General features: G+C 71.0%; 56 protein-coding genes (1 of these 56 only partly in view). 11 read left to right on the top strand and 45 right to left on the bottom strand.

Annotation, left to right across the window (positions count from 1 at the left end):
- Positions 1-51 precede the first annotated feature (51 nt).
- Positions 52-588: a GNAT family N-acetyltransferase gene (locus tag GNZ18_RS00520; protein WP_173390587.1), complete on the bottom strand. Its 537-nt coding sequence runs from the start codon at positions 586-588 to the stop codon at positions 52-54.
- A 587-nt stretch (positions 589-1175) separates the two neighbouring features.
- Here GNZ18_RS00520 and GNZ18_RS00525 point away from each other — a divergent pair.
- Positions 1176-2114, top strand: coding sequence for a hypothetical protein (locus GNZ18_RS00525; protein ID WP_214616397.1), 939 nt, complete (start codon positions 1176-1178; stop codon positions 2112-2114).
- Positions 2115-2227: 113 nt separating this feature from the next.
- On the opposite strand, the gene GNZ18_RS00530 is transcribed toward GNZ18_RS00525, so the two are convergent.
- The 6 genes from GNZ18_RS00530 to GNZ18_RS00555 all read right to left on the bottom strand — a co-directional run bounded on the left by GNZ18_RS00530 (position 2228) and on the right by GNZ18_RS00555 (position 12021).
- The gene (locus GNZ18_RS00530) at positions 2228-5596 is read right to left on the bottom strand and encodes an ATP-binding protein (RefSeq protein WP_156214089.1); all 3369 of its coding nucleotides are present in this window, start codon (positions 5594-5596) and stop codon (positions 2228-2230) included.
- Positions 5593-6264, bottom strand: a complete 672-nt coding sequence (locus GNZ18_RS00535) for a DUF4194 domain-containing protein (protein WP_156214090.1) — start codon at positions 6262-6264, stop codon at positions 5593-5595. Before GNZ18_RS00535 ends, GNZ18_RS00530 begins: the two co-directional genes overlap by 4 nt.
- Complete coding sequence (locus GNZ18_RS00540; protein WP_156214091.1) at positions 6257-7780, bottom strand: DUF3375 domain-containing protein; 1524 nt, start codon at positions 7778-7780, stop codon at positions 6257-6259. The genes GNZ18_RS00535 and GNZ18_RS00540 overlap by 8 nt, the downstream gene beginning before the upstream one ends.
- A gap of 76 nt (positions 7781-7856) precedes the next feature.
- On the bottom strand, positions 7857-9149 hold the full coding sequence (locus GNZ18_RS00545; RefSeq protein WP_156214092.1) for a cytochrome P450: 1293 nt from the start codon (positions 9147-9149) through the stop codon (positions 7857-7859).
- Between the two features lie 367 nt (positions 9150-9516).
- The gene (locus GNZ18_RS00550; protein WP_156214093.1) at positions 9517-10920 is read right to left on the bottom strand and encodes a serine/threonine-protein kinase; all 1404 of its coding nucleotides are present in this window, start codon (positions 10918-10920) and stop codon (positions 9517-9519) included.
- Between the two features lie 291 nt (positions 10921-11211).
- Positions 11212-12021, bottom strand: coding sequence for an NAD(P)H-binding protein (locus GNZ18_RS00555; protein WP_156214094.1), 810 nt, complete (start codon positions 12019-12021; stop codon positions 11212-11214).
- A 76-nt stretch (positions 12022-12097) separates the two neighbouring features.
- Between GNZ18_RS00555 and GNZ18_RS00560 the strand changes: the two genes are divergently transcribed.
- Positions 12098-12607 carry a TetR/AcrR family transcriptional regulator gene (locus tag GNZ18_RS00560; protein ID WP_156214095.1) on the top strand — a complete coding sequence of 170 codons (510 nt, stop codon included), beginning with the start codon at positions 12098-12100 and terminating at the stop codon, positions 12605-12607.
- A gap of 69 nt (positions 12608-12676) precedes the next feature.
- Here the strand turns inward: GNZ18_RS00560 and GNZ18_RS00565 are convergent, their stop codons facing one another.
- The 5 genes from GNZ18_RS00565 to GNZ18_RS00585 all read right to left on the bottom strand — a co-directional run bounded on the left by GNZ18_RS00565 (position 12677) and on the right by GNZ18_RS00585 (position 17136).
- A complete protein-coding gene (locus GNZ18_RS00565) occupies positions 12677-13087 on the bottom strand; it encodes a serine/threonine protein kinase (protein ID WP_156214096.1) in 411 nt (136 codons plus the stop codon).
- A 307-nt stretch (positions 13088-13394) separates the two neighbouring features.
- Positions 13395-14075: an alkylmercury lyase family protein gene (locus tag GNZ18_RS00570; RefSeq protein WP_312874223.1), complete on the bottom strand. Its 681-nt coding sequence runs from the start codon at positions 14073-14075 to the stop codon at positions 13395-13397.
- Between the two features lie 66 nt (positions 14076-14141).
- Complete coding sequence (locus GNZ18_RS00575) at positions 14142-14942, bottom strand: SAM-dependent methyltransferase (protein WP_156214097.1); 801 nt, start codon at positions 14940-14942, stop codon at positions 14142-14144.
- A 90-nt stretch (positions 14943-15032) separates the two neighbouring features.
- The gene (locus GNZ18_RS00580) at positions 15033-15935 is read right to left on the bottom strand and encodes a carbohydrate kinase family protein (RefSeq protein WP_156214098.1); all 903 of its coding nucleotides are present in this window, start codon (positions 15933-15935) and stop codon (positions 15033-15035) included.
- Positions 15936-15945: 10 nt separating this feature from the next.
- On the bottom strand, positions 15946-17136 hold the full coding sequence (locus GNZ18_RS00585; RefSeq protein WP_312874224.1) for an MFS transporter: 1191 nt from the start codon (positions 17134-17136) through the stop codon (positions 15946-15948).
- A gap of 86 nt (positions 17137-17222) precedes the next feature.
- Between GNZ18_RS00585 and GNZ18_RS00590 the strand changes: the two genes are divergently transcribed.
- Positions 17223-17657, top strand: coding sequence for a winged helix-turn-helix transcriptional regulator (locus tag GNZ18_RS00590; RefSeq protein WP_156214100.1), 435 nt, complete (start codon positions 17223-17225; stop codon positions 17655-17657).
- Positions 17658-17671: 14 nt separating this feature from the next.
- On the opposite strand, the gene GNZ18_RS00595 is transcribed toward GNZ18_RS00590, so the two are convergent.
- Positions 17672-18121 carry a MarR family winged helix-turn-helix transcriptional regulator gene (locus GNZ18_RS00595; protein WP_156214101.1) on the bottom strand — a complete coding sequence of 150 codons (450 nt, stop codon included), beginning with the start codon at positions 18119-18121 and terminating at the stop codon, positions 17672-17674.
- A gap of 136 nt (positions 18122-18257) precedes the next feature.
- On the opposite strand from GNZ18_RS00595, the gene GNZ18_RS00600 reads away from it, so the two are divergent.
- Positions 18258-18905 (top strand): nitroreductase family protein, encoded by a 648-nt coding sequence (locus GNZ18_RS00600; RefSeq protein ID WP_156214102.1) that lies wholly within the window; start codon positions 18258-18260, stop codon positions 18903-18905.
- Between the two features lie 24 nt (positions 18906-18929).
- Here the strand turns inward: GNZ18_RS00600 and GNZ18_RS00605 are convergent, their stop codons facing one another.
- From GNZ18_RS00605 to GNZ18_RS00635, 8 genes are all read right to left on the bottom strand, one after another.
- Positions 18930-19877 (bottom strand): LLM class flavin-dependent oxidoreductase, encoded by a 948-nt coding sequence (locus GNZ18_RS00605; protein WP_156214103.1) that lies wholly within the window; start codon positions 19875-19877, stop codon positions 18930-18932.
- Positions 19878-19997: 120 nt separating this feature from the next.
- Entirely contained in the window at positions 19998-20789 is a 792-nt protein-coding gene (locus GNZ18_RS00610; protein WP_312874225.1) for an SAM-dependent methyltransferase, read from the bottom strand.
- A 65-nt stretch (positions 20790-20854) separates the two neighbouring features.
- Positions 20855-21625 carry an aspartate/glutamate racemase family protein gene (locus GNZ18_RS00615; RefSeq protein ID WP_216651108.1) on the bottom strand — a complete coding sequence of 257 codons (771 nt, stop codon included), beginning with the start codon at positions 21623-21625 and terminating at the stop codon, positions 20855-20857.
- The gene (locus tag GNZ18_RS00620; RefSeq protein ID WP_156214104.1) at positions 21622-22686 is read right to left on the bottom strand and encodes an AraC family transcriptional regulator; all 1065 of its coding nucleotides are present in this window, start codon (positions 22684-22686) and stop codon (positions 21622-21624) included. Before GNZ18_RS00620 ends, GNZ18_RS00615 begins: the two co-directional genes overlap by 4 nt.
- A gap of 23 nt (positions 22687-22709) precedes the next feature.
- Entirely contained in the window at positions 22710-23807 is a 1098-nt protein-coding gene (locus tag GNZ18_RS00625; protein ID WP_156214105.1) for an LLM class flavin-dependent oxidoreductase, read from the bottom strand.
- Positions 23808-23969: 162 nt separating this feature from the next.
- The gene (locus GNZ18_RS00630; protein ID WP_156214106.1) at positions 23970-24152 is read right to left on the bottom strand and encodes a hypothetical protein; all 183 of its coding nucleotides are present in this window, start codon (positions 24150-24152) and stop codon (positions 23970-23972) included.
- A gap of 398 nt (positions 24153-24550) precedes the next feature.
- Entirely contained in the window at positions 24551-24685 is a 135-nt protein-coding gene (locus tag GNZ18_RS42955) for a hypothetical protein (RefSeq protein ID WP_272498981.1), read from the bottom strand.
- A 1118-nt stretch (positions 24686-25803) separates the two neighbouring features.
- Entirely contained in the window at positions 25804-27459 is a 1656-nt protein-coding gene (locus tag GNZ18_RS00635; protein ID WP_156214107.1) for an alkaline phosphatase D family protein, read from the bottom strand.
- A gap of 269 nt (positions 27460-27728) precedes the next feature.
- Between GNZ18_RS00635 and GNZ18_RS00640 the strand changes: the two genes are divergently transcribed.
- Positions 27729-28160, top strand: coding sequence for a hypothetical protein (locus GNZ18_RS00640; protein ID WP_156214108.1), 432 nt, complete (start codon positions 27729-27731; stop codon positions 28158-28160).
- A gap of 12 nt (positions 28161-28172) precedes the next feature.
- On the opposite strand, the gene GNZ18_RS00645 is transcribed toward GNZ18_RS00640, so the two are convergent.
- From GNZ18_RS00645 to GNZ18_RS00655, 3 genes are all read right to left on the bottom strand, one after another.
- Positions 28173-28898, bottom strand: coding sequence for an alpha/beta fold hydrolase (locus GNZ18_RS00645; protein ID WP_216651109.1), 726 nt, complete (start codon positions 28896-28898; stop codon positions 28173-28175).
- Between the two features lie 176 nt (positions 28899-29074).
- Complete coding sequence (locus GNZ18_RS00650; protein ID WP_156214109.1) at positions 29075-29293, bottom strand: BldC family transcriptional regulator; 219 nt, start codon at positions 29291-29293, stop codon at positions 29075-29077.
- Positions 29294-29395: 102 nt separating this feature from the next.
- The gene (locus GNZ18_RS00655; protein ID WP_156214110.1) at positions 29396-29866 is read right to left on the bottom strand and encodes an ATP-binding protein; all 471 of its coding nucleotides are present in this window, start codon (positions 29864-29866) and stop codon (positions 29396-29398) included.
- A 495-nt stretch (positions 29867-30361) separates the two neighbouring features.
- Between GNZ18_RS00655 and GNZ18_RS00660 the strand changes: the two genes are divergently transcribed.
- From GNZ18_RS00660 to GNZ18_RS00675, 4 genes are read left to right on the top strand one after another with little or no spacing between them, the layout of a single operon-like run.
- Entirely contained in the window at positions 30362-31171 is an 810-nt protein-coding gene (locus GNZ18_RS00660; RefSeq protein ID WP_156214111.1) for a helix-turn-helix domain-containing protein, read from the top strand.
- Positions 31168-31368, top strand: a complete 201-nt coding sequence (locus GNZ18_RS00665) for a DUF397 domain-containing protein (RefSeq protein WP_214616377.1) — start codon at positions 31168-31170, stop codon at positions 31366-31368. Before GNZ18_RS00660 ends, GNZ18_RS00665 begins: the two co-directional genes overlap by 4 nt.
- A gap of 32 nt (positions 31369-31400) precedes the next feature.
- Positions 31401-31595, top strand: a complete 195-nt coding sequence (locus tag GNZ18_RS00670) for a DUF397 domain-containing protein (RefSeq protein WP_312874226.1) — start codon at positions 31401-31403, stop codon at positions 31593-31595.
- A 32-nt stretch (positions 31596-31627) separates the two neighbouring features.
- Complete coding sequence (locus GNZ18_RS00675; protein ID WP_312874227.1) at positions 31628-31825, top strand: DUF397 domain-containing protein; 198 nt, start codon at positions 31628-31630, stop codon at positions 31823-31825.
- 45 nt (positions 31826-31870) lie between these two features.
- Here GNZ18_RS00675 and GNZ18_RS00680 read toward each other — a convergent pair whose 3' ends face one another.
- Positions 31871-32338 carry an NUDIX domain-containing protein gene (locus GNZ18_RS00680; protein WP_312874228.1) on the bottom strand — a complete coding sequence of 156 codons (468 nt, stop codon included), beginning with the start codon at positions 32336-32338 and terminating at the stop codon, positions 31871-31873.
- An 87-nt stretch (positions 32339-32425) separates the two neighbouring features.
- On the opposite strand from GNZ18_RS00680, the gene GNZ18_RS00685 reads away from it, so the two are divergent.
- Positions 32426-32800, top strand: coding sequence for a VOC family protein (locus tag GNZ18_RS00685; RefSeq protein ID WP_216651110.1), 375 nt, complete (start codon positions 32426-32428; stop codon positions 32798-32800).
- A gap of 9 nt (positions 32801-32809) precedes the next feature.
- Here the strand turns inward: GNZ18_RS00685 and GNZ18_RS00690 are convergent, their stop codons facing one another.
- Positions 32810-33163, bottom strand: coding sequence for a MerR family transcriptional regulator (locus GNZ18_RS00690; RefSeq protein WP_214616659.1), 354 nt, complete (start codon positions 33161-33163; stop codon positions 32810-32812).
- A 98-nt stretch (positions 33164-33261) separates the two neighbouring features.
- Between GNZ18_RS00690 and GNZ18_RS00695 the strand changes: the two genes are divergently transcribed.
- Positions 33262-34113: an NAD(P)-dependent oxidoreductase gene (locus tag GNZ18_RS00695; RefSeq protein ID WP_312874229.1), complete on the top strand. Its 852-nt coding sequence runs from the start codon at positions 33262-33264 to the stop codon at positions 34111-34113.
- Between the two features lie 13 nt (positions 34114-34126).
- Here the strand turns inward: GNZ18_RS00695 and GNZ18_RS00700 are convergent, their stop codons facing one another.
- The 19 genes from GNZ18_RS00700 to GNZ18_RS00790 form a co-directional block, all read right to left on the bottom strand.
- Positions 34127-34459 carry a hypothetical protein gene (locus GNZ18_RS00700; protein ID WP_156214117.1) on the bottom strand — a complete coding sequence of 111 codons (333 nt, stop codon included), beginning with the start codon at positions 34457-34459 and terminating at the stop codon, positions 34127-34129.
- Between the two features lie 159 nt (positions 34460-34618).
- Complete coding sequence (locus GNZ18_RS00705) at positions 34619-35368, bottom strand: N-acyl homoserine lactonase family protein (protein WP_156214118.1); 750 nt, start codon at positions 35366-35368, stop codon at positions 34619-34621.
- Positions 35365-36411 carry an Ldh family oxidoreductase gene (locus GNZ18_RS00710; protein WP_156214119.1) on the bottom strand — a complete coding sequence of 349 codons (1047 nt, stop codon included), beginning with the start codon at positions 36409-36411 and terminating at the stop codon, positions 35365-35367. The genes GNZ18_RS00705 and GNZ18_RS00710 overlap by 4 nt, the downstream gene beginning before the upstream one ends.
- Before the next feature lies 1 nt (position 36412).
- Positions 36413-37846, bottom strand: coding sequence for an aldehyde dehydrogenase family protein (locus GNZ18_RS00715; RefSeq protein ID WP_156214120.1), 1434 nt, complete (start codon positions 37844-37846; stop codon positions 36413-36415).
- On the bottom strand, positions 37843-39273 hold the full coding sequence (locus GNZ18_RS00720) for an amidase (RefSeq protein ID WP_156214121.1): 1431 nt from the start codon (positions 39271-39273) through the stop codon (positions 37843-37845). Before GNZ18_RS00720 ends, GNZ18_RS00715 begins: the two co-directional genes overlap by 4 nt.
- Positions 39274-39309: 36 nt before the next feature.
- A complete protein-coding gene (locus GNZ18_RS00725; protein WP_156214122.1) occupies positions 39310-40722 on the bottom strand; it encodes a 3-oxoacid CoA-transferase in 1413 nt (470 codons plus the stop codon).
- A complete protein-coding gene (locus tag GNZ18_RS00730) occupies positions 40719-41162 on the bottom strand; it encodes a Zn-ribbon domain-containing OB-fold protein (protein ID WP_156214123.1) in 444 nt (147 codons plus the stop codon). Before GNZ18_RS00730 ends, GNZ18_RS00725 begins: the two co-directional genes overlap by 4 nt.
- A complete protein-coding gene (locus tag GNZ18_RS00735) occupies positions 41159-42334 on the bottom strand; it encodes a thiolase domain-containing protein (protein WP_156214124.1) in 1176 nt (391 codons plus the stop codon). Before GNZ18_RS00735 ends, GNZ18_RS00730 begins: the two co-directional genes overlap by 4 nt.
- On the bottom strand, positions 42331-44658 hold the full coding sequence (locus GNZ18_RS00740) for a CoA transferase (RefSeq protein WP_156214125.1): 2328 nt from the start codon (positions 44656-44658) through the stop codon (positions 42331-42333). Before GNZ18_RS00740 ends, GNZ18_RS00735 begins: the two co-directional genes overlap by 4 nt.
- A gap of 177 nt (positions 44659-44835) precedes the next feature.
- Positions 44836-45255 carry a Zn-ribbon domain-containing OB-fold protein gene (locus GNZ18_RS00745; protein WP_156214126.1) on the bottom strand — a complete coding sequence of 140 codons (420 nt, stop codon included), beginning with the start codon at positions 45253-45255 and terminating at the stop codon, positions 44836-44838.
- Between the two features lie 12 nt (positions 45256-45267).
- Positions 45268-46443 carry a thiolase family protein gene (locus GNZ18_RS00750; protein WP_156214127.1) on the bottom strand — a complete coding sequence of 392 codons (1176 nt, stop codon included), beginning with the start codon at positions 46441-46443 and terminating at the stop codon, positions 45268-45270.
- A gap of 9 nt (positions 46444-46452) precedes the next feature.
- The gene (locus GNZ18_RS00755; RefSeq protein ID WP_156214128.1) at positions 46453-47133 is read right to left on the bottom strand and encodes a GntR family transcriptional regulator; all 681 of its coding nucleotides are present in this window, start codon (positions 47131-47133) and stop codon (positions 46453-46455) included.
- 100 nt (positions 47134-47233) lie between these two features.
- A complete protein-coding gene (locus tag GNZ18_RS00760; protein ID WP_216651111.1) occupies positions 47234-48313 on the bottom strand; it encodes an ABC transporter ATP-binding protein in 1080 nt (359 codons plus the stop codon).
- Positions 48310-49317, bottom strand: a complete 1008-nt coding sequence (locus GNZ18_RS00765; protein ID WP_156214129.1) for an ABC transporter ATP-binding protein — start codon at positions 49315-49317, stop codon at positions 48310-48312. Before GNZ18_RS00765 ends, GNZ18_RS00760 begins: the two co-directional genes overlap by 4 nt.
- The gene (locus GNZ18_RS00770) at positions 49314-50237 is read right to left on the bottom strand and encodes an ABC transporter permease (protein ID WP_156214130.1); all 924 of its coding nucleotides are present in this window, start codon (positions 50235-50237) and stop codon (positions 49314-49316) included. Before GNZ18_RS00770 ends, GNZ18_RS00765 begins: the two co-directional genes overlap by 4 nt.
- On the bottom strand, positions 50234-51178 hold the full coding sequence (locus GNZ18_RS00775) for an ABC transporter permease (RefSeq protein WP_216651112.1): 945 nt from the start codon (positions 51176-51178) through the stop codon (positions 50234-50236). The genes GNZ18_RS00770 and GNZ18_RS00775 overlap by 4 nt, the downstream gene beginning before the upstream one ends.
- A gap of 80 nt (positions 51179-51258) precedes the next feature.
- Positions 51259-52845, bottom strand: coding sequence for an ABC transporter substrate-binding protein (locus tag GNZ18_RS00780; protein WP_156214131.1), 1587 nt, complete (start codon positions 52843-52845; stop codon positions 51259-51261).
- 370 nt (positions 52846-53215) lie between these two features.
- A complete protein-coding gene (locus tag GNZ18_RS00785) occupies positions 53216-54736 on the bottom strand; it encodes an MDR family MFS transporter (protein ID WP_156214132.1) in 1521 nt (506 codons plus the stop codon).
- A 51-nt stretch (positions 54737-54787) separates the two neighbouring features.
- Positions 54788-56389 carry the final stretch of a Pls/PosA family non-ribosomal peptide synthetase gene (locus tag GNZ18_RS00790; protein ID WP_216651113.1) on the bottom strand. Its footprint extends 2526 nt past the window's final position, so 1602 of the gene's 4128 nt are visible here — the last part of the coding sequence; the start codon falls outside the window, past its right edge; it ends in the stop codon at positions 54788-54790.

A 56389-nucleotide genomic window follows, 5' to 3' on the forward strand; every position in this document is an offset into this window, starting at 1 on the left:
AGAGCTGTGCGATCTCCGATCGCACAGCTCTCGTCTTTTAGTGGGGCAGGTCTATTGAGAGGCCACGGGAAGGGCGCTCCGGGCCTCCGGGTCGGACACGGCAGGATGCTGGAAAAGGGCCCCGGACCGACGGTGCTCAAGCTCGACCGTCCGCAGATGGGACCAACCGGCTTTGCGGTAGAAGTCATGAAGCTGATAGTTGGTGCGCCAGGCGTCGAGCCTGACCCACTGAGCGCCCTGGCGGGAGCCCAGGTCGACCGCCCAGCGAAGCAGCAGCGCCCCGAGGCCCTGCCCGGAGTACTCGCGGGCGGTGGCCAGCTTGGCCACATAGCGCGCGGGCTCCGCACGTTCCTCGGTGGTCCAGAAGTCGGCGTCCCCATCGGTGGAGACGGTGACGGTGGCGATCGCGGCCCCGTTCTCGCGGACCACGTACAGCTCACCGCGCTCGATGATCGGCGCCATCTTCTCGGCGGTGAACCCGATGGCCCACTGCCTGATGCCCCGGGACATCAACCACGACGCGACACCGTTCAGCAGCGCCAGCACCTCGTCCAGATCATCGGGCCCGGCGGTCTCGATGCTCCTCACGCGACCGCCACCACGAGTTTGGATCGCTCCACGAGCCCCGCAGCTGACTCCATGACGAATGCCATCTCCCCCCACTTTGTATGACGTAATATAGTCATACATCGACAAGGGAACAATACTCCCGAGCCCACCGGTGCCCCTGAGCCCCAAGCGACCTCACCCAGAGCACGGCCCTGCTCGGCGTAGCAGGCGCGCGAAGAACTTCAACGCCGATCGGCCTTCGGCCTCCGGTCGGGGACGGACCAGGAAGATCGCCTCTCCCCCATCCAACAGCCCCGCCACGGTCTCGACGGCCTTCCACAGCCCGGGGATTGCGTGTCGGCTTCGGGGCCGGGTGGAATTCGGTGGCTTTTCAAGGGCGGGGGCAGGCGAAATGTGATGATGATCTTGGGGGGAACTACTTTTCCAGAGTTCCGCGGCGGGGCCGTAAGAGGTTGAGCTGCGGTTTTGGAGATCCTTCGGTCGGTAATCACAGGCGCCGCGGGCGGCGGTGCGGGTCGAAGGGAATTAGCATGCCCTGATCAGAGACACAGGTCGCGTCGCAACGGCCCAGGTCGCGACCACCGCTCCGCCGAAGCGAGGTCCCCGTGAAACGTACCGGCCGCCTGACCCTGCTGACCGCCGCCGTCGCCCTGTCGCTGGTGCCCGGCCCCGCAGCCGTGGCCTCGGCCGCGCCGGGCGGCGCGGCCGAACCCTACTGCTACGGAGAACCCTCGACACCGACGGCCGACATCAGCGACGTCAAGGCGCGCTTCGGCTCCGGGAACTGGATGGCGAGCCTCCAGGAGATGTACAAGCGGCGCTGGCCGAGCGGGCAGAAGCTGGCCGTCGCGCAGGCGGGCGACAAGTACTGGAGCCAGTTCGTGAACACCCGGAGCTTCGAGGGCTTCGCCGAGTCGATGATGGTGGCGATCCACGAGGAGACGCACATGTGGGACCTGGATCCGTCGCGGACCCGGTGGGACGTGCACATCGCGGCCTGGATCAACGCCTCGCAGCAGGCGACCACCGTGCCGCTGCACGGCGGCTTCCCCCGCCGCGAGATCCTGCCCCTGATCACCGACAAGTACAGCGACAGCATGGACGGCATCTACCTGCGCGACTCCCAGCAGGGCAGCTACAAGCTGCAGGGCGTGCTCGCGGAGCTGAACGCCGGGCTCATGGGACTGCCCGCGGTGACCGTCGTGCAGGAGTACATCAAGGGGGTCGGGGCCAGCAACGCCCGGGACATCGCTGCCACCAACCTGCGCTACCTGCTGCTCTATTTGCGGGTGGCCAAGGACAAGCACCCCGACTACTGGGCGCAGATCAAGGGCGAGCCGAAGCTGCGCGAACTCGTCCTGACCGAGTTCCTGCGCACGGCCTACTGGCTGGAGAAGTCCGCGCCCTACACGGGCAAGCTCGGCAGCCCCGACGCCGACCGGATCACCGCGACGAACTACGCCCCGGCGAACATCGCCATCCTTGAGGAGTTCACCGGCGCCACCGTCCGCCGCGACACCGACAAACACTGCACCAGCGCCTAACGGGGCCTACCACTGGGAACCGGGGGCGGGCGGCGTGGTTCCCGACGACGTGGACGAGAGCTCGGTGCGGACGTCGCCTCCGGCGAGCCATCGGGAGTTGGCGTACGGTCCGCTCACTCGGATCGGGCGGACGAGGGCCGTGCGTCCGGAAGCGCGACTATTGGTTTTGCCCATGAGCGGCCTTCGGGGTTTTTGAGGATCAGGTATTCCGCGTCCACGTGGGGTTCGATCGCGCTGTGCTTGTCGTTGGGGGCTCCGATGATGAGTTGGAAGCCCAGGCCGCGCCAGGCGCCGATGGCGCGGCCGGTGAAGTGCGCGTCGGCCTTGATGAGCGCCTCGTCCAGGAAGACGGGGGCGTAGCGGGGGCGTTCGGCGCCCGCGTCGCCCAGCTGGTAGCGCAGCGCGGCGCCGACGATGAACGCCACCAGTTCCTGGGACTCGCCGCCCGACTTCTCCCCGATGTGGTCGTAGACCGCGACATGACGGCCGGTGAGGTCGCATTTCTCCGCGCTGATCCGGACGTGGTTGCGCACGTCGACCAGGTCGGCGAAGTCGGGGGCGGTGCGGCGGATGCGGTCGATCACCTTGGCCATGCGGTGGTAGGCGCGTTCGCGGTCGGCGTCCGTGGTCGATGTGTCGATGGCGGCGCGGACGTCGCGCAGTTCCTTGCGGAAGCGGGCGCGTACCGCGGAGTGGCTTTCCTGCGGGTCGATGCGCAGCCGGTGGCCGTCGTCGTTGAAGGGCAGTTCGGCGAGGATGCGGTTGACCGGGTCGATCCGGTCGCGGATCTCGCGGACGGCGGCGGCGAGTTCGCTGTCCAGGCTGGTGAGGTCGTTGCCGGAGAGCTTGAGCAGGCTGTCGCGCCACTCGGTCTCCAGCTCGTGCAGGCCGCTGGTCTCCAGGTCGGTGAGCAGGCGGTCGAAGTCGCGGTAGGACGCGTCCGGTTCGGTGCCGAGGTTCGGGTTCGGCCAGCGCTCGACGAAGGTCGAGAAGATGTCGCGGAGTGCCTGGCGTGAGCGGTCGATCGACTCCTCGGCCGATTTCCGGTCGTCGCGCATCCGTTCGACGCCGCGGCGGTGCGCGGTGTCGAAGTCCTTCAGCGCCGTCGCCGGGTCGGTGCCGTCGGGGGCGTCGTCGAACAGGGCCGCCAGGTACTCGCGGTGCCGCGGGCTCACCTCGGTGCCGCTCGCGGCGGCGGTGTCGAGCGCCTGCTGGGCGCCGTCCACCTCGTCCACGATCGCTTCCCAGGACTCGTCGAGGCGTTTGGCCTCGCTCTTCTGCTCGCCTATGCGTTCGGTCAGCGCGCTGACCCGGGTCTTGAGCTCCTCCGCCTGTCTCTGCAGCCGGTCGATCTCCGGGTTGTCGTCGCGGACCTCGGTGATGAGCCGGTTCCAGCGGTCGTGTTCGGCGGTGACGGACGCGACGTCCACCTGGTCCCAGGAGAGGTCGGTCACGGTCTGGTAGGCGGCGCGCCTCTCCTCGAAGGAGTTGAGGTTCCGCTCCGCTTTCCTCGCCTGCGCGAGGGCGTCCTCGTGGCGTTCCCTGGCGTGCTCGATCCGGGTGTCGAGATCGGCGAGCAGCCTGGTGTTGGAGAATCCCAGCAGGTTGGCGCGGCCGTGGCCGCCGTGCGCGCCCCGTCCGCGCTGCGAGGTCTGGCCGGTGATGGTGAGCGCCCTGGGATGCTGCACCAGCAGTTTGGGCGACTCGACGCAGACGAAGTCGAACCCGCGCGCGAGTTCGCCCTTGAGCCAGGCCGTGAACGGCGACGGCCGGTAGTCGAGGCGGCCGGGGAGCGTCCTGTCGTTCAGCCCGACCTCGTCGCGCATGCCGGTGCGGACGCCCTCGAAATGCAGCCGCCGGGCGACCGGCACCGCGTTGATCGCCTCGCGGAACGCGTTCAGCCGGCCGATGTCGATCAGCATCCGGGTGGCGAACCCGCCGAGCGCCAGGTTGAACGCCTCCCGCCACGGCTCGAACTCCGTGCGCACCTCGATCAGCTCACCGACGAAGGGCAGGTCGTCGGGGGTGAGCCCGGCGGCCTCGGCCAGCAGGTCGCGGGCGGTGTGCAGGTCGGTGGGGATGTTGCCGCGGCGGGCCTTGACCCTGGTGTGCTCGGCGCGCAGCGCGGCCAGGTCGCGTTCGGCGGCGCCGCTCTCCGACGCCGCCTTGGCGAACTCGTTCTGCGCGGTCTTCCTGGCGTCGGAGTCGGCCAGCGTCCGGTGCGCGGTGTCGACCAGGGCGGCGAACTCCTCACCGGACGCCGCGCTGGCGCCGAGGGTCGCGAGGACGTGGTCCAGCCGCTTGCGCGCGCGCTCGACCTCGGCCAGCCGCAGTTCCACGCCGCGGATCTCCCGGCGGGCGGTCTCCAGCCGGTCGCCGCCGGAGGCGCGCAGGGTGTCGAGGACCGCGTCGCGCTGGGCCTCCGCCGCCGTGATCAGCGTGGAGGTCTCCTGGACGTCCCCGGCGGCCCGGTGGCGCCGCCTGGTCAGGTCCTGCTCGGCCGCGCGCAGCAGGTCGAGCCGCCGCTCGTGGCGCCACAGCGCGGCGGGGGACGCCGGGTCGGCGAACGATCCGACCTCGTCGATCACCTGCAAGCGGGTCACCGCGTCGTCGATGGCGGCCCGGTGGTCGCGGATCGGGGCCAGCGCCCGCACCTGCCGGCGGGCGGTGATCATCCGGTCGCGGGTGCCGGACAGCTCGTCGAACTGCTGCACGACCTCGTCGGCCGTCGCGAGGGTGGACGGCTCCTCCAGCACCATCGTCTTGTACAGCGCGTCGACCGTGGTGATCTGCTGGCCGGCCTGGATCCGGCCGAGCAGCCCGACCGCCTTGTGCCCGTCCCCGGCGGCGCCGATGCCGAGCGCGGTGTGCAGCCGGGCGGTGAAGTCGCGGTCGGTGCCGAAGCAGGTCAGGCCCGTCGCGGTGACGGCGTCGCGGGCGAACCTGCTGCCCGCGGGGCCGTCCAGTTCGCGCAGGTCGTAGGCGTCGTCGCGGGTGGCGCGGACGACGGCGACGTCGTCCAGGACGCGCGCGGCCGAGGGCACGTACCAGGCCCGGAGCGCGGTGAACACCGCGCCGCCCGGGTCGGCCCAGGTCATCGCGATCGCCGACCAGGTGTCGCGGCCGTCCCCGCGCAGCACCCGCGACCTCGTCTCGCCGCCGGTGCGCGACTCGTCGAGCTTCCCGCGCGCGTAGGAGAGGATGTTGCGCTGGTCCTTGCCGCGGGGGCGGCCGACCACCCCGCCGTTGGAGGCGCCGTTGAACGGGGTGGTGTGCGGCATCAGCAACGCGATGTAGGAGTCCATCAGCGTCGACTTGCCCGATCCGGAGCCGCCGCTGAACAGGGTCGCGCCGGGGGCGAACCGGATGCGGTGGTAGCCGTCGTAGCCGCCCCAGTTGACGAGCTGGAGGTCTCGCGCGACCCACTGCTGCCCCCGCGAGGCCGCCGGGATCAGCCCGAACAGCGTGTCGATCATGCTCATGACGCGGCCTCGTTCCGCTCCCGCAGCCACCGGCTCAGCTCGGTGAGCCGCTCGGTGCTGAGCACGACCTCGACCAGCGAGGTGATCCGGTACCGGCCCGCCGACTCCTCCGCGAGCAGGCCCTCGGTGACCAGCCGCTGCACCGCGTTGCGGATCTCGCGCTGGCCCCGGGCGAGGTTGTGGTCGTCGGGGTCGAAGTAGGTCAGCACGGTCTGTTCCAGCTCTTCGATGTCGACCCGCGCGGACGTCTCGCCGGTGCCGCGCTCCCGTTGGAAGACCGACCGGAGGTGGACCAGCACCAGGGTCTCGGCCCGGTTGTAGGGGTCGTCCTTCAGCAGGATCGGGACGTCCAGCTCCGCCGTGCGGACCTGCTGCTTGTAGGCGATGCCCCGGTCGTGGTCGACGACGAGCCGGACGAACAGGTCGTGCAGCCGCGACTCGATGATCTGCTGGTTCTCCAGCAGCGTGCGCCACTGCGCCGGGTGCTTCTCGGCCAGCAGGAACCTGCGCTGGAGCAGCCGGACCAGCACCCGCCGCACGTCGACGTCCAGCGTGCCGGTGTCGCCGGCGAACAGCTCGGCCGGGTCGTCCTCCATCGGGACCGGCTCGATGAAGCCCGCCGCCGCGCCGGACGAACGGTCGTCGCCCGCGCCGTCCCCTTCACTCATCGTCGCTTCCCTGGCTCTCGTCCGCGGCGCCGCTCGTCGCGGGGTGCGCCGGGTTCGCCGCCAGCACGCCCCCGAACGCGAACCGCCGCCCGGTCAGGTCGGGCCTGACCGCGTCGACCGTCACCATCTCAGCCGTGTCGGACATTCCGAGGTCGTGCGCGATCTCCAGCAGTCCGAGCAGGTCCACCGGGCGCCGGATCCGCGCGGCCGCCGCGCGGAACGCCGCCGCGACGTCGACGCCGTCCGCGTCCCCCGCGAACTCCTCCAGGTGGGCGCGCAGTTCGGCGTACTGGGGGCCGCCCCACGCACGGGTGTCCGCGGACGGCACGTCCTCGACGTCGTCCCATTCCCGCAGGGGCGTGGGCGGCTGGGGAGGCCGCAGGTCGTTCATGGTCTGGCGCAGTTGCCCGACGTCGGCCACCGGGAGGCGGCGCAGCGGGTCGACGACCGTGCCGCGGCGCGCGCCGGGCACCCAGGTGTGGAACCCGGCCATCACGTCCCGGAGCAGCTCGTCCACCTGGCGGTCGCGCATCGGGTCGTGGTTGCGCACCTGGGTGGTGATGACGTGCGACGCCTGCCGCTGCGCGGTCAGCACCTCCTTCACGCCCTGCTCGATCCGGCGCGCGATCTCGGCGAGCTCCCGCCGCTGCGGCTCGGCCATCTGGTGGGTGAACCCGTGCCTGAGGACGGTGCGCAGCAGGTTCGACAGGTCGTCGATCCGCGCCGGGTCGCCGATCAGGCGCAGCGCCCCGGCGAACGCGCGGCCCTCCGGCGTCGCGTCCATGATCTGCCGGCCGCGCTCCAGGTACTCGCGCAGCACCTCGCCGGTCGGCCGGACGTCCTGCCGCAGGTCGGCGACGACGTCCCGCTGCATGGCCTTGATCGACTCGGCGACGCGGGCGAAGTCGGCGGGCAGCTCCCGCGCCAGGTGCAGGACGTTCTCGGCCGCTTCGAGCAACTGGTCGTCGTCGACGGTCTCGACCGCGCCGCCCCGTTCGAGCCGGTCGAGTTCGCGGCGGCGCTGGTCGATCTCCGTCTGGAGGCGCGCCATCCGGGCCATCACGTCCGGGTCCGCGTCCTGCGCGAGCCGCTCGACCGCCTCCAGCAGCGTCCGGACGCGGGACTCCGACACCCGGGTCCGGGCTCCGCCGACCCGTCCCGCGACCTCCAGCGCGCCGACGCCGTGCGCGGACAGCCGGTACACCTCGACGTCGTCGGCGACCTGCCGGACGAGCCAGCCCGCGTGCACCCACTGCCTGCACAGGTCGCGCGCGTTCCCGGCGGGCAGGGGCTGGTCGCCCTCGTCGCCGTGGCCCGCCGCCCGCAACCGGTCCAGGGCGTCGGCGATCTCCGCGTGGGCGTCCGCCACCGCCACCGCCGGACGCTCCGGCGTGAACATCATCGCCAGCACCGTCACCACGAACGGCGCGTAGGTCCGGTGGAGCAGATCGAGCATCGGGTTCTGAAACGCCCGGAGCGCGCCCTGGTACGCGCCCTCCACACCTCGTGTTCCCATCGCGGACCAGGGTACGACCTGCCGCTCGGCCCGGACGCATCGGCGAACCGGCGCGGGCGCGGGGCCCGGTCTCCGCTCAGCCGGCGGCGGTCGTGCGGCGGGTCAGCCGGCATTTCATGCCGGTGGGCAGCAGGACCGGCCCGTACTCGGCGCCGATCTGGTGGAGGTCGGGAACGTCCAGGTCGTAGCCGGCGGCCAGTCGCGCCGCGGCGAGCAGGAGAATGCTCAGCCCCAGTTGCGCGGCGAGGCATCCGCGCGGGCCGCTGCTGAAGGGAAGGTAGGCGTGGGGCGCGTGGGGACGCTCGCCGGTGCTCCAGCGCTCGGGTTCGAAACGGTCGGGGTCCGTCCAATAGCGCGGGTCGTGGTGCAGCAGATAGGGGCTGAACATCACGGCGGTGCCGGCGGGGATCCGCATCTCGCCCAACGTGATGTCGGCGATGGTGTCGCGACCCAGCAGCCATGCGGGCGGATGTACTCGCAGCACCTCGTGGAGGAAGGAATAGGTATAGGGCAGGGCCTGCTCGGGAGCGGCGCGGATGGATTCCCATCCGGAGGCCGAGACCTCGCCGCGGATGCGGTCGAAGGACTGGGGGGCGGCGGCCAGGTGGTAGAGCAGCCAGCACCAGGCCCCGCCCATCGTGCCGATGGCGCCCAGCGCGCTCATCCCCGCGGCGCCGTGCGCGATGTCGTGCGGCACCGGTTCGGGCGCGGTCCGCAGGATCTCCAGCAGAGTCGGTGGGTCCTCGGCCGGCGCGTCGTCCTCCAGCATCAGCGAGATGCGGTCCCTGATGCGCTGATCGGCGGCCTCGATCCGGCGCCGGGCCCGGCTGGGCCACCAGTTGGGCACGCGGCCGAGCGACGCGGAGGAGGTCTCCGTGAAGGACTCCATCAGCGCGTCTTCCAGTTGCGGCGACGGGTGCGGCGCATAAACCGACAGCAGCGCCCTGACGCAGAATCGCCACCCCTGCTCGGCGGGGTCGAACCACTCCCCCTCAAGCGCCCGCAGGTCGGCCTCCACCACCTGGTTCACCATCGGCAGGTGCGCCGGAAGCGCCGTCGGCCTCAGGACGGCCAGGGCCTCCTGGCGGGCCCGCATCCATCGCTCGGTCTCCTCGGCGGCGGGGAAGCGCCCTCCCCGCAACGGGTTCGCATTGGGGACGGAGTCGCGGTTGGTGCGCGCGAGCACCTGCTGGATGAGCGCGGGATCGTTGACCACGACCACGCCGGTGTCGAAGCGGAAGACGTCGCCGTACTCCCGGTTGCACCAGGCCAGGTACTCGGCCGGTGCGGCCTCGTACGCCTTGAGGTGCCGTGCGAACACCCCGCCGTCCGGCCCCGGAATCTCCGCGTTCGACGCCCGCCGCAGCATGTCTCCCTTTCGACGTCCTACTCCCACACACAGCCCGACGCGGTGCCGGAAAGCACGTCGCCGTTCCGGCACCGCCGGCGGGATGGGTTACCGGACGCGGTAAATCCTGTAGCGGCCAGGCATCTGACCGCGGTGGACGCCCAGCGTGCGCTTCACGAGCCTCATCATGATCTCTACTTCCTCCTCCCCGTCGCCCAAGGAGCGTGCGCATGCACGCCCCTCGAATCAATTACCCCTTGGGCGCCTGTCCAATGTCTCCAAGCAGATAGATTGTTGGGAGATTAATTGACTACACGCTGTTGCGGGATTTGGATACGGCCGTCAGAGGATTTGGGTGCGAGCAAAAATGCCCGCCGAACCCGGCGGATCAGGCTCCCGAGACACAGTTCCGGCCTTCGGCGCGCACATTCGGCCGGCCGGAATACTTCCAGCGGCATACGGCGGTGGGGCCGGCTATCGTTCCGTTCTCGCCTTCACGGTCTTTCGAGCAGACCGCCTGATCGGCCCAGACGGCGGAATAGGGATAGCCGTGCGCCCTGCAGTAATCGGAGTAATCCTGCGCGCTCAGGGAGCCGAGGTTCCGCGACTTCGGCCGGGGCGTCCTTAGGGACGGTCGGCGTGTCGGCGCCGGATCACTCTTCGTCGCCGCCGGGCTCGGATGAGACCCCGGACCTTCCGGCGGCGTGCTCACGCCCTCGGTCGTGCCCGTGGTCGGACTCGGGCTTTGACCGGGCTCTTTCGACGGGCCCGGGGCGGGCGTTGCGGACGGCGGCGCGCCGGGGGGCGTCGGCGAAGGGTGCGCCGTCGCGCCCTCCCCCTCCCCTGGGAGCCGGATGTAGAGGGCACCGACCATGGCCGGCACCGCCAGCACCACGGCCGCGAACCCCAGGCGTCGGCGTTTTGCGCCGGGGGGCTCGGGCGGTCGGCGGGGTTCGGTGTCGTCGGGGGCGGGCCGCGGTGTGCGGGAGTCGAGGAGGCGGTCGCTCACCTCGGCCGCGGTGGGGCGTTCGGCGGGGTCCTTGCGCAGGCAGTCGCGGACGACTTCCGCCAGGTCGCCTTCCATTCCGTCCAGGTCCGGTTCCTTGTGGAGGACGGCGAGGGCGACGGCCGAGACGGTGGTGCCGGGAAAGGCTCTGCGGCCGGTGGCCGCGAACACCATCGTGGCCGCCCAGGCGAACATGTCCGCCTCCGGGCCGGCCTTCGCACCGTCGATGTGCTCGGGGGCCATGTAGCCGGGCGTCCCGACGACCTGGCTGCTGGTGAGCGACTGGCTGAGGTCCAGGGCGCGCGAGATGCCGAAGTCGATGACCACGGGGCCGTCGGGGGCGAGCAGGACGTTGCCGGGCTTGAAGTCGCGATGGACCACCCCGCCCTTGTGGATGGCCGCCAGCGCGGTGATGGTGTTGACCGCCAGCCGTTCGAGTGCGGAGTCGCCGCGCGGCCCCGCGTCCTTCACGGAGGCCAGCAGGGAGGGGCCGTCGACGAATTCGCTGGCGATGTAGGGCTGACCGTTGATCGTTCCGCTGTCGAGGACCTGTGCCGTGCAGAAGGGGGCGACCCGTTTGGCGATCTCGACCTCGGCCAGAAAGCGGGTGCGCGCCGTTTCCTGGGTGATCAGGTGGGGGTGCAGGAGTTTGATCGCGGCGCGCCGCCCCCGCTCGTCCAGCCCCAGGTAAACGGTGCCCTGGCCGCCGACGCCGAGGCGCCCCCGCAGCTCGTACCCGCCGATGGCCTCGGGGTCGGTGGGCAAGAGCGGCGTCACCTCGGGCACGCGTCCTCCAAATGCACGGATCCCATGATCTTAGGAATCGCCGATAGATCATGGAGTGATTCGGGGCGATCAAGTCCCTTGGTGCGTCCCGCCCCCGACCTGCGCGGCTTGTCGTGGCCGCGCGCAATCGGCGGCCGCCAAGCCCCGACATGTCTATCGGACCCGATCACCGATCGGCAAGGGACCCCTACCGCGCCGCCACCACTCCGCGCATTCGGACTGTTGACACAGGCCCTATTGCTCGGAATCGCCGAATGGTGCGGGCCGGCGCCCGCCCGCCGCCGGACACGGTCACCCGAGGAATTCCCGCAGCGAACGCGGTTTGCGGCCCAGGATGTCGGCCACGGTCGTGGTCGTGCCCGCCCACCGGCCGTCCCCGATCTGCGCCATCAGCTCGGCCAGGTCACGGGCCGCCGGGGCGGGCATGCCGCGCTGCTCCAGGTGCACGGCGGCCTCCTGCACCGTCAGGTCCACGTACCGGACGGCCCGGCCGAGCGCCCGGGTGAGCTCGGCGGCGATCTCGTCGTGCGTGGGCGCGGCTGGTCCGGTGAGATCGTAGGTGGCACCGGGCCCGACGGGTCGCGTGAGCAGCGCGGCCGCGACCGCCGCGATGTCGCGCGCGTCGATGTAGCCGACGCCGCCCCGGCCGTACGCGCCGACGATCCGCCCCTCCTCGTCGACGTCGCCCGCGAGGTTCTGCATGAAACCGACGGGTGCCAGGATCGCCCACGGCACCCCCGACGCCCTGAGGTGCTCGTCGACCTGGCCGTGCATGCCGAACCCGAGCAGGCTGCCCGACGTCACGCCGAGCACGGACACGGTCACGACCTGGGCCACGTCCGCGGCCGCCGCGCGGTCGATGACGGCCTTGTGCGCCCGCGCGAAACCCGGCCACTGCGAGCTGTTGAGGAAGAGCCGGTCGCCCGGTTCGAGCGGGATGCTCTCCGGCCGCTCCAGGTCGCCGACCACGTAGTCGCATCCGAGCTTGTCGGCCAGTTCCTCGCCCTGCTCCGCGCGCCGCACCACGGCTCGCGCCGCGCCGCCGAGCTCCGCGACCAGCGCGCGTCCGATCGTGCCCGTCGCACCCGTCACCACGATCATCGCGTTCCCCTCAAGTGGAATGTTGGCTTCCGATTATATAATAAGCGGAAGGTCATCGTCCAGTTGAAGGAGAGCCATGCGCGCCGACGCCCGTCGCAATCGGGACAGGATTCTGGAGGCGGCGCGCGGGGCGGTCGCCGAGCGCGGCCCGGACGCCCCGATGGAGCTGATCGCCCAACGGGCCGGGGTCGGCGTCGGCACGCTCTACCGCCGCTTCCCCGACCGCGCCGCGCTGCTCGCCGCGCTGGCGGAGCAGTACGTCCACGAGCTGATCGACGCCGTCGACCGCGCCGTGGCGGCCGAGCCCGGCGCGTGGGCGGCGGTCCGCGCGTTCATCGTGTACGGGGTGGAGAAGGGGCGCGGCGCCGTCGCCACCGCGCTGGCCGGGACCTCCGCGCCGCAGGCCAGGCGGGCACTGGTGCGGCGGCTGGACGAACTCGTGCGGCAGGCGCAGGCGGACGGCGCGATGCGCGCGGACGTCGGCACCGGCGACCTCATGGAGCTGCTCGGCGCGTTCGCCTGCCACCCCGGCGTCATCCCCGAGCGCTTCCTGCCCGTCCTGCTGGACGGTCTCGAACGGCGGTAGCCCCGCCGCCCCGGCGAGAAGGGCCGGTCGGGCGCGCCGCGCGCTCGCGCTCGACCGGCCGGGATCAGGTCAGCGGCAGGGCTGGTTGCTGTTGTTGTACTCGCCGTAGCCGCCGCCCCAGTTGACGCAGGTGCCCGTCACCTTCACCGGGCCGGCGTACTCCCTGTAGCGGCCGACGTCGCTGTCCGCCCCGCCGGGGCGGGCGTCGATCCAGACGCCGATCTTGACGTTGTTGCCGACGGCCTTGCCCAGCTTGAAGGTCGCGGCGCAGGCGTGCGAGCCGTCGGAGCGGTAGAACCGGATCTGGGCCTCGCTCGACTCGCCGACGGGGAGCGTGCCGCGGAGCGTGTAGCCGCTGCCGCACGGGTTGGCGGCGGCCACCGACGCGGTGCTCGCGTTCGCGGTCCCGGACGTGGCCAGCGGCACCGCGACGGTCGCGGCGACGCCCACCAGGGCCGCCGCGCGCTTGATCTTCCGCATGTCTCCTCGCTTCCTCCGCGGCCCTCGCCGCGGAGCACCCACACAAGATCAACAACGTGGCGGGCAACGCCCCGGTGAACAACCTGAAGATGATCTTGAAATGAACAGATGATCTTGAAAGGGCCGGGAGGAGGCGCATCGTCGCAGGTCAGCGCGCAAGTGCTGGGACGGGCGAAACACCTCGCGCCGAGCCGACGGCCCGCCGCGACCGCGCGGGCGGCCCCGCCGGCGCGGTGCGCGGCCGCCGCCGTAACCGTCGAGGCGGATCCCGTTCACCTTCCTGGGATACCGCCCAGGCGGGATCGGGCTACGGGAGCCGCCAGAACGGGCCGGTGAGGCCGCACTCGTCGAGGAGCCGCTGGTTGTGCTCCCGGCTGTGCGGCTGGAACCCGGGATCGAGGCGGTCGCCGTACCACGGGCCCGCCAGGCGCCACACGGTCGCCGCCTCGGCGATGTAGCCGCCGCCCGGCGCGTTGTCCGCCGTCCACCGCTCGGCGTGGCCGCGGTCGCAGAACGTCCGGATCATCGTGCAGGTGGCGACCACGTCGTCCCACCATTCCCCGGCGGGCCGGGGGAAGCGGACGGCCAGTTCCGCCGGAGGCGGGAGTCGCGGGCCCGCCTGGTACGCGATCGGGGTTCCGCACTGCGGGCACGCCGTGTCGATGCGGACGTCCAGGTCGAGGGCGGCGCTGATGCCGAAGGAGTCCCAGGCGCAGCCGCCCCACCAGCGCCGGTCGTCATGCCCGTCCAGCGGTGTCACGACGAACGCCATCGGCGCCGCCGTGAACGGGTGGGCCATCCGCACCGCGTCCCCGTCGGCCGTCAGGACCAGGGCGTGGGCCTCCGCCAGCTCATGCAGGATCTTCTGTGTCGCTTCGGTGGTGCTCCGCGTCCTGCGCGCCAGTTCCGCCACCGACGGCGCCCGCCCCTCCGACGCGAGCGTCTCGTAGACGAGGTCGCGCACTCTCCGCGAATCCGGTGTGTTCACAGATGTCCCCCTTGTGTCCGAACTCTCACCCTATTCGGGCACGGCCGGAGAGGAGGGAGGAGGACTTCAGGGCTTGCGGGCCACGCCGCCCCACATGCCCGTCTTGATGGGTGCCGGAGGCGATTCCGGACGCCATTCCTGGACGGCGACCACACCGGGTTCGAGCAGGTCAAGGCCGGTGAAGAAGCGGCCGACGCCCTCGCGGGTCCGGAAGGTGACCCGGTAGCCCATCGCGTCGGTGAGGGCCTTCTCGGCGGCCGCCATCTGGTCGGGCAACTGGTCGATCCCCGGATGGGTGACCGCGAGGAAGCTGCCCGGCGCCAGGGCGCCCATCAGCGTCCGGACGAGCGCGCCCGGCTCCTCCTCGTCCGGCACGCAATGCAGGATCGCTATCAGCAGCAGGCCGATCGGACGCGTGAAGTCGAGCAGTTCGGCCGCGCCTTCCAGAATCCGCCCGGTGTCGCGCAGGTCCGCGTCGATGAAAGAGGTGGGCGCGGTCACGCCGGACAGCAGCGCCCGCGCATGGGTCAGCACAATGGGGTCGTTGTCGACGTAGACGACCCGGCTTTCCGGGCTGGCCGCCTGCGCGATCAGATGCGTGTTGTCGGCGGTGGGAATTCCGGTGCCGATATCGAGGAACTGGGTGACGCCCTCCCCCACCATGAACCGGACCGCGCGACTGAGGAAGGCCCGGTTCGCGGTCACCCCCGGTTTGACCGTCGGTGTCGCCGCGATCACCTGCTCGGCGGCGGCGCGGTCGACCGCGAAGTTGTCCTTGCCGCCGAGCCAGTAATCGTAGATCCGCGCGATGTGCGGGGTGTGGACATCGATTCCCCGGGGCGCGATGGTCTCGTCGTCGGCGGCCATCGGGCCAGGCTAGCCCGAACCATCGAGGGCGATCACCTTTCACGCTATTGACGCCATCCAAAACCCATCGGCCTGTCCCCCCGAAAAACGTCATCGCAGGGCGGCTCTGAGTTCCTCTTCCGTCGGCGGATCGGCCCCGGGACGCGCACAGGTAATGGCGGCGGACGCCAGCGCGGCGGCGAGCGGGCCCGACAGCGGCGACTCGCCGCCGTTGTCGAGGTCGGCGCGCCGCGCGGGGTCGAGCAGCCCGCCGTCCAGCAGCGCCGACACCAGGCCCGACATGAACGCGTCCCCCGCGCCCACGGTGTCGACGACCTCGACCGGCGGGGCGGGGCGCTCGACCCGGCCGGACGCGGTGACGGCGACGCAGCCGCGCGGCCCCCGGGTGACGACCACGAGCGCGGGCCCGAGAGCGCGCCACCGGTGCGCGACCTCCACGGGATCGGCGCCGGGGTAGAGCCAGCCGAGGTCCTCGTCGCTGGCCTTGACCACGTCGCTGAGGGCGACCTGCCGCTCGACCCGCCGCCGCTCGGACGCGGGGTCGCCGAGCAGCGCCGGTCTGATGTTCGGGTCGTAGCAGACCGCGGGCGCCCCGGCCATCGCCGCCTCGACGGGCCCCTCCGCGAGCGCCGCCGCCAGCGATCCGGTGCACAGGACGGCCGCGTCCGGCGGGATCTCGGGCGTTCCGGGCGTCCAGGAAAGCGCGAAGTCATAGGACGGGACCCCCGCGCCGTCGACCGACACGACCGCGAGCGAGGTGAACGGGGCGCGACGCACATCCGGTGTCACGCCGGAGGCGGCCAGGTGCGCGGTGACGAGGCGGCCGAACGCGTCGTCGCCGAGGCCGGTCACCAGCGTGACGGCCTTGCCGAGCCGTCCGAGCCCGACGGCGACGTTGGCGGGGCTGCCGCCGGGGTCGGCCCGGTACCGGCGTCCGCCGGGCTCCCCGACCAGGTCGACCAGCGCCTCGCCGAACACCAGGATCCGGGCCATCGCGTCCCCCTCAGGTGAGCACCTTGCGCGCCTCGACATTCTCCCGGGTGACCTCCGCCGCGCGCCCGCCGAACGCCCAGGTGACGAGCGCGCCCAGGGCGAGCGCGGCGCCGAGCACGGTCGGCCCCGTCCAGCCGAAGGCGCCGAACAGGCCCGTGGTCGCCGCCGCTCCCGCCGCGGACCCGAGAGAGTAGAACACCATGTAGCCGCCGACGGTCGAACTCGTGCGGTCGGCGTAGGCGGTGGTCAGCGTGTGCTGGTTGCTCACATGCACCGCCTGGACGGCGAAGTCGAGCACGATCACGCCGACGACCAGCAGCGGCAGCGACCAGGAGAGCTGCCCGATCGCGACCCACGAGACGATCAGCAGCACGAGCGCGGCGCCGGTGACCCGGCGCGCGTACCCGGCGTCGCCCCACCGTCCGGACCGGGCGGCCCCGAGCGCGCCGGCGAGCCCGGCGACCCCGAACAGGCCGATCTGCGCCTCGCTGAGGTGCCACGGGGCCCCGGCCAGCGGCAGCGCCATGCCGCTCCACAGCGTGCCGAACGAGGCGAACAGGAAGAACGCGATCAGCCCCCGGCTGAGGAACACCGGCTGGGCGAACAGCCCGCCGAAGGAGCGGAGGACCTGCCCGTACCGCGCCGCGTCCGGCCGGACGTCCGCGGGCAGAAGGGCGAGTGTCAGCAGCGCGAGCAGACCGGCCAGCACCGCCAGCACCACGTAGATGCTGCGCCATCCCCACACGTCCGCGAGCACTCCCGCGACGACCCGCGCGCCGAGGATGCCGATCACCACGCCCGAGGTCACGATGCCGAGGTTGCGCCCGCGCTCGGCGGACGGCGAGACCGACGCCGTGTAGGCGACGGCGGTCTGCACGACCACGGCGAACACGCCCGCGACGGCCAGCCCCGCGAACGCCGCCCAGGCGCCCGGCGCCGCGGCGGTGATCGCCATCCCCACGGCCACCAGCGCGAGATGCCCGGCGATCAGCCGCCTGCGGTCGAGCATGTCGCCGAGCGGCACCAGCAGCGCCAGCCCGGCCAGGTAGCCGAGCTGCCCGGCGGCCACGAACCAGCCGACCGAGCCGACGGAGACGCCCAGGTCACGCCCCATCGGCGCCAGCACCGGCTGCCCCGCGTACACGCTCGCCACCGCGACACCGCACACGACCGCCAGCAGCAGCCTCGTCCTCCAGAGCACCGACCCCACCTCCCAATCAGTTTCATTTTGCAACCAAGCCGACCCTAGGTCAGAATGGTTTCAATACGCAACTCTTGGGAGGCGCGATGGAACGCGACTGGACGGACCCGACCTGCCCGGTCGCCCGCACGCTCGACCTGGTCGGCGACCGGTGGAGCCTGCTCATCGTCCGCGACGCGATGGACGGCGCCCGCTCCTTCACCGACTTCCAGCAGCGCACCGGGATCGCCCGCAACATCCTCACCGACCGGCTCCGCAAGCTCACCGCGCACGGCCTGCTCGCGCAGGTGGAGGCCGCCACGGGCAGGCGCAGGCTCTACACGCTCACCGACGCGGGCAAGGCCCTCTTCCCCGTGATCGTCACGCTGCGCCAGTGGGGCGAGCACCACGCCTTCGAGCCGGACGAGACCCACTCGATCCTGGTCGACACGGGCGGCGCGCCCGTCCCCGCGCTCCTCCCCGCGACACCGGACGGAGCCCCCCTGACCAGCGACACCACCTCGGTTCGACGCCCCGCCTGACGTCCGGCCGGAGCTCAGAACTCCAGGAGCTTGCCGACGAGGGTTGCGAGCCGGGCGCGTTCGTCGGGGGTGAGGGGGGCGAGGACCTCGTCCAGATAGGACGGGACGGTGCGCTCGGCCTCCGCGAGGCGCTCACGGCCCTCGCCGGTGATCGTGACGGCGTAGGAGCGGCGGTCGTCGGGGTTGCGTTCGCGGCGGACGAAGCCGGACCCCTCCAGGTCGTCGCAGACGTTCACCATCACGCTGCGGTCGATCCGCAGCTCCTCGGCCAGCACCTGCTGGGAGCAGGGGCCGACGGCGTCGAGCATCTTCAGCACCAGGTGCTGGCCGACGCCGAGGCCGTGCAGGCCGGCGTGGGCGTCGGCGGCGCGGGCCAGGTAGGCCGAGGCGCGGCACAGCGCGATGTCGGGGCGCTCGGCCGCCAGCGTCGGGAAGTACGCCGGACGGGCGGTCTTGGACGGCATGGCTCTCCTGCTTCTGTCGGCCCGCCTGAGGCTACCAGAAACCGTCTGCCATCTGATTGTTTGACAGCAGATCATTGGCGGTCATACGTTTCATTCGTCTGCCCACAGATGATTTGCTCACAGATGGAGCGCCGCGATGACCCTCGACCTGACCCCCGACGAACTGCTGTCCACCACCCGGGCCGTCCGCAAGCGGCTCGACCTCGACCGGCCCGTCCCCCGGAGGCTCATCGAGGAGTGCGTCGACCTGGCCACCCAGGCGCCCACCGGGCGCAACCGGCAGCGCTGGCACTTCATCGTGGTCACCGAGCGCGCGCGGCGGCGCGAGGTGGGCGACCTCTTCCGCCGCGCGCTGGCCGCCGCCGAGGGCCATCCGCTCACCGGGGACGACGTCCGCCGCATGAACCACGCCCCGCGCTCCACCCAGGGCGTGTTCGACGGGCTGCGCCATCTGACCGAGAACATCCACCGCGTCCCGGCGTTCGTCATCCCCGCCATCGAAGGGCGCACCGACCGCGCCTCGGCGGCCCTCCAGTCCGGGACCTGGGGCTCGATCCTGCCCGCGGCCTGGAGCTTCATGCTCGCCGCGCGGGCCCGCGGCCTCGGCACCACCTGGACCACCGCCCAAGGTCCGCTGGAACCCGAACTCGCCGCGATCCTCGGCGTCCCCTACCGCGAGGTGATGCTCGCCGCGTTCATCCCGCTCGCCTACTCCATCGGCACCGACTTCAAGCCCGCGCCCCGCATCCCCCGCGACCAGGTCCTCCACTGGGACCACTGGTGAGGGTCCGGGCGAGACCGCCGGAACTCAGGTGAGGAGCGACCTGGCCTCGGCGGCCAGGTCGAGCTGCCGCGCGAAGTCGTCGCCGTCCAGGGCGAGGCCGATCTCGTCGACCCCCGCCTCGGCGTACGCGGCGAGCCGCTCGGCGGCGCGGGCCGGCGCTCCCGAGAGGGAGATCTCGGCCACCTGCTCCGGCGCCATCTGGAAGGCGGCGCCTAGTTGCGCGACCATCGCCCCGCGCGCGGTCTCGTCGGCGGCACCGTCCCCCAGCACGGCGTGCACGCCGAGGTAGACGCGGGGCACCGGGCGTCCGCGCTCGGCCGCGAGTTCGCGCAGCCGCGCCGCGGCCTTCGCCACCTCCGCGGGCGTCAGCGCGGACGGCAGCCACAGGTCGCCGTACTGGGCCGTGCGGCGCAGCGCGGGCTCGGCCGCGCTCCCGCCGATGAGGACCGGCGGCATCGGGGCGCCCGGCGCCAGCGTGACGACCGGGCCGCCCGGGACGTCCGGCAGCGCGGTCGGCTCCCCGGCGATCAGGCCGGGCAGGACCTCCAAGGCGGCGTCGAGGACATGCCCGCGCCCCCGCGCCGGAGCCCCGACCGCCTGCCAGAACGGCGAGCCGGGGAACCCGCCGATGCCGACTCCGAGCCTGACCCGGCCGCCCGACAGGTGCTGCAACGTCTGGACCTGCGCGGCGAGCATGGCGACCGGGCGGGTCGGCACCGACAGCACGCCGAAGTCGAGCGTCACCCGCTCCGTGACCGCCGCCGCCGCGGCGAGCACGGCCACGCTCTCCAGCGCGGGCGTGCCGTTGCCGATCAGCACGTCCGCCGCGCCCACCGAGTCGAAGCCCGCGGCCTCGGCCCGCCGCGCGACGTCGGTGACCCCGCCGAGACCCGCCGCGGGCGCCCCTCCCAACGTGGGCAGGCCGATGCCGAGCTTGAGGGGTGTCACCTGGGGCTTCGTTTTCTCGAACATCCCTTCATGATGGAACCTGAAGCCTTGTTGAGGTCAACCGCGCCCGGTGGTCAGGTGGAGTACGCGCCGTCCCAGGGGTCGCGGAACCCGAGGCCGTCGGGGTAGGGCTCGGCCCAGTCGTCAGGGTTTGCGGGCCACGCCGCCCGCGCAGGAGACCTCGGGGACGTCCTCCTGGCCTGGGGCCGGGCGCCACCGTGTCACGGGGACGACGCCGGGTTCCAGCAGTTCCAGGCCGTCGAAGAAGCGGGTGATCAGTTCCGGGCTCCGGGGGGTGTAGGGGATGGCGCCGCTGCCGGCGTTGTAGGCGCGGATCGCCTCGGTGTAGTCCGGGTCCTGGTCGGTTCCGTCGTAGACGGCGAGGTGGCTGCCGGACGGCAGCGCGTCCATGAGCGTCGCGACGATCGACCTGGCCTGGTCGAAGTCGGGGACGAGCCCCAGGATGCCCATCAGCATGAGCGCGACCGGGCGGTCGTAGTCGAGGGTCCGGGCGGCCTCGGCGAGGACGGCGCCGGGGTCGCGCACGTCCGCCTCGATGTAGTCGGTGGCGCCCTCGGGCGTGCTGGTGAGCAGGGCCCTGGCGTGGTCGAGCACCATCGGGTCGTTGTCGACGTAGACGATCCGCGCGGTGGGCAGGGCCCGCTGCGCGACCTCGTGCGTGTTGTCCATCGTCGGCAGGCCGGTGCCGATGTCGAGGAACTGCGCGACGCCCGCCTCGCCCGCCAGGTACCGCACCACCCGGCGCAGCATCTGCCGGGACTGCTGGGCCATCGCGACCATCCCCGGGAACGTCGCGAAGACCCGCTCGCCCGCCTGCCGGTCGACCGGGTAGTTGTCGGTGCCGCCCAGGAGGAAGTTCCAGACCCGCGCCGAATGCGGCACGGAGGTGTCGATCCTGTCCGCCGGGTCCGTCACTGGCCGTCCTCGCTGGTCGGGTTCCGAAGTCCTCACCTGAGGGTTACCCCGAGATCGGCCGCTGACTACCGGCCCTGGTGGAGGTGGGCGAGGAATTCGTCATTGGGACGGGCCGGGGACGGGTGGCCGCGGCGGGAGTGGGTGAGGCCCGCGCGCAGGAGCTGCTGGACGAGCTGGTGCGCCGCCGCCCCCGGGTTGATGACGGGGATCGGGAGGTGCTCGGCCAGGTAGCGGTGCGACTGGTGCATGGTGGTGCTGCCCAGGATCAGCACGTGGACGTCGTCCTCGTCGATCGCCGCGCGGGCCGTGTCGAGCAGGACCGGGAAGATCTCGTCCTCGCGTCCGGTGAGCAGCGCCGCGGAGTCCGGGCGGACGCCGATGTCGCGCACGCTGACCAGGCGGTCGGCGAGCCCGGCGGCGGACGCGGCGGACGGGTAGAGCGCGTGCCAGGGCGGCCACATCGTGATCACGCCGATCCGGTGGCCGAGGACGCCCGCCAGCGCCATCGACGCCTGGCACGCGCCGACGACGGGGATGTCCAGCCGGGAGCGCAGCGCGCCGAGCCCGCTGTCGGACATGGAGTTGACCACGACGGCGGCGTAGCCGTCCGCCTGCGCGCCGGTGGCGGCGGCGAGCACCGCGACGTCGCTGAGCGTCCGCTCGTAGGCGCTGTCGATCATGTTGAGCGGGCCGTCCGCGGGGGCGGTGAACTCGACGGCCACGTCGTCGTCGACGATCTCCGCGGGGAGCTGCTCGGCGAACGCCGCCCGCGCGGGCGGGGGAACCGCCACGGGAAGGACGTGCAGGACGCGCCTGGTGGCCATGGTCTCCGTCATTTCCCGCAGGCGGCGACCGTGAGCCGGGAGACGGGCCGCGAATGGTTGAGGGTCTGGGTGGGCGTCTCCCCGAACCGGCGCCGGTAGTGGACGCCGAAACGGGTCAGGTCCATGTATCCGGCGGCCTCGGCTATTTTCGTGATGACGCCGGGAGCGGAATGCGCGGCGAGAATGGCGGAGCGGGCGTTGTCGAGCCTCACCCCGCGCAGGAGTTGGGTGGGCGTGACGCCCCACTGGTCGCGGCAGATGACCTGGAGCTGGCGGATGCCGATGCCCGCCGCAGCCGCGATGTCGCGGACGCCGATCGGCTCGTCGTAATGCGCGTGGACCCAGTCGCGGATCAGCGTGGCGAGGTAGTGCGGGACCCGGCGCGGCGGCTCCGCGAGCGACGCGGTCGCGGTGTGCGGGAGCCCGAGCAGAATGGCGGTCAGCAGCGCCTCCTCCATGTTCCGCGCCGCCAGCGGATGCAGGTGGGAACCGTTGTCGAGAATGCCGCAGACGTGCCGCCAGGTCTGCTCGACGATCGAGGCGGGGGCCAGTGCCGGGGCGCCGGATTCGGAATCGTGGAAGCGCAGCGGAAGGCCGGGCTGGTCGCCCAGGTAGTCGGCGAGGTAGTCGGTGAGCCGCCCCGTGCTGGTGGCGATGACCAGGCACCCCAGCCGGGCGTCCGGCTTCATCCGCATCGGCCGGTCGTGGGAGAGGACGAGGCTTCCGCCCGCCGTGCCGTGGTCCTTGGAGTTGCGGTATTCGAAGTCCATCGGCGCGATCGGCGCGCACATGGCGAACTCGCCGTCGGTCGGCGGGGTGTCGACGATGACGCCGCCGCCGCCGTAGCGCACCCACACCAGGTTGACCGCGCCGACGCCGAGCGCGTTCACGCTGCCGTTCAAAGGAATGGCGCGGTCGAGTGCCTGGAGGTCGTGGCCGACGGCGAACGGCTCCACCTCGTCATGCAGGACGTCGATCTCCGTCACGCCGGAGACGCGCTGGTAGGCCGACAGCGGCGGCCGTTCTGGCCCGCGTTCCGGAAGGGCGGGCGGGGCGGTCTGGGTTTCAGTCATGTCGTCTGTGATCGATGTCGTGATCAACGGGATTCGGGACGCTCGGGATCGGAGACGCGGACGCCGCGGGCGCGGAGCCGGGGCATCACTTCGGCGGCGAAGTAGCCGAGCTCGTCGGCGTAGTTGAGGAATGACAGGGCGATACCGTCGAATCCCGCCTTCGCGAACCGCTCAAGGCCGTCCGCGACGTCGTCGGGATCGCCTATCAATGGGCAGCTTCCATGCCCGGCCGCGAAGCGGTCGCGGTACACCTGGAGCATTTCCGGGGTGAAGGACTGCGCGTGCAGGCCCTGGAGCCGCATCACCTCGTCGACGGCGGGCCAGTCGGCGTTCTCGTCGGCGTAGTAGCGCAGGAACTCCTCCGCCTCGGCGCGGGTCGGGCGGCACACGACGTGGCCGAGGGTGAAGACCCCGACGCTGCGGCCGTGCCCGGCGGCCTCCGCGCGGATGGCCTTGACGATCTCCGCGCCGTCCTCGGGGCCGCCGACGACCGTGAACGCCCGGTCGGCGTTGCGGGCGGCGAACGAGCGGCCCTGCGCCGAGGAGCCCGCGTTGATCACCGGCAGCCGGTCGCCCCGGTAGGGCCCCGGCGCGCCGACGACCCCCTTGAGCTGGAAGAACCGTCCGTCGTGGTCGAAGGGTTCGGCGCTCGACCAGATGCGGCGCACGATGTCCCACCACTCCTGCGCGAGCGCGTAGCGGGTGTCGTGGTCGCCCGGCAGCGTGAGGCCGAACATCTCGTACTCGGGGGCGTGCCAGCCCGCGACGATGTTGAGCCCGGCCCGCCCCTTGCCGAGGTGGTCGGCGGTGGCGAGCTGCTTGGCCGCGACGACCGGGTGGTGGAACGCGGTGTGGACGGTGCTGAACACGCGGATCCGGGTGGTGGCGGCGAGCAGGCCGGACGCCCAGACGAGCGGGTCGAGGGCGCTCTTGTGGAACTCGGTGTCCGGGCCCCAGTCCGTCCAGCGGGCGACCGGCAGCAGGAAGTCGATGCCCGTCTCGTCCGCGAGGCGCGCGAGCCGGAGGTTGTTGTCCCAGGTGGCGTGCCACCGCTCCGGCACCTTCGTGATCGCCAGTCCCGACTCGGTGTTGGGTGAGAACAGGCCGAGCTGGAACCCCATCACGCATCTCCTCCACCCCGGCACGCCGCGCGGCACGTCAAGCACCGGCCGTCCCAGTATCGGCATCAGCCCGGCGATGGGCAACGGATCGCGCCGTGTTATCCCGGCCGAAACAGATGATCATTAACCGGGATGACAATTGGGCGGTTAAGCGTTTCGGGGTCAGGAGCCGGTGCGCCGCTCCGGGCGGCCGCCGCCCACCGGCATGACGCCGAGGCGCAGTTGGTCGAATGGACCGGGCGCGCGGGCCTCGCCTATCACCTGCCCTCTCGCGGTCGCGTACACACTGACCTGCGCGACGGCGGTGGTGTGGCGGTCGGCCCAGCGGATCAGGGTTTGGGTCACCCTGGCGAGGTGGACGCCGCACGCCCTTCGAGTTCGGCGGACGGCATGGCGGCCGCGGCGATTCTCCTGGTCCCGGCGATTGTCCTGCTCCAGCGCGATCCGGAAACACGACAGCCGGTCGCAGCCGGGCACCGAGCAGGTCTGGCGGGCATTCGCGGGCGTTCGGATTGGATCAGTCATCGGCAGATGCCTCTGGGCGTGGACCCCAGAAAAGGGTGGCGGGAGATTTGTCGGGGGCGTCGGGGTAAGGCCCGGGCCCCGCGGGGCGGCGGCCCGAGGGGGCGGCTTTCGCCGTCCCGCGGGGCCCGGGTTCGCCTTACGGCGATATGTGCCGCGCGAGCGGGGGCATTTCGGTTCCGAATCAACCGGAACGCGCCCTGTCCGCGCGGCGGGCGGTCCTACCGGCTTCGCCGCCAGGGGAGCGCGGCCAGGAGCAGTTCGAGCAGCCGGGCATTGTTGTCGAAGGTCGCCGGGTCGCGATGGGCGCGCCAGGCGATCACCAGGATGAACAGCACGTACAACGCGATGAGCACGCAGAGGACTATCGCGAGAGCAAGGCCGGCGGACCCGCCCGCGAGTGCGAGGTGTCCGGCGAGTTCGCCGGTGGGGGGTTCGGCGGGCGCCTTGACTCCGTGTCCAGTAATGTCGTGCATAGACGTGCCTCCGTCTTCCGGATACCGAGAGTGCTGGGTGCGGAGAGCACGAGGAGGGGTCGTCTTCCCGTAAGTCTGTTGGTCGCAGGTACGGGAGGGCGGCCCTTCCACTCTCCAAAAGGGCGGTGACCATGCGAAAGGCACCGCCGACCGCCATCGGACGCGATCAGATGTCACGAGCGGCGCGAAGCCGGTGACCTGCCGCGACCGGTGGCGTCACATTCATGCCGGGCATATCGCGCCGGACGCACCGCCGATCACGGCGGCGCCGAAACGACGGCGGTGAGCGGCGAACAGGCCGCATCCCTCATGCCCGTGGAGGCCGGAACACCCGGTCGCCGCCATGGCGTTCGGACCCGGCCGCCATTCCCGGTCAGGCCACGCTCGCTCGCGGATGAATTCAGCGGACGCATGACCATGCCCTCCTAAAAGGCGACCGGTACGAGACATGTGGCCGCCCGCTCGGCGGACGCCGGAAGCGGGCACCGGGTGGAACCGACGATCGCGCTGCGGCCCTCGCCGGTTTCGGCCAGGTTGACCCGCGCCCACCGGCGGCGACCGGCGGGTACAGATCAGCGGCTTCCAGCATGCCCCAACTTCACCGCCCGTTCAATTCGCAATTCACAGGAGCTGTGACGCTATCGACAGAACCCCCGTACGTGGCATTTATCCGGGAATACCCCTAATAGGCGTCCCTAGCGATATGCCGGTCTGGGGCGGCTTTGTTGGCAATTGTCGCGGTCGAACGGCGGCGCTTCCGGCGATGGCGCGACGGCGGCCCGCACGCGTGCTGAGCGGGGATTGCGCCCTCCACCCAGGACGAGGACGAACGTTTCAGAACAGCACATGAGGCACTCCGCGGACGGGCACCCAGAGCCGACTTTCCCGCCGGAAAGACAACTGTGGCGCCCCCGATCGCGGCCGGATGCGGCCATCACCGGACGCGCACCGCCCCGGCCCTGCCGAACGCGGGACCGGGGCGGCGGGCGTTTCGTCCGTTACCGCTGGTCGTCGTCCACGTCGTAGCGGCGCTCGGCCTTCACGGCGCCCGCCTGCGGGGACGGCGCGCGGTCGACCACGGTGATCCCCGGGCGTCCCGCCTCGACCTGGAAGCGCGCGGTCGTCGCGATCGTGCTGCCGGTCGGCTTCCACACCGAGCTGACGATCCGCAGCGAGGCCGACAGCCGGGCCGGGGTGACGTCGCAGACGACGTATCCGCGCTGGTTGTCGATGTACTTCCAGTGCGGGCTCTCGGCCATGATCGGGTCGAAGGTCCGGTGGAAGGAGACGGGGTCGGAGTCGCCGCCGGAGGTGATCGACGTCCCGGTGATCTCCGCGCCCACGACACTCGACGCGGGGTCGTCGAAGTCGGGCCGCAGGTCGCACACCCAGGTCGCGTGCCGGTCGCCGGTGAGCACCACCGGGTTGGACGTCCGGCCGGAGCCGAAGTACTCCAGCATGCGGCGGCGCTGCACGCGGTAGCCGTCCCAGTTGTCGAAGTCGTAGACCTTCTCGGGGCCGGCCTTGCGGTCGTTGGAGGCCCACATCACCTGGTTGGCCAGCAGGTTCCACCGGGCGCCCGACCGGGACATGCCCTTGACCAGCCACCTCTCCTGCTCGGCGCCGGTGAGCGTGCGGGCGGGGTCCTCGGCCTCGGCGAGCGTGACCGGCTGGACGCTGCGGTACTGGCGGGTGTCGAGCACGTGCAGGGACGCGAGCCGTCCGAACCCGAGCCGCCGGTGCAGGCGCATGTCGATGCCGTGCGGGGTCGCGGACCGGCGCAGCGGCATGTGCTCGTAGTAGGCGCGGAACGCGGCGGCCCTGCGCGCGAGGAACTTCTCGTGCGGCTGCTGGGCCGGGTCCTGCGGGACCTCGTCGGCCCAGTTGTTGTCGACCTCGTGGTCGTCCCAGGTGGTGATCCAGGGGAAGGCCGCATGCGCCGCCTGGAGGTCGGGGTCGGTCTTGTACTGCGCGTGGCGGTTGCGGTACTCGGCGAGCGAGTACGGCTCGTCGGTGCCCTCGTGGGTCCGGACGGTGGTGGTGCGCGGCGCCGATTCGTATATGTAGTCGCCCAGGAACGCGACGAACGCCAGATCCTCCTGCGCGAGGTGGTGGTAGGCGGTGAAGTAGCCGTCCTGCCAGTTCTGGCAGGACGCGAACGCGAACCGCAGGTGCCGGTTGACCGCGCCGTGCGCGGGCGCGGTCCGGCTGCGTCCGGCGGGCGAGAGCTCCGACCCCGCGCGGAACCGGTAGAAGTACGCGCGGTCCGGACGCAGGCCGAAGACCTCGACGTGCACGGCGTGCCCGTCCTCCGGCCGCGCCTTCACGACACCGGACGCGCGGACGCGCCGGAACCGCTCGTCCTCGGCCACCTGCCACGCCACCGGCACCGCCCGGTCGGGCATGCCGCCGCCGTCGAGGGGATTCGGGGCGAGGCGCGTCCACAGCACGAACCCGTCGGGCGCCGGGTCGCCGGACGCGACGCCCAGCGTGAACAGGCCGTGCGGAACCGGGCCGCCGCCATGGGTACGGACCGCGCCGAGCGCGCCGTCCTGACCCAGCATCGCGGGGCCCAGCACGACCTGGCCCGCGGTGAGAACGGACGCGGCTCCCCCGGTGGCCAGGAACCGACGGCGAGGAAATTCTCCGGACATATACCCTCCCTAATGCCGATACAGGAGGATGTCGGGCGACTGATGAACGGTGTCAGGCGCGTGGCCCGACACCAAGACGACCAGCGCGCGAACATTGATCATCTAAGGCTTCCCGCCTGCCGGTATGAACGGCATTCAAGCCGTCCCTTTCCCACCGCGCCCAAAACGGCCGACCCCAGACGGGAAAAGGACCTGGCAAGGCGTCGGACGGCATGATGCACTATGGACATGACCACTCCGGTCACATCCCTACATAAGGAGCGATCGCGATGGTAGACCCTCTCACCCTGGCGGTCGCCGTGGCGGCGGCGGGCAAAGCGGTCGAACTCAGCGGCGAACCCGTCCGGGACGGCATCGCCGCGATCGCCCGGAAGGTCCGCGACCGTTTCCGCGCCCGGCCCGCCGAGGCGGAGATCCTGAGCGGCGCGATCGCCGAACCGGATGACAAGGACCGGATTTCCCGGCTGGCCGAAACACTTCGCCGCGTGATGTCCGAGGAGCCCGGTTTCGCCGACGACCTCCAGGCCGCGTTCCAGCGCGTCATGGCCGAAGCTCCCGAGTTCCGCGCCGAGGTCGACGCCCGCGTGCGCCAGACGACCGTGAACACCACGACCAGCGGCGGCGTCACCAACACCTTCAACGGGACGGCCGACAAGGTCATCCAGATGGGGGACGTCAACGGCGGCCTCACCATCAACTGACGCGGCCGGGCGTCAGTCCCGTCCGGCCTCGACGATCTTCTCGGCCAGCCGCTCGGGAGCCGTGAAGATCACTTCATGGCTGCCGGGCATCTGGACGAGGCGGTGCAGCCCCAGCCGGCCCGACAACCGGGGGTGCCATCCCCATTCGCCGGGCGGCAGCGCGGTGTCCTCGGTGGCGTTGAGATAGCTCTTCGCCAGCCTCACCTGGTAGAACCTCGACAGATCGAGCCGGTCCAGGAAGAGCCGGTACGGTTCCGGCGAGAGCCTTTCGTAGCCGGCCTTCGCCAACTCCAGGTCGGCGTCCTGGATGAACGCCTCTCGCCATATCGGGAACGGCAGCGTCACCGTGTCGTCCTCCGAGGCGGCGGCCAGCTCGGCGAAGAGTTCGCGGTAGTGCGGAGGGATGTCGTCGTTGATGCTGCCGTTCTGCCGGAGCACGAACGCGTTCCAGAAGATCAACCGGCGCAGGGCGTCGGGGATCTCCTCGGCGACGCGGGCGATCACCGTGCCGCCGAAGCTGTGCCCGAGCAGCACCACGTCGGAGAGGTCCCGCTCGACGATGAACCGCACGACCGACTGGACGCAGTCGTCATGGTCGACCGCCTTGTCCACGCCCTTGCCGTGCCCGGCGACCGTGGGCGCGTAGGCGGTATGACCGAGGCTCTCCAGGTGGAGGACGACCCGGTCCCAAGCCGAGCCGTCGTGCCATGAGCCGTGCACGAGAACGAATGTCGTCACCCTCGCCTCCACATTGAGAAGAATCCGCTGGGCTTTTGCAACGGGCCATCAAAGAATGGAACGCGGCACCGGCCAGGAAAGGCCCGTCGCGCGACAGGCACGATAGTTCACCGGATCCCGGCACGCACGGCGCGACGACTTACGTACGGGAGCGAAACGACTGATGCTGTCGCCCGTTAGCGAATAGGCGGCGGGACCTCGCGCCGTGTGGCGCCCTGCGCGAGCAGTGCGCGGACAGCTTTTTCGGGGTAGCGCCGGTGGCCCCCCAGCGTCCAGACGTAGGGGATCTTCTCCAGCTTCGCCCACCGCGTGACGGTCTTGGCGTCCACCCGGAACATGGTGGCCACCTCCGCCGGAGTCAGTAGGACTTCGTATTCGGGTGTCTGTCGTGGCATGGAGGTCTCCTTAAGGGGGTTGGACCTCCGGGCACACCGGCGGGGCCTCCGCCAGGCCGACTCCCCAGCCGCCGATAGCGGACGCAGTGTGCCCGGAGGAGTTCAGGGACGTCGGCCAGAGGCGATGCGCAGCACGGCCCACACGGTCTTGCCGCCGCGCTCAATCCGCACGCCATGGCGCCGGGACAGGGTCTCCACGATGCCCATGCCCCACCCATGCGGATCGGGTGCGTCATCGGGCACCGGCTCAGACGGCATCGCCAGATCGGGTTCGCTCCTCCGGGGCTTCTTCCTGGAGAAGTCGTGGACCTCGATGTGGAACCCGTCCTTGGACACGAACATCCGCAAAGCAATCGGCCACGCGCTCGCCCGGATCGCGTTGGTGACCAACTCACTGGCCACGAGCACGGCGTCCTCGGCCGTCTCGGCCTCGATGCCGTAGCCCACCGCCGCCGCCCGCACCAGACACCGCACATCCGGCAGCACACTCGGCGTACTGGCCACCTTGTGCCGCACCGCCGGAAGCACGGAAGCCTGCGCCGCGACCCCTCGCCCACTCAGCCGCGCGGTCATGTCTCACTCACCCGCAGCCCGGCATCGGCGGCCAGAGCGTCCTGCTGCTCCATTAGCGCAGAGAGGGTTTCCCTGTTAGTAGCAGTGAGAGTGTCCACCAGACGGACGTCATCCCCCAGCAACTCGGGAAGCCGAAGGTGGACCACCCACATTTCCGTTTCAGCCTGCTGATAGGGCTCCGCCCACCTGCCCTCGGGTGGGGGAACCGCCGGCAGTGGGTCCTGGGGGTTGATGTACGGGATCGCGTCAGCGCGGTCTCCTGCGCGATGGCTGTCCATGATTACGGGTCCACTTCCTCGACTGCTCCGATTTCACTGGACAGCGAGCTACTTCCACTGCCCCACTTCGATGCCTAGGCCCGACTATTTCCGTTTTGTACGCAATGGATTTCGTCGGAACCTCTGACTAGAGTGCTATCCGCCATCTACCGTGTCCATTAATCAGCCAACTTCCACGAGGGCTGCGGAAATGATCAAAAGGAGGTGACCGCGCGAGATGAGCATGACGGATGAGGTGGACCCACGCTCCTCGCTGTGGGGCCTTATAGGCTTCTACCTGCGGTTTCTTCGTACATCGAAGGGCCTCACCGGCGCGGAGGCAGGCAAGATCGCGGGATGTGCGCCATCGACCATTTCCCGTATCGAGACCGGCGCTCAGCTCATGTCGACGAAGCACGCCGCGCGACTCGATGAGGCATGGAGGACCGGTGGGCTGTTCACGCTGCTGATCTACTACGCAGTCCGCGCGACGACACCTGACTGGTTCCAGTCGTACCTGTCCCACGAGCAGGGGGCCGACAGGGTGCGGATGTTCGCCGGACAGTACGTCCCCGGACTGTTCCAGACTCCCGAGTACGCCCAGGCGCTACTGGCCGAAGGACGGGCAAAGGACAAGAAGGCAGCCCTCGAACGGCGCATGGCTCGGCAAGAGATCTTGAGTAGACCCAACCCCCCAGAGGTCTGGGTCATCATCGCTCAGACCGTGCTTGAGTGGCCGGTCGGCGGGAAGAATGTCTTCAAGGCCCAGCTCGCCAGGTTGCTGAGTTTGTCCGAACAGCCGAACATCAGCATCCGCGTCGTGCCAGGAACAGCAGGGGCCTACGAAGGAATGGACGGCCCCTTTATGATCACCACTGGCCGGGAAGGCGAGATCGCGTTCGCCGAAGCCCCGAACGCAGGGAGGCTCGTCGCTCATCTGGAGGAGGTGAACGACTTCGTGATCCGGTTCGATCGGATCGGCATGCTGGCCCTCCCCGTCGGACCATCTCGTGACCTGATCAAGAAGAACATGGAGCAGATGACGTGAACTCGCCCCCCGTTTGGCGCAAGTCCAGCCGTTCCGAGGGAAGCACCAACGCCGAGTGCGTCGAGCTGGCCTCCCTTGACGGCTCGGTCGGCATCCGCGACAGCAAGAACCCCCACACCCCCCACATCACCGTCGGACGCGAGGGTCTCGCAAGGCTCCTCGATCAGATCAAGGACGGAAGCCTGGACCCGCACTGACGGCCCTGATTCTCCGAATCGGAGGGTGTGACGTGACCACACTATGGCGTAAGAGCAGCTACAGCGGCTCCGGCAACGCCTCCGACTGCGTCGAACTGGCCTCCCTTGACGGCTCGGTCGGCATCCGCGACAGCAAGAACCCCCAAATCACCCACATCACGGTCGGACGCGAGGGTCTCGCAAGGCTCCTCGATCAGATCAAGGACGGAAGCCTGGACCCGCACTGACGGCCCTGATTCTCCGAATCGGAGGGTGTGACGTGACCACACTATGGCGCAAGAGCACCTACAGCGGCGCAGGTGGCGAGACGCAAGGCGATTGTGTCGAGCTGGCTTCGCTGGACGGCTCGGTCGGCATTCGCGACAGCAAGAACCCTCAGACTCCTCACATCACGGTCGGCCGCGAGGGCCTCGCAAACCTCCTCAGCCGGGTCAAGGCCGGGGAACTGGACCTCTAGTCACCGCAAGGGAGCCCCTCGACTTCGGTCGAGGGGCTTTCTTGTTCAGGCGGGTTCGCCATGTTCCAGGTAGTGGGTGGTTCCGTCTTGGTGGGCGGCGTGGGCGTGGACGAGGCGGCGGGCGAGGCGGGGAATGGTCAGCTCGTGGATCCGGGCGATGTCGTGGAAGTGATAGCCGACGAGTTCGTCCGGGTCGGTGCGGATGGCACTGAGCTGGTCAGCGGTGAGTGAACCACCGTCGAAGACGAAGAGGACCTTGTCGCCTTCGGCCCCGTTGGGCGCCCAGTCCGCGACCAGGAGTCGGCCGATCTCCGCGCGGATCCCCAGCTCTTCGGCGACCTCGCGTACTGCGGCTTGGCGCGGGGTCTCGTTGTGCTCGACGTAGCCACCGGGGATGTCTCGATAATCCTTGTACGAGGGTTCGACCAGCATGATGCGGTCTTCCGCATCGAAGAACAGAACGCCTGCCGCCGCTCGGGCGCGGGCGAAGGAGGCTGCTGGGTCATCGGCCACGGACGTCGAGCGTAGGAGATCGGAGCGATGAGTTTCGCCGGGGCCGCTGGTCCACATAGGGGAAACCACCACAGCAGGGAGAACACCGTGACCGAGCAGGACCAGGCGCGCATCACCGGCATCGGCACCGTCGCCGTTCCCGTCAGCGACCAGGACAGGGCCGTCGAGTTCTACGTCGGCGTCCTGGGGCTGGAGAAGCGGATGGACGTCCCGCTGGAGCAGATCGGCGGGCGCTGGATCACCGTCGCCCCGGCCGGGGCCGAGACCAGCATCGCGCTGATCCCCGGCGAGTCCACCGGCGTGGACACCGGGATCAGGCTCAGCGCCGGGGACGTCCCGGCCGTCCACGCCCGACTCAAAGAGCAGGGGGTCGATGTGAGCGACCTGCTTCAGTGGCCCGGTGTGCCGCCCATGTTCACCCTCCGGGACCGCGACGACAACGCCCTGGTGATCGTCGGCTAGGCCCGCGGCTCAGCGGGGGGTGGCGTCGATGATGGCGTCGAGCATGGTCCGGGCCGTGTCCATCTGGGTGATCGATCTGCTGATCCGGTCGCGTTCACGCTGGAGGTCGTCGAGCAGGCCGGGGCACGCCGCCGCGAGCCCCTCGCCGGTGTCGATGGTGCAGGGCAGCACGTCGGCGATCGTGGTCGTGCTGAGCCCGGCGGCCAGCAGGGTGCGGATGCGCCGCACGCGTTCGGCGTCGGCGTCGTCGTACTCGCGGTATCCGCTCGGCCGCCGCGACGGCCGCAGCAGACCCTGCTCCTCGTAGTAGCGCAGCAGCCGCTGGCTGACACCGGTCCGCTGAGACAACTCGCCGATGCGCACGGGTGCCTCCGGGTTGACTCTCACATGCATGTGAAGCTCTAGCTTAGCGGCGCAGGCACCGCGCGACCGCGCGGACCGCATGGGTGGAGGAGGAACTCGTGAGCCGTCCGATGGACCCCGTGACCGTGATCGGCCTGAACCCGCGAGGCATGGCACTGGCCCGAGTACTCGCGGCGGACGCCCGGGTGACGGTCTGGGACGAAAGCGCGCCCGGAACGTCCCCGGGCGAGGGGCTCCTGCCGGCCGAGTCGTTGCGGGCCGCGCTCACCGACGCCTCGCTGGTCCTCATGTGCGTTGACGACTACGACGCCTCCCAGCGCATCCTCGCCCAGGCCGAGCCGCACCTCGCCGCCGACGTCGTCAACCTGACGTCCGGGACGAGCGCGCAGGCCGAGCAGGCCGCCGCCGGGACGCGCGCCCGCTACCTCGACGGCGCGTTGATGGGCCATCCCGAGCACGTCGGCGCCCCCGAGACGGTGCTGGTGTACAGCGGCTCGGCCGAAGCCTTCGAGCACCACCGGGCCGTGCTCGACCGCCTGGGCGGCGCGACGTACCTGGGCGAGGCGCCGGGCACCGCGTCCCTGTACGAAGTGGCGATGCTCAACTTCGCCTGGGCCACCCAGCTCGGCTTCCTGCACACCGCCGCGCTGCTCGGGACGGCCCAGATCCCGGCCACGACGGTGGCGCCGCTGCTGATCCGCTGGCTGTCGGCCACCGTCGCGGACGTGATCAGCGACCAGGCCCGCCAGATCGACGACCGCGACTACCCCGGCGACCAGGAATGGCTCGAACTCGACGCCCCGCTGATGGACCACCTCGTCGAGACCTCCCGAGCACGCGGCCTCGACACCGCCCTTCCGGAACTCGTGCGGGCACTGACCGCCCGGGGCATCGAGGCGGGCCGCGGCGGGGAGGGCTTCGCCAGCCTGGCCGAGATCATCCGCGCCTGACGGCGGGGGCCGGTCAGCGGTGGAAGATCACGCTGTGCGGAAGGTTCGGCGGGGTGAAGGTCCTGGACTGGCCGGGGCGCAGGGTGCTGTGCGTGTCCTCGCATCCCCGGTCCGAGAAGAGGGTCGCGGTGGCGTTCGTGGCGTTCCTCGCGCGGTCCGCGCCCTGGAGGAGCAGGCGGCATTCGCCGTCATCCGGGTTGTTGATCTCCAGGTCGCCGGACTCCGGCGAGTGGTAGAAGAACGTGCCCGTCGCGGCATGCGCGTCGGCGGGGAAAGCGCCAAGGGGAAGGGTGAGCGCTGCCGCGATGATCGCGGTCGTGCGGCGTAGGCGCTTGGAATGGCTCATGCCGTGTCTCATCCCCGACGGATGGGTTCCGGAAGCTCGCACGACGATGAGGGGCTTCCGACCGCGCGAGGAGGCAACTACCTCTCGTGGGCGCCTTGTGACGCTCTGCGTCGTACGGGTATACCGCATGGCCCTGCCTCCCAGGGAGGCAGGGCGCCTTCAGGACTGGAAGAGGGGGCTCGTCAGGGCCCGGTGGTCGTGGCTCGGGATGACCTCGCAGTCCAGGGCGGCCACGTATTCGAAGGTCTCGTAGCACTCGATCAGGTTGGTGTGGATGGTCGGCGCGACGCTCTGGCGCCAGTCGCCGGAATCCCAGTTCTCGTAGACGCCGATCGCGTCGCCCGCGAGGAGGTAGCGGCCGTTGTCCGCCTCGACGAGAACCCCCTGGGAGCCCGGGGTGTGGCCGGGCATCGGGACCACGGTGACGCCGGGGCAGATCCGCTGTTCGCCGGTGATCGCCTCGGTGCGGTCCCAGGCCGACATCCAGGGGGCCTGGAGGCCGGGCAGTTTCTCGTACGCGCGTTCGTGGATCGGGAGCGGGTTGATCGCGTATTCGAGTTCGCGCCTGTTCACGAGCACCCGGGCGTTTCTGAACAGGGCGTTGTTGGAGCAGTGGTCCCAGTGGAGATGGGTGTTGACCACGTAGTCGATGTCGTCGGGTTCGATTCCGGCCTCGCGAAGGACGGTCTCGGGCGTCTCCTCGGGGTCGCGCGCGAAGTCGTAGGCGTGGTGCCGCCGGACGTATTCGGGCGCCAGCGTCCCGGTGTCCACGATCACGCGCGTCCCGGCGGACTCGATGACGAACATGAACATGATGATGTCGATGGTCTCGTCGCTCGCCGAGCCGTAGACGGCGGCGGGCAGCGGGACGTCGCGGGAGCGTCCCACGCGGAACGGGGTCACCTTCATCGTTCCACCAGCACTTCGACTCCCAGGGAATCGGCGACGCGGCGCAGGTCGGTGAGGGTTCGCTCGGGGAGGAGCAGGCCCTCGGCGAGGTTGCGCTCCTCGGCCAGGGCCTCCAGCTCGCCCGGGTAGCGCACTTCTTCGGCGCCTTCCCGGGAGCCGGATTTCAGCTCGGTGACGAGTGCCTTGATGCGTTCTTCGAACTCGCCCGGAGGGCCGAAGGCGGCGATGTCGAGGGCCATGAAGAGGTGTCCTGAGCGGCCCGGGTGCTCGGATTGGTAGGGGCCGTTGACGAGGGAGCCGAAACCGCTTCCGCTGAGGACGCCGGAGAGCACGTCCATCATCACCGAGATCCCGTAGCCCTTGTGCCCGGCCATCGGCAGCACGGTGCCGAGCAGGGCCGCTTCGGGGTCCCGGGTGGGGGTGCCGTCGGCGGCGACCGCCCACCCGTCGGGGATCCGCGTGCCTCGATTGCGGGCGAGGTAGATCTTGCCCCGGGCGACGGCGGTGTTGGCGATGTCCAGCACCATCTGGCGGTCGCCGTCCAGCGGCGCGGCGATCGACCAGGGGTTGCTGCCGACGAGCTTTCCGCGGCCGTCCCAGGGGGCCATCGCGGGGCTGGAGTTCGTCGTCAGGATGCCGATCTGGCCGCGCGGCGGCGCCATTCTCGTGAAGTAGGCGGCGGTGCCGAAATGGTTGGAGTTGCGGACGGCGACGACGCCGACGCCGTGCCGTCCGGCGCGCTCGACCGCCGCGCGGGCGGCGTGCGCCGTGATGACCTGGCCGACGCCGTCGTGGCCGTCCAGGGTCATCACGGCGCCGAGGTCGGAGACGGTCTCGATCTTCGTCTCCGGCCGCATCACGCCCGACCGGATGCGGTCGACGTACCAGCCGACCCGCAGCACCCCGTGCGACTGGTGGCCCCACAGGTCGGCCTGGACGAGGCTGTCGGCCACCAGCGCGGCGTCCTCCAGCGGCACCCCGGACGCGGCGAAGATCCGGGTGGCGGCGTCGCGCAGTTCGTCGGCGGCGATGCGGACCGGCATCTCAGGCCCCTGCCGGCTCGATCAGGATCAGCCTTTCCTCGCTCATCTCGCGGACGGCGTAGCGCGGCCCCTCCACGCCGTACCCGCTGTCCTTCACGCCGCCGTAGGGCATGAGGTCGGCGCGCGTGCTGGACGGCGAGTTGATCACGACGCCGCCCATCCGGAGGCGCTGCGCGGCGGACAGCGCGGTGTTGAGGTCGCGGGTGAACACGCCCGCCTGGAGGCCGTAGGGGGTGTCGTTCACCGTCTCGATCGTGGCGTCCAGGTCGTCGAAGGGGACGACGGACACGACCGGGGCGAACGCCTCCTCGCAGAGCAGCCGGGCGCGGGAGGGGACGTCCACGAGGATCGTCGGGTTCATCACCGGCCCGTTCCGCTTCCCGCCGGCGAAGACGCGGGCGCCCTGGACGACGGCCGCCTCCACCCACTGCTCGGCGCGCTCGGCGGCCGCCTCGCTGATCATCGGGCCGATGTCGGTCGCCGGGTCCTCGGGGTCGCCGACGACGAACTTGGCGGCGGCGGCCGACAGCGCGTCGAGGAACTCCTCCACCACGTCCGCGTGGACGTAGAGGCGCTGCACCGACGTGCACACCTGGCCCGACTTGCGGAACGCGCCGCGTGCGCACTGCTGCGCGGCGGAGGGGATGTCGGCGTCGCGGCACACGATCGTCGCCGACACGTTGCCGCACTCCATCGTCGCGCGCCGCATGCCGAGCCTGGCCGAGATCGCCTTGCCCGCCGCGGTGCTGCCGGTGAAGGTCACGAAGTCGACCCGCTCGTCCTCGACGAGGGCGGTGCCGACCGGGTCGCCGGGGCCGAGCACGAGGCCGATCAGCCCGGCGGGCAGGCCCGCCTCCAGCAGCATCCGGCACAGCGCCGCCGCCGCGACCGGGGTGAACGGCGACGGCTTGACCACCGCCGCGTTCCCGGCGGCGAGCGCGGGGCCGATCTTGTGGGCGACGGTGTTCAGCGGCGAGTTGAACGGCGTGATCGCGCCGACCACGCCCACCGGGTGGCGGACCGTGAACGCCAGCCGGTGCGCGAAGCCCGGCGCTGCCTGGATCGGGACGACCGAGCCGTCGATCCGCTTGGCCTCCTCCGCCGAGGTCAGCATGGTCTGGACGGCCCGGTCGGTGTCGCCCAGGCAGTCCTTCAGGCTGAAGCCGGACTCGCGGACGACGTCCAGCGCGAGGCGCTCGCGGTTGTCGGCGATCATCCCGGCGACCGTCCGCAGGATCTCGAAGCGCTCCAGCGGCTCCAGCGGCGTCCGGCTCGCCTCGCGGGCGACCGAGACGGCGTCGCCGACCATCTCGACCGTCGCGTCGGAGGCCACGGCGATGGGCTCGCCGGTGAACTTGTGGTGCACCAGGCGTTCCTGGCCGGTCGTCAGCCATTCGCCGTTGATCAGGTTGGCGACGGTGGGCAGATCTGTCATGAGGGTCGTCCTCTCGTCGTTGCCCGCGCCCGCGACGCCTCGGCCACCGGGGACCACCCGGTGTGCCGCTCGTAGGCGCGCCCCACCCGCAGGACGCGGGCGTCCCGGTGGCGGGGGCCCACGATCTGGAGCCCGGCGGGCAGCCCGGCACGCGTGATGCCGCACGGCACGCTCAGCGCCGGCTGCCTGGTCATGTTGAAGGGGTAGGTGTAGGGCGTCCAGGACGCCCAGACGTCCGACTGCTCGGGGGTGGGCCCGTTCCGGCCCGCCGGGAACGCGACGCACGGGACGGTCGGCGTGACCAGCACGTCGTAGGTCTCGTGGAACCGCGCCATCTTCAGGCCGAGGTCCGCGCACACCGCCATCGCGTCCAGGTAGGACACGGCGCTGATCTCGCGGCCCCGCTCCCCGTACTCCAGCAGCGCGGGATCGACGCGGGTGAGGTGGTCGGGCTCGAACGGGCGGAGCGTCCGCGCGATCCCGGCGCACCACATCGTCTGGAAGGCCGCGACGGGGTCGGCGAAGACCGGTTCGATCTCCCGCACCCGCGCGCCGAGGCCCGCGAGCGTCTCGACCGCCGCCGCGGCCAGCGCCTCGACCTCGGGGTCGTTGCGGCCATAGCCGAGGTCGGGCGAGTATCCGATCGTCAGGCCGGCGACGCCGGCCTCGATCTCGTCGGTGAACGACCCGCCCGGATGGGTCCCCGCCGCCCAGTCGCGGGCGTCGGGGCGGGCGAGGACGTCGAGCAGCGTCGCCGCGTCCAGCACCGACAGCGCGATCGGGCCGCGGTGCGACAGGTGCCCGTTGCTGCCGGGCGGGAACGCCGGGACGAGCCCGCCGGTCGGCTTGAACCCGACCGTCCCGGTGAAGGCCGCCGGGACCCGCACCGAGCCGCCGCCGTCGGTGCCGACCGACCACGTGCCCATGCCGGCCGCGACCGCCGCCGCCGAGCCCCCGCTGGACCCGCCGGGCGTCAGCGCCGGGTCCCACGGGTTCCGGGTGATCCCGAACCGGCCGGAGTCGGTGACGCCCTTCCAGCCGAACTCCGGTGTCGTGGTCTTGCCGAGGATGACGGCGCCCGCCTCGCGCAGCCGCGCCACGCTCGGCGAGTCGTCGCGTCCGGGGGTGGGGTCGCCCGACAGCCAGCTTCCGCGCAGCGTCGGCCAGCCCCGGGCCTGTTCGAGGTCCTTGACGGTGGTGGGGACGCCGTCGGCCGGGCCCCGCTGGGTGCCCCCCACCCAGCGGGCCTCCGACTCGGCGGCCGACCGCAGCGCCCCTTCGGCGTCGACCAGCACGAACGCGTTCAGCTCCGCGTCGCGCGCGTCGATCGCCTCCAGGGCGGCGCGGGTGGCCTCGACCGGGGACGTCTCGCCCCGCCCGTAGGCCCCGGCCAGTTCGGCGGCGGTCATCCCGAGGAGATCGGACATGGGACCCCCTAGGTCCGTGGCGTGCCGGCGGGACGGTCAGATCGCCGCGGGGGCATCCGCCTCCGCACCCCCCGCGTCCGAGCGGAGGAGTTCGAACTCGGTGAGCGCGGCGACCTCGTCCTCGGTGAACCCGGGCGCCACGTACTCGATCTTGAAGGCGTCGCCGTGGCGGCGCAGCACGCACAGGTCGGTGACGACGATGTCGACGCAGTTCAGGCCGGTCAGCGGGTACTCGCACTCCTTGACGAGCTTCGGCCGGCCCTTGGAGTCGAGGTGGGTCGTCAGCACCATCACCGTGACGTCGCCCGCGACCAGGTCCATCGCGCCGCCGATGCCGCCGCCGATCATGTTCGGCGTGCTCCAGTTGGCGAGGTTGGCGTCCGCGTCGACCTGGAACGCGCCGAGCGCGACGAAGTCGACCTTGCCGCCGCGCACCATCTCGAACGAGGTCACGCTCTCGAAGAACGAGGCGCCCTTCTCCAGGTGGACGTACTGGCCGCCCGCGTTGTAGATCTCCGGGTTGTAGTCGTCGCGGCCCGCGATCGTGCCGTAGCCGAGGACGCCGTTCTCCGAGTGCAGGACGATGTCGCGCCCGGCGATGTAGTTCGAGATCAGCGTGGGGATGCCGAGGCCCAGGTTCATGTAGCTGCCGTTGGGCACCAGGCCCGCCGCGACCTCGGCCATCTGGAGGCGGGTCAGGCCGGGCTTGCCGTTGTAGGTGCGGGCGCTGTCGGCGCCGCGCCCCTCCCTCGGCGCCATGTGGTCGTGCGGGACGTCCACGGTCTTGCGGACGACCCGGCTCACGAAGATCCCGGGCAGGCCCACGGTCTCCGGGTCCAGCTCGCCGTCCACGATCTCGTCGACCTCGGCGATCGCGATCTTGGCGCCCTTGGCGAAGGCCGGCATGAAGTTGCGGCCGACGCCCTCGAACGAGAGGTTGCCGAAGCGGTCGGCCTTGGTCGCGCGGATGAGCGCGTAGTCGACCTTCAGCCCCATCTCCAGGACGTGCTCGACCCCGTCGATCACGCGGGTCTCCTTGCCCTCCGCGACGGCGGTGCCGACGGCGGTGCGGGTGAAGAACGCGCCGATCCCGGCGCCGCCCGCGCGCAGCCGCTCCACCAGCGTGCCCTGCGGGACCAGCTCGACCTCGATCTCACCGGCCGCGATCTGCTTCTCGGCCGCCGAGGTCGCCTCGCCCGCACGCGCCGAGAACGACACGATCAGGCGGTTGACCTGGTTGTTCTCGATGAGCGTGTTCGAGCGGTAGTCGCCCGTGCCGAGCGAGTTCGCGACGATGCACAGCCGCTTGGCGCCCTGCTCGCGCAGCGCCACGGTCAGGCTCGTCGGGAAGCTGTGGGTCATCCCGAACCCGGCGATCGACACCGACGCGCCGTCCGGGACGTCCGCCACCGCCGCCTGCGGGGACTCGTACACCTTGTTGATCGTCATGCCTGGCTCCCTGCCTCTGCGCGCACCGGACGGAAACGGGGCAGCGCGCTGCCGTGTCCCGTGTCCTCGAAAACCACCTCGACCTCGTCCCCGATGGCGACCGACTCGACGTCGCAGTCGACGATGTTGGTCATCATCCGGGGACCCTCCTCCAGCTCCACATAGGCGAGGACGTAGGGGGTGACGCCCTTCCACTCGCCTCCGGCCCGGTGGACCACGCTGAAGGAGTAGACGGTGCCGCGCCCGGTGAAGTCCTCCCAGCGCGTGTTGGAGCTGTGGCAGAACGGGCAGATCGGCCGCGGGTACCACATCGCCGATCCGCAGTCGTCGCAGCGGCGACCGATGAACCTGCCCTCGGCCGTCGCCTTCCAGAACTCCTCGGTGTCGGGGTTCACCACCGGCCGCGCGGCCGGCAGGACCGGGCTCCGAACCTCACTCATTTGGCTTCCCTTCCGAGGATCATGGTCGCGCTGCGCATCCGGGTGCCGAGGTCGCCGCCGTTGCCGTGGACCAGGGCGATCTCGCAGTCGGGCACCTGCACCCCCGCGTTCGCCTCGCCGCGCAGCTGCCGGACCGCCTCGATGATCTTGGTGACGCCGCCGCGGTGGCCGGGGTGGTTGTTGCTCAGCCCGCCGCCGTCGGTGTTGAAGGGCAGCCGCCCGTGCGGGGCGACGAGCGCGCCGTCCATGACGAACCGTCCGCCCTCGCCCTTCTCGCAGAAGCCGAGGTCCTCCAGGATCTCCAGGACGGTGATCGTGAAGCTGTCGTAGATCGACACGTAGTCGATGTCGCGGACCGTGACCCCGGCCTGCTCGAACGCGCGCGGGCCGGACCAGACCGCGCTGGTGTAGGTCAGGTCGAGCCGTCCCCCGTTGGTCAGCTTCGCCGACTCGCCCTGGCCCATGATCCGCACCGGCTGCCGCTTCAGCCCGCGCGCCACCTCCTTGCTGACCACGACGATCGCGCCGCCGCCGTCGGTCACCAGGCAGCAGTCCGCGCGGTGCAGCGGGTCGGCGACCATCGGCGAGTTGACGACGTCCTCGACCGTCAGCACCTTCTGCAGGAACGCGTGCGGGTTGTGCGCGGCGTGCTTGGTCGCCGCGACCTTGATCTCCGCGAGCTGCTCGCTGGTCGTGCCGAACTCGTACATGTGCCGCTTGGCCGCGAGCGCGTAGGTGCTGACGAGCCCGGCGCCGGTGAACATCCCCATCTCGAAGGAGTCCTCGGGGCGGATCGGGCCGCCGCCGCCCGGCTGGACGCCCGTCCGCGGCTTGCCCGCGAGCGTGATCAGCGCGACGTTGCACTTGCCCGCCGCGATCGCCGCGATCGCGTGCGACACGTGGTAGATCGGCGAGGCGCCGCCGCTCTCGGTCGAGTCCATGTAGGTGAGGTCGCGCAGACCCAGGTACTCGGCCATCGAGACCCAGCCGCCGCCGTAGCCCGGCGCGTCGTGGCCGCAGAAGTAGCCGTCGACGTCGTCGAGCGTCAGCCCGGCGTCCGCGAGGGCCCCGATCGCGACCTCGGCGTGGATCTGAGCCAGCGACTTGTCGGGCAGCTCCCTCCCCGGATGTTCGTAGGCGCCGATGATCACGGCGGCATCGTTGACGTTCATGTCGTTCCTCCCGGACGCTGGGACGGCACTTCGACGGGCGCCGCGCTGATCGCCTCGGCGGGCGCGGCGTGCGGCCAGTGGGGGGCGCGGGCGTCGGCGTCGTGCTCACCGAGCCGTGGCGCCGGACGCGGCTGCCGCGGCTCGTGGCCGAGCAGGCGCAGCGGGTACCCCTTCTGGCGGCGGGGTCCGTCGAGGAACACCCGCCGAAGTCGGAAATGTGGGTCCTCGGCCCGCTCCCGGGCCGACTGGACGGGCGCGGCGGGGACCCCGGCGCGGGTCAGCTCGCGCAGGCACTCCTGTTTCGAGCGCCCGCGCGTCCACCTGGTGATCGCGCCGTCCACCTCCTCGTGGTCGCGCTCCCACCAGGAGGCCGGCATGTCGGCCATGTGGCCCGCGCCGACCAGTGCGGCCAGCGCGGCGCGTTCCGCGTCGGTCGTGCAGGCGATCGCTATCCACTGGTCGTCGCCCGAGCAGCGGTAGACGTCGTGCGGCGTGCTGCCGGGGCGGCGGTTGCCGGTCGGCTGTGGAACGGTCCCGGCGGCGAGGTGTTCGGCGATGCGGTCCGCGAGCGTCCAGCTCACCAGCTCGCGCTGGGAAACGTCAAGGTAGGTGCCGCGCAGACCCTGGGCCACGCAGTAGGCGATCATGCCGGCGCCGAACAGCGATACCAGCTGGTCAGGGTAGTTGATGTCGGCCGAGGACCACATCGGGCCGCCGCCGGGGTAGCCGGTGACCGAGGCCAGGCCGGAGAGCAGGTCGAGCGTGGAGCCGTAGGAGCGGACGCCCGACTCGGGCCCGGACTGGCCCTGGCTCGACAGCGACAGGTAGATCAGGTCCGGGTTGACCTCGTGGAGCGTCGGCGGGTCGATGCCGAGCCTGCGGGTCACGCCGACGGTGAAGTTCTCGATCAGGACGTCGGCGCGCGCGACGAGCCGCCGCATCTCCGCCCGTCCGTCCTCGGACTTCAGGTCGAGCGTGATCCCGAGCTTGCCCGCGTTGTTGGACTCGAAAAGCGGGGACTCCTCGGTGACCTCCGCGTCGCCCGAGGTCGGGGAGGGCCACAGCCGGAACGCGTCCGGCCGCCCCCTCGACTCGATCTTGATGACGGTGGCGCCGTAGTCGGCGAGCAGCCGCCCGGTGGCGGCGCCCGCCGTGATCGTGCCGAGGTCGAGGACGACGACGCCCTCCAGCGGGGCGCGGTCGGCGCCGTCGGCCGGCGGCGGCGCCGGACGCGGCACCGGGACCTCGTCGATGCCGGAGAGGCCCGGCGGGGGGCCGAACCGCCACGGCAGGCCCTTGAGGGGCGCCAGCGCGCCGTCCCGCCCCGGCTCCGGGAAGAACGAGCGGGCCTGGTACTGGGGGTCGGACGCCAGGTCGGCGATGTCGGCGCCGTAGCCGAACGGCAGGCCGAGGCGCTGCGCGTCCCGGTAGATCTCGCGTTTGGGGCGCCGCGCGGCCCACCGCTCGACGACCGGCCACCAGGAGTCCATGCGCTCGAACCGGACCTGGTCGCCGCGCAGCTCGGGGTCCTCCAGCGCCGGGTCGCCGATCAGCGAGATGAAGGCGTCCCACTGCTCGGGCAGGAAGATGATCCCGACCCAGCCGTCGGCCGCGCGGACCGTGCGCCAGCGGCCGCTGTTCGTGCCCGTCCGGCCGGGGACCACGCCGGTCTCGGCGTAGACGACGTCGCTCTTCCAGTCGATGTAGGCCGCGACGTCGCAGAGCGCGACGTCGACGACGTCACCGCCGGGGCGCAGCGCGGCGAGCATGGACCCGTAGAAGCCGACGAACGCGGCGGCGTGCGCGGTCTGCTCGCCGCCGAGCGTCAGCGGCTCCCGGTCGGGCTCGCCGACCATCGCGGCCAGGCCCCCGTAGCTCTCGGCGAGCAGGCTGTCGGCGTGGGCGTCCGACCTCGGGTCGGCCATGCCGTAGGAGGTGATCGCCACGACGGCCAGCCCGGGGTGGTCGGCGCGCAGGCGCTCGGCCGCCAGGCCGGTCTCCGCCGCGCGGGCCGGGCCGAGGGCGGTGATCACGATGTCGGCCGCCGCCAGCAGCGCGGACAGGCGGGCGCGGCCGTCCCGGCTCTCCAGGTCGATCTGGACGCTCCGCTTGTCGGCGTTCAGCGCGGCGAAGGTGTGGCCCAGGCCGTTCGCGTCGACCGGCTCCCGCCGGCGGAGCGGGTCGCCGCCGGGGGCCTCGCATCGGGTGACGTGATGGCCGAGGCCCGCGAACAGCCGCCCGCAGACCTGGACGGCCACGCCGTCGCCGAGTTCGACGACCCGCAGGAGCCTCCCCCGCCCCCCGGTCCGGGTTCCGTCGCTCATCGGGGACCCGCGCAGATAGAGGCCGCATGCGATACGCACTCCGGCCTTTTCGATTTCAACGCCTCGTGCACAATTTTATGATCAGCGATCGGATCCATGGGAAACAAAACCTCACATGCCTATGGGCGGCCGCGCCGCCGGCCCGGTCGGTGCCGCCGGGCCGGCGGCGCGGTCGGCTCACGCCGCCGCGCCGGTGCTGAATTTCAGGACGGTGCGGTCACCGGCGATCGGCTGGAAGACCGCGTGAACCTGCCGGCCGATCTCCGGTTCGCCCGGCTCACCGGCCAGCACACTGATCACGAGCGGCCCTTCGGCGAGCCGCACGTACACGAGCTGGTAGGGGACCTCGTCGGCGAACGCGGCGAAATACTTCTGGTGCATCGTGCACCAGGACCAGATGGTCCCCGCGCCGCTCACGGCCTCCCAGGACGACTCGCCGGAAAGGCACTCCGGACAGAGCGGAGCGTCCGGGAAGCGGTGCCGGCCGCAGGCCGCGCACTTCTGCAACCGGAGCTCTCCGGCGGCGAGGCCGTCCCAGTACGGCTTGTTGCGGGGGGTGATATCGGGAAGAAGTTTCGCGTACGCGGCGACGTCCATCGGCGTGCCCTTCTAGTCGGCCGTGAATATGTGCGACGTCACGATGGGCGAGACGCACATGTACTGCACGGTGCCGCAGTTCTCGACCTGCCGTTCGCCGGCCTCCCCGCGGACCTGCCGCACCGCCTCCACATGGAGGGCGAAGCCCTGCATGTAGCTCTCGCTCGTATGGCCGCCCGAGGTGTTCATCGGGCGCTCGCCGCCGAGTTCGATCCGGCCGTCGCGGATCCATTCCCAGGAGGCGCCGCGCGGCGCGTGGCCGAAGCCCTCCAGGGTGAAGAGGATCGTCGGGAGGAAGTTGTCGTAGACCTGCATGCAGTCGATCTGGTCAGGGCCGATACCGGACTTCTTGTAGAGGTCCTCGGCGACCGCCGCGCTCGTCGCGTAGTAGAAGTCGGGGCTGATGTAGCTGCGGCCGAGCTCGGCACGGCCCGCTGTGGCGGCCACGCGTACCGGCTTCTTGCTCATTCCCCTGGCGCGATCCATCGAGGTGACGATGAACGCGACCGCGCCGTCGTTGATGATGCAGTAGTCGAGCTTGCGCAGCGGCTGCGAGATGAACCGCGACGCGAGGTACTCGTCCTTGGTGATCTCCTGCTGGAACACCGCGATCGGGTTGCGGGCCCCGTTGGCGCGGTTGTTGATCGCGAGGGGGGCCAGCGCGTCCTCCGGGGCGCCGTACAGGTGCCGGTAGCGCTGGTACATCATCGACAGGTACGCGCCGGTGGAGGTCATGCCGTACATGGCGTCGTAGGCCCCGGCTGGGTCGGCGTCCCCGCCGCCGTACTTCAGGCCCGCCGTCCGGCCGTTCGTCGCGTACACGACGGCGACGGTGTGGGCGGCGCCCGACTCCACGAGCGAGCACGCCTCCTGGAGCGCGACGCCGCTCATGCGCCCGGTGCCCTCCAGGTCATGGACGAACCCCGGACCGGTGAGGCCGGTCATGTCCCCGAAGGGACCGTACTTGATGTTGACGCACAGCAGCCCGTCGACGTCCTTCTGGGTGGCGCCGCAGTCCTCCAGCGCGTCCCTGAAAGCCTCGGCCGCGAGCTGGTACACATCGTTCTTCTGGCTCTTGTCGGCGTACAGCCGCCGGAAGTCCGACGTGCCGACACCGACGATCGCCACGTCCTTCATGGCCATCGCGATATCACCCTTGTACTCGTGCAGGTCGTGGCCGCGGGCCACGATGTCGCGCTATGACGTCGGGTGCTCTTTCTCCAGGATCTCCACGGCTTCGAGCGCCGCCTTCGCGGCCGCGCGGATATGCCGGTGCGCGGCCTCGGCCGCGCGCTCGGGCGAGCGCGCGCTGATGGCTTCACCGAGGTCGACGTATTCCTGTACCGACGATTCGAGTCGTCCTGGAATGGTCACGGAAAGGCTGCGCAGCGCGTGGATGCGGGTGTGCAGCGGGCCCAGCATGGAGGCCAGCAGCGAGTTGCGGGCGCCCGCGACGAGCAGCTCGTCGAACTCGTATATGGCCTGGAGGCGCTCCTCGCCCCGGGGGCGCGGGCGCGTCTTCTCCACCAGCTCCGCGACCTCCTCGTCGGTCGCGCGCAGCACGAACAGCTCGGCCGCGGCGGGCTCCAGCGCATCGCGGACCTCGTAGATCTCCCGTACCTCGGCGCTGCCGAGCCGCGCGACGCGGACGCCGCGGCTCGGCGAGGGCTCCACGAGCCCGAGGGTCTGGAGGTGCCGCATGGCCTCCCGGACCGACGTCCGGCTGACACCGGTCAGCTCGACGAGCTCGCGCTCGGTGAGCTTGCGACCCGGGGGGAGGAGACCCGAGGCGATCGCGTGCCGGATCCGCCGGACGACCATCTCGGGAATGGACTCGGTCGGGCGGTCGATCAGCAGGTCGAGCTTCGGGTCGGTCACGGCAGTCCCTTACTTTTGTCTGACGTACTACAGACTACGTCTGCCAGTAGAAGCCGGTCAAGGTGAGCCGGATCACGGGTCAGGAATGCCGGTCGCCGCCTCATGCCGCGGGACCCGGCCCCTTCGGGAGGGCGCTCAACGGCGCCCCCGCCAGCGTCGGACCGCTCGTTTGCAAATGGCACGAGACCTCTCCCCCGCCCTCCACAACGGTCGGTTCGGGCACCCGCTGCCGGCAGATGTCCATCACATGGCCGCACCTCGTCTGGAATGGGCAGCCCACCGGGGGCCGCGCCGGATCGGGCAGGTCCCCCTCCAGCACGATCCGCTCCGATTTCCGGCGCGGATCGGGGATCGCCGACAGCAGCGCCCGGGTGTAGGGGTGCGCGGGCGCGGTGTAGACGCGCTCCGCCGGGCCGGTCTCGACGATCCGGCCGAGGTACATCACCCCGACCCGGTGCGAGATGTGCCGGACGATGGCGAGGTCGTGCGCGATGAACAGGTAGGTCAGCCCGAACTCCGCGCGCAGCCGCTCCAGCAGGTTGATCACCTGGTTCTGGGTGGAGACGTCCAGCGCGGACACTGCCTCGTCGCAGACGACGAAGCCCGGGTTCAGCGCGATGGCCCGTGCGATCGCCAGCCGCTGGCGCTGCCCGCCGGAGAACTCGTAGGGGTAGCGGTCGGCGTAGCTGGCGCGGAGCCCGACCATCTCGATCAGCTCGTGCACCCGCTCTCGCGCGGCCCGTCCCGAGAGCTTCTCGTGGACGATCAGCGGCTCGGCGATGCTCGCCGCCACGGTCGAGGACGGGTCCAGCGACGAGTAGGGGTCCTGGAACACCATCTGCATGCTCCGCCGCGCCGTCCGCAGGGCCTTGCCGCGCAGGCGCGTGACGTCGTGCCCGGCGACCGTGACCGACCCGGCCGCCGCCGGCACCAGCTTCAGCAGCGCCCGCCCGGTCGTCGACTTGCCCGACCCCGACTCGCCGACCAGGCCGAACGTCTCGCCCTGGTCGATGTGGAAGGAGATGTCGTTGACGGCGCGGACGATCCTCGGGGCCGCGAGCGTCCGCCGCTTGCGGAAGACGACGCTGAGGTCGCGGACGTCCACCAGCGGCCCGGACGCGGGCGCCGGCTCCGGCGAACCGGGCGCCGGGACCTCGGCGCTCGACTTCATGACGCTCATGGGGACCCCACCAGACGCAGTTGCTCGGTACGGCAGCAGCGGCAGCCGCGGCCCTCCCCGACGATCCGGAACTCCGGCGGCGCGGCCGTGCACGTCTCGTTCGCGTGCCCGCACCGGGGGCTGAACCTGCACCCCTCCGGCATCCGCCAGGGCTCGGGGGTGCGGCCCGGGATCGTCGGCAGTTCCTCGCCCCGGACGCCGAGATGCGGCATCGCGCTCAGCAGTCCCGCCGTGTACGGGTGCTTCGGCGCGTCGTACAGGTCGAGCGCGGGCGCGGTCTCGACGACCTCGCCCGCGTACATCACGACGACCCGGTCAGCGAGTTCGGCGACGAGCCCGAGGTCGTGGGTGATGAACAGGATCCCGCAGCCGGTCTCGTCGCGCAGCCGCGCCAGCAGCGCGACGATCTGCGCCTGCACGGTCACGTCGAGGGCGGTCGCGGGCTCGTCGGCGATCAGCAGCCGCGGCTCGCACACCAGCGCCATCGCGATCATCGCGCGCTGCCGCATGCCGCCGGAGAACTCGTGCGGGTAGTCGCGGACGCGGTGGCCCGCGTCCGGGATGCCGACGAGGTCGAGCATCTCGGCGGCGCGGGCGAACGCGGCGCGCCGCGAACCGCCCTTGTGCCGCCGGTAGCCCTCGGCGATCTGGTCGCCGATCGTGTAGGCCGGGTTCAGGCTCGTCATCGGCTCCTGGAAGATCATCGAGATCTCGTTGCCGCGGATGTCGCGCAGCTCCCGCTGCGGCATGCCGATCAGGTCGCGGCCCCGGTAGCGGACGTGGCCGCCGGGCGTGCGGGTGTAGGCGGGCGGCAGCAGCCGCAGCACCGACAGGCTCGTGACGCTCTTGCCCGAGCCGGACTCCCCCACCAGGCCCACGATCTCGCCCGGCCCGACGTCGAAGGAGACGCCGGCGACGACGTTCGTCCAGCCCCGGTCGGTCAGGAAGTCGACGTGCAGGTCCTCGATCTCCAGCAGTTTCGCAGGCTCGTGTTCGGGGGTCATGACGCCTTCCTCGTCTCGCGGCCGAAGGCGTCCCGGAGGCCGTCTCCGATGAGATTGAAGCAGAGCGTCGCGATGGCGATCGCGATTCCGGGATACACGGCGAGGGACGGGCTGCTGCGCATCTCCAGGAACGCCTGCCCGAGCATGCTCCCCCAACTCGCCGTCGGCGGCAGCGCGCCGAGGCCGAGCAGGCTGATCGTCACCTCGGCCAGCAGCGCGGAGGCGAGCAGGAACGAGAGCTGGACGAGCGCGGCGGGCAGGATGTTCGGCAGCACGCGCTTGCGCAGGATCATCAGGCTGGGCGTCCCGATGCTGGTGGACGCCTCGATGTAGACCGCGCGCCTGACCTCCATCGTGCTGCCCCTGACCACGCGGAACATCCGCGGCGCGTAGACGATGCCGAGCGAGACCATCGCGGTCGTGAGCCCGGGGCCGACCGCCGCGATGATGGCGATCGTGAGGATGATCGCGGGGAAGGCCATCAGCACGTCGGCGGCGCGGTCCAGCAGCCAGTCGACGATCCCGCCGAAGTAGCCGCTGACGAGGCCGAGCGGCAGGCCGATGGCGGTGGCGATCGCGACCGCCAGCCCGGCCGCCGCGAGCGACACGCGTCCGCCGTGCATGAGCCGGCTCAGCGTGTCGCGCCCGAGCGTGTCGGTGCCGAGCCAGTGCTCGGCGGTGGGGCCCGACAGCCGGTCGCCGATGTCGACCTGCGCCGGGCCGTAGGGGGCGAGGAGCGGGGCCGCCGCGGTCACGACGATGATCGCCAGCAGCAGCCCGAAGCCGACGACGGCCGACCTGTTGCCGCCGAACCGGCGCAGCAGGGCGCGCCCGCGGGACGCGGGGACGGCGGCGCCGGAATCCTTCTCCGCCGGGACGGGGGCCGGTTTCTTGATGTCCACGCTGCGACTTCGCGTCATGACACCTTGACCTTCGGATTGAAGTAGCCGTACGAAAGGTCGACCGCCAGGTTGATGAGCATGATCAGAATGGCCGTGATCAGCAGGATTCCCTGCACCATGGGGAAGTCCCGGGAGAACACCGAGAAATAGGCGAGCTTGCCGACGCCGGGGAGCGCGAACAACTGCTCGATGACGACGGTCGCGCCGATGAGGCGGTTCGCCTCGACGCCGAACGCCGTGACCACGGGGACGGCGGCGTTCTTCAGCACGTGCTTGACGACGAGCCGGCTGGGATGCAGCCCCTTCGCGCGGGCGGTGCGGATGAAGTCCTCCTGCATGACCGAGGTCACCGACGCGCGCGTCTGCCTGGCGACGACGGCGGTCGGCACGGTCGCGAGCGAGAAGGCCGGGAGGATGAGGTGCTGGAACCACTCCAGCGGGCTCTCGGTGAGCGGCACGTAGCCGACGGCCGGAAGCGTCCGCATCTGGATCGCGAAGACGAGCACGAGCATCATGCCGACCCAGAAATAGGGCAGCGACATGAACGCGCTCGCGGTGACGGTCGAGATCCGGTCCGCCCAGGTGCCCGGCCGCAGCCCGGCCGCCAGGCCGAGTGCGAGCCCGAGCACCGCCGCGATGACCAGCGTGAGGACGACCAGCGAGAGCGTCACCGGGAACCCGGAGGCGACCGCCGAGCGGACGCTCTGCCCGTCCACGAAGGACTTGCCGAGGTCGCCGTGCAGCGCGCCGGTCAGCCAGCTCCAGTACTGGGACATGAACGACTTGTCGAGGCCGAGCTGTTCGCGGATCGCCGCGATCCTCTCGGGCGTCGGATTGTTCCCGGCGAGCGCCACCTCGGGCCCGCCCGGTACCAGTGCGATGAGGCTGTAGATCAGGAAGCTGACGATGAGCAGCATGGGAACCATCGCCAGAAGTCGGACGGACAGCAGACGCAGCACGCCGGGGCCTCCGTTTCTGTGGTGGCGGGTTCCGGCCGGGCGTATCGGGCTCCGGCCGGAACCCGCCCGCTATCGGCGCGTCACTTCTTCTTGACCGCGACGCCGCGGAACTGGCGGGACCCGTCGACGAAGACCTCGACTCCCATCACCTTGTCGTTCATCGCGAGAGGCGTGTTGAGATGGCACAGCGTGACCGGTGAGGCGGCGTCGTCGTGGGCCGCCCGGAAAAGCTGCTTGTAGATGGCCGCGCGGCTCGCCCGGTCCTCGGCGCCCTGCGCCTTCGCGGCGAGATCGTTGATCGTCGGGTTGGAGTAGCCGCCCGGGTTGCTGAACCCGTCCGCGCCGTAATAGGACGAGATCTGGATGCTCGGGTCGGCGTCGGCCTTCTGCTGCACCATGATGGCGTCGACCGACTTGTTCACCGAGAAGCCCTCCATCAGCTTGGGCAGCTCGACCGGCCGGATCGTCATCTTGACGCCGACCTCCTGGAGATTCGCCTGGAGGAGCTCCGCGACCCGCTGGTAGGCGTCGAGGTTGTCGGTTTCCAGGGTGAAGTTGAAACCGTTCTTGATGCCGGCCTTGGCGAGCAGTTCCTTCGCCTTCGCGGGGTCATAGGGGTAGGCGCCCGCCGTGAGCGAGGGGTCGGAGGCGTAGTAGGTGGAGGGGAACATCTGCACCCCGGGCTGGCAGAAACCGCCCTGGAGCTCGTTCACCGACGCGCGGTCGATGGCGTAGTTCAGCGCCTGCCGCACTTCCTTCTTGTCGAACGGCGGCCGTTTCACGTTCAGCGCGATCGTGAAACTGGCGAGGCTCGGCTTCTGGCAGACGGCGAGCCCCGCGTCCTTGGCGGGCTTGTACATGCTGGAGCGCAGGAACGTGACGTCGGCCTGCCCGGTGATGGTGGCGTTCAGCCGCGCGTTGTCGTTGCTGGAGATCAGGAAGACCATCTTCGCGACGTTGACCGCGGCCGGGTCCCAGTAGCCCTTGACCGGCGTGTACTCGACCTTGGTGTTCGGCTCGTAGGCGGTGACCTTGAAGGCGCCCGACCCGCCGGTGGGCATCCGCGCCTGGTTCGGGTCGTCGAAGACCTTCGGGCTCATCATCATGCCCGCGGAGCTGCCGAGGATCCCGATGAGCGGCGCGGCGCCGTCCTTGGTCACCACCTTGACGGTGGCGGAGTCGACGACCTCGACCGAGGTGACGCCCTGCAGCGCCTGCTTGTTGAAGCTCTTGGCGTCGCGGTGCCGGTCGATGTTCGCCTTGACGGACGCGGCGTCGAACGCCGTCCCGTCGTGGTACTTCCAGTTGTCGATCAGCGTCAGCGTCAGGGACTTTCCCTTGTCGCCGATCTTCCATTTCTTCGCCAGCATCGGCTTGGGCTCGCCATTGGCGTCCATGCGGACGAGCGTGTCGTAGACCGGGTACAGGTACATCCAGCTGTTGCTGGTCGTGATCTTGTCCGGGTCGAAGCTCGTGTTGGCGACGCTGTACATCCAGGTGAATGTGGCGTTCTTGTCGATCGCGGCCTTGTCGATCGGCGGGCACGCGACGTTCTGCGCCGGTTTGCCCGCACCGGTGCCGCCGCCGCCGTCGTCATCGCCCGCGCTGCACGCGGTCGTGAGGGTGAGGAATGCGGCGGTCGCCGCGACGATGAGCCTTTTCCGCATCAAGGAGTCCTCCGAACCAAGATGTGGGAGGGGGAAAACGCGGGTGGGGGGGTGGCCTTTGTGCTCCGGATGTCGCGCTATTTCGCGTCCGGAGGGGGACGGGGCCTGATCGCTCGCAGGGTTCCTGCGTCCGGAGAGGACGGGCCCGATCGCTCGGAGGGTGGGTCGCTGAGCGGACTGCCACGGGGTCGCCGCGGCGACTGTTTGTACTTTGTCTGATGAATGAGAACATACGTCTGCTTGCCCGTCAAGATTTGTTTCCACGGGCCGGGTAACGGCGACGGGCCGGAGGCGAGGATCGTCCTCGCCTCCGGCCCGTCGGGCGGAAACCCCGTCGCGCGGCTTTCCGCGCCGAAACCTCAGAACATGATCAGCTCACCGGTTCGAGACTCCGGTCGGGCGCGTCGGCCCCCTCCGGGTGCCCGGTGCCCGCCGCCCGCTTCGGCAGCAGGACGGCCACCGCGATCATCACGACGGCCAGCCCGGCGGCGACCACGAACGCCAGCCGCATCCCGTCGAGCTGGGCGAGCGTCTCCTCGACGCCGCCGGCGATCCGGGAGTCGGCGCGGCGCGCCATGACCGTGACGACCAGGGCCGTGCCGAGCGCCGCCGCGACCTGCTGGAGCGTCCCCAGCATGGAGCTGCCGTGGGAGTACAGGTGGGCCGGCAGCGCGCCGAGGCCGAGGGTGAACACCGGCGTGAACATCGTGGCCAGGGCGACCATCAGCAGCGTGTGCATGCCGAGCACCTGCCAGTACGGCATCGTCTTCGAGATCTGGGTGAACCCCGCCAGCGCGACCACGATGCCCACGGACCCGGGAATGACCAGCATCCGGCCGCCGAAGCGGTCGTACAGCCGTCCGATCGTCGGGCCGAGCAGGCCCATCGCGAGGCCGCCGGGCATCATCAGCAGCCCGGTCTCCAGCGGCGACAGGCCGCGCAGGTTCTGGAGGTAGATCGGCAGCAGGATCATCGCGCCCATCATCGCCAGGAACCCGAGCGACATCAGCAGCAGCGACAGGGCGTAGGTGGCGTGCCGCAGGACGCGCAGGTCCAGCAGCGGGACGTCGCGGCGCTGCAACCGGAGCTGCCGGACGGCGAACACCGCGATCAGCGCGAGGCCGGTCGCGACGATCACCGTGGGCATCGCCGCGCCGCCCGCGCCGTACCGGCTCAGCCCGTACACCAGCGAGCCGAACCCGGCGGCGGCCGCGGCGACGCTGAACCAGTCGATGGCCGACAGCTGCGGCTCCCCGACGTTCTCCAGCCGCGCGAGCCCGCGCCAGGTGACCAGCGCCGCGATCGGCAGCACCGCCGCGAACAGCAGCCGCCACGAGCCGGCCTGCAGGATCAGCCCGGAGACCGCCGGGCCGAGCGCGGGCGCGACCGAGATCGCCATCGTCACCGTGCCCATCACCCGGCCGCGGTCGCGCTCGGGCACGACGGTCATCAGCGTCGTCATCAGCAGCGGCATCATCACCGCCGTGCCCGCCGCCTGCACGATCCGCGCGAACAGCAGCACCTCGAACACCGGCGCGACCGTCGCCAGCGCCGTGCCGGCGAGGAAGACCCCCATCGCGGTGGCGTAGGCGCGGCGCGTGGTGACCCGCTGCAGGAACCACCCGGTCACCGGGATCACCGCCGCCATCGTCAGCATGAACGCCGTCGAGACCCACTGCGCGGCCTGCTCGGTGATGCTCAGGTCCGTCATCAGCCGCGGGATCGCGTTGATCATGATCGTCTCGTTGAGGATGACGACGAACGTCGCGAGCACCAGCAGCCGGACGACGGCGGGGGTCCGGCCGCCGGAGCCGGAGGCGGTCACGCCCTCGTGGGTGACCGCCTCGCGGCCCGGCTCGCGGTCGGGAGTGGCTTCAGGGGTGCTGTTCATGCCGGGGTAGACCGGCGCCGCCGCCGGAACTCATCGCTCCGACCCGAAAATTTATTCGATCATGGCGCCGCCCCCGCTCGGCACGCGCCGCTGACCGGCCGGGTTGCCCCGCCAGCGGGCGCTCGGCGGGATCTGCTCGCCCTTCATCAGGAAGGAGTCGGCGTCGAGCGTGGACCCCTCGCCCATCGTCACGTCGTAGTGGATGAACGCCTCCACGCCGACCGTGCAGCGGGCGCCGATGCTGGTGCGGCCCGACTTGAAGACGCCCTCCTCCAGGGAATGGCACTGGATGACGCTGCCCGCGTTGAGCGTGCATTCGTCGCCGAGCGTCACCAGCGTCTTCTCGGGGATGGCGCAGCCGTCGTCGAAGACGCGGCGGCCGACGCGCACGCCGAGCAGGCGCCAGAGCACGTTCTTGTACGGGGTGCCGCTGAACAGCGCCTGCCCGCCCATCTTCCAGAGCCGCTCGTGGAACCAGAAGTACGGGTCGTAGATCGAGCAGAGCCGCGGTTCGAGGGAGCGGAAGTGCAGCAGGGCCCGTTCGACCAGCACGCCGTAGGCCGCGCCGAACAGCAGGGTGGCCGCGACCCCGGCCGCCACCCCCGCCGCGGCGTGGTCGTGGAACTGGTCCTCGGCGAACAGCCACAGGACCGTCACGGCGAAGAGCCGGAACCACCGCACCGCGAGGAACAGCAGCATGGTGGCGAGGTTGTAGCGGTTCTTGGCCGCGAGCCGGCGGCGGAACTCCTCGCCCTTCTCCAACTCGGCGAACGCGTGGTCGCGCTCGACCGCCCTCGGGATCTCAAAGCACGGCGAGCCCAGCAGCCCGGTGTTCTCGCGGACGGGGCCGTCGACCGGGACGGCGACCTTCGTCCCGAGCAGGACGTTGTCGCCGACGGCCGCGCCCGCCGGGAACGCGATGTTGTTGCCGAGGAAGTTGCGCGCCCCGATCCGCACCTCCGACACCGTGAACGACGTGCTGGAGAAGTCGATGTTCATCACCCACAGCGCGTCCGAGACCATCGTTCCGCTGCCGACGGTCGTCAGATACGGCGAATGGTGCTGGAGCTCGGTGCCGAAGTTGCTTCCCGTCTGCACGATCGGACGCGCGAACCGGTACCCGAGCGCGCGCAGGTAGCCGACGATGTAGGAGCTGTCGCCGAACAGGTCGTGGAAGAAGGTGATGTTCGTCAGGCGCCGGGTCGCCGTGACCGCCCAGTAGTGCCACCCGTACAGCCGGTAGACCTTTCCGGGCCGGACGAACGGGGCGATCACCCGGGGCACGGTCAGCACGAAGATGAGCCCGAGCGCCGCGCCGCCGAAGAACAGCAGGCCCGAGATGATGATCGCGTCGCCGTAGAGCGCCATGCGGCCGAGGCCCTCGGTGTCGGCCGCCATGATGTCGGCCAGCATCGGAAGCTGTGTGAGCAGCGCGACCGGAACGATGATCGCCAGCGGCCAGGCGACCGCGAGCAGCGCGAACAGCTGCGCGACGCCGTAGCCGAACCTGCGCGCGGTGCCGCACCGGCGCGGCGGGACGGTCAGGTAGCCGGTGCCGGTGGGACGGGCCGGGCAGCCGTGCCAGCGCTCGCCGCCCGGCACGACCTGCCCGGAGTGCAGCGAGGAGGCGTGCCCGAGCTGGGTGTCGTCGCC

Source organism: Actinomadura litoris (assembly GCF_009733595.1).
GTDB classification, from domain to species: domain Bacteria; phylum Actinomycetota; class Actinomycetes; order Streptosporangiales; family Streptosporangiaceae; genus Spirillospora; species Spirillospora litoris.

Excerpts from the sequence above, each read along its gene's own strand:
- GNZ18_RS00530 (WP_156214089.1), bottom strand. The coding sequence starts at position 5,596 with ATGAGCATGATCGACACGCTGTTCGGGCTGATCCCGGCGGCCTCGCGG.
- GNZ18_RS00535 (WP_156214090.1), bottom strand. The coding sequence starts at position 6,264 with ATGAGTGAAGGGGACGGCGCGGGCGACGACCGTTCGTCCGGCGCGGCG.
- GNZ18_RS00540 (WP_156214091.1), bottom strand. The coding sequence starts at position 7,780 with ATGGGAACACGAGGTGTGGAGGGCGCGTACCAGGGCGCGCTCCGGGCG.
- GNZ18_RS00545 (WP_156214092.1), bottom strand. The coding sequence starts at position 9,149 with ATGCTGCGGCGGGCGTCGAACGCGGAGATTCCGGGGCCGGACGGCGGG.
- GNZ18_RS00555 (WP_156214094.1), bottom strand. The coding sequence starts at position 12,021 with ATGATCGTGGTGACGGGTGCGACGGGCACGATCGGACGCGCGCTGGTC.
- GNZ18_RS00560 (WP_156214095.1), top strand. The coding sequence starts at position 12,098 with ATGCGCGCCGACGCCCGTCGCAATCGGGACAGGATTCTGGAGGCGGCG.
- GNZ18_RS00565 (WP_156214096.1), bottom strand. The coding sequence starts at position 13,087 with ATGCGGAAGATCAAGCGCGCGGCGGCCCTGGTGGGCGTCGCCGCGACC.
- GNZ18_RS00575 (WP_156214097.1), bottom strand. The coding sequence starts at position 14,942 with ATGGCCGCCGACGACGAGACCATCGCGCCCCGGGGAATCGATGTCCAC.
- GNZ18_RS00580 (WP_156214098.1), bottom strand. The coding sequence starts at position 15,935 with ATGGCCCGGATCCTGGTGTTCGGCGAGGCGCTGGTCGACCTGGTCGGG.
- GNZ18_RS00590 (WP_156214100.1), top strand. The coding sequence starts at position 17,223 with ATGGAACGCGACTGGACGGACCCGACCTGCCCGGTCGCCCGCACGCTC.
- GNZ18_RS00595 (WP_156214101.1), bottom strand. The coding sequence starts at position 18,121 with ATGCCGTCCAAGACCGCCCGTCCGGCGTACTTCCCGACGCTGGCGGCC.
- GNZ18_RS00600 (WP_156214102.1), top strand. The coding sequence starts at position 18,258 with ATGACCCTCGACCTGACCCCCGACGAACTGCTGTCCACCACCCGGGCC.
- GNZ18_RS00605 (WP_156214103.1), bottom strand. The coding sequence starts at position 19,877 with ATGTTCGAGAAAACGAAGCCCCAGGTGACACCCCTCAAGCTCGGCATC.
- GNZ18_RS00615 (WP_216651108.1), bottom strand. The coding sequence starts at position 21,625 with ATGACGGAGACCATGGCCACCAGGCGCGTCCTGCACGTCCTTCCCGTG.
- GNZ18_RS00620 (WP_156214104.1), bottom strand. The coding sequence starts at position 22,686 with ATGACTGAAACCCAGACCGCCCCGCCCGCCCTTCCGGAACGCGGGCCA.
- GNZ18_RS00625 (WP_156214105.1), bottom strand. The coding sequence starts at position 23,807 with ATGGGGTTCCAGCTCGGCCTGTTCTCACCCAACACCGAGTCGGGACTG.
- GNZ18_RS00635 (WP_156214107.1), bottom strand. The coding sequence starts at position 27,459 with ATGTCCGGAGAATTTCCTCGCCGTCGGTTCCTGGCCACCGGGGGAGCC.
- GNZ18_RS00640 (WP_156214108.1), top strand. The coding sequence starts at position 27,729 with ATGGTAGACCCTCTCACCCTGGCGGTCGCCGTGGCGGCGGCGGGCAAA.
- GNZ18_RS00650 (WP_156214109.1), bottom strand. The coding sequence starts at position 29,293 with ATGCCACGACAGACACCCGAATACGAAGTCCTACTGACTCCGGCGGAG.
- GNZ18_RS00655 (WP_156214110.1), bottom strand. The coding sequence starts at position 29,866 with ATGACCGCGCGGCTGAGTGGGCGAGGGGTCGCGGCGCAGGCTTCCGTG.
- GNZ18_RS00660 (WP_156214111.1), top strand. The coding sequence starts at position 30,362 with ATGAGCATGACGGATGAGGTGGACCCACGCTCCTCGCTGTGGGGCCTT.
- GNZ18_RS00700 (WP_156214117.1), bottom strand. The coding sequence starts at position 34,459 with ATGAGCCATTCCAAGCGCCTACGCCGCACGACCGCGATCATCGCGGCA.
- GNZ18_RS00705 (WP_156214118.1), bottom strand. The coding sequence starts at position 35,368 with ATGAAGGTGACCCCGTTCCGCGTGGGACGCTCCCGCGACGTCCCGCTG.
- GNZ18_RS00710 (WP_156214119.1), bottom strand. The coding sequence starts at position 36,411 with ATGCCGGTCCGCATCGCCGCCGACGAACTGCGCGACGCCGCCACCCGG.
- GNZ18_RS00715 (WP_156214120.1), bottom strand. The coding sequence starts at position 37,846 with ATGACAGATCTGCCCACCGTCGCCAACCTGATCAACGGCGAATGGCTG.
- GNZ18_RS00720 (WP_156214121.1), bottom strand. The coding sequence starts at position 39,273 with ATGTCCGATCTCCTCGGGATGACCGCCGCCGAACTGGCCGGGGCCTAC.
- GNZ18_RS00725 (WP_156214122.1), bottom strand. The coding sequence starts at position 40,722 with ATGACGATCAACAAGGTGTACGAGTCCCCGCAGGCGGCGGTGGCGGAC.
- GNZ18_RS00730 (WP_156214123.1), bottom strand. The coding sequence starts at position 41,162 with ATGAGTGAGGTTCGGAGCCCGGTCCTGCCGGCCGCGCGGCCGGTGGTG.
- GNZ18_RS00735 (WP_156214124.1), bottom strand. The coding sequence starts at position 42,334 with ATGAACGTCAACGATGCCGCCGTGATCATCGGCGCCTACGAACATCCG.
- GNZ18_RS00740 (WP_156214125.1), bottom strand. The coding sequence starts at position 44,658 with ATGAGCGACGGAACCCGGACCGGGGGGCGGGGGAGGCTCCTGCGGGTC.
- GNZ18_RS00745 (WP_156214126.1), bottom strand. The coding sequence starts at position 45,255 with ATGGACGTCGCCGCGTACGCGAAACTTCTTCCCGATATCACCCCCCGC.
- GNZ18_RS00760 (WP_216651111.1), bottom strand. The coding sequence starts at position 48,313 with ATGAGCGTCATGAAGTCGAGCGCCGAGGTCCCGGCGCCCGGTTCGCCG.
- GNZ18_RS00765 (WP_156214129.1), bottom strand. The coding sequence starts at position 49,317 with ATGACCCCCGAACACGAGCCTGCGAAACTGCTGGAGATCGAGGACCTG.
- GNZ18_RS00770 (WP_156214130.1), bottom strand. The coding sequence starts at position 50,237 with ATGACGCGAAGTCGCAGCGTGGACATCAAGAAACCGGCCCCCGTCCCG.
- GNZ18_RS00780 (WP_156214131.1), bottom strand. The coding sequence starts at position 52,845 with ATGCGGAAAAGGCTCATCGTCGCGGCGACCGCCGCATTCCTCACCCTC.
- GNZ18_RS00785 (WP_156214132.1), bottom strand. The coding sequence starts at position 54,736 with ATGAACAGCACCCCTGAAGCCACTCCCGACCGCGAGCCGGGCCGCGAG.